General features: G+C 68.8%; 62 protein-coding genes (2 of these 62 cut by a window edge). 34 read left to right on the top strand and 28 right to left on the bottom strand.

Annotation, left to right across the window (positions count from 1 at the left end; translation table 11 throughout):
- Positions 1-379, bottom strand: the 5' end (the start) of a protein-coding gene (locus tag RU09_RS09945) for an EamA family transporter (RefSeq protein WP_042540085.1). 488 nt of this gene lie to the left of the window's left edge; the window shows 379 of its 867 coding nt (coding positions 1-379); it begins with the start codon at positions 377-379; its stop codon lies beyond the left edge, outside the window.
- 263 nt (positions 380-642) lie between these two features.
- Between RU09_RS09945 and RU09_RS09940 the strand changes: the two genes are divergently transcribed.
- The 3 genes from RU09_RS09940 to RU09_RS09930 are packed head-to-tail and all read left to right on the top strand — an operon-like array spanning position 643 to position 3967.
- Positions 643-1926: a M18 family aminopeptidase gene (locus tag RU09_RS09940; RefSeq protein ID WP_042540082.1), complete on the top strand. Its 1284-nt coding sequence runs from the start codon at positions 643-645 to the stop codon at positions 1924-1926.
- Between the two features lie 47 nt (positions 1927-1973).
- The gene (locus RU09_RS09935; RefSeq protein ID WP_042540080.1) at positions 1974-3419 is read left to right on the top strand and encodes a purine-cytosine permease family protein; all 1446 of its coding nucleotides are present in this window, start codon (positions 1974-1976) and stop codon (positions 3417-3419) included.
- Positions 3416-3967, top strand: a complete 552-nt coding sequence (locus RU09_RS09930; protein ID WP_042540078.1) for a cysteine hydrolase family protein — start codon at positions 3416-3418, stop codon at positions 3965-3967. The genes RU09_RS09935 and RU09_RS09930 overlap by 4 nt, the downstream gene beginning before the upstream one ends.
- Here RU09_RS09930 and RU09_RS09925 read toward each other — a convergent pair.
- A complete protein-coding gene (locus RU09_RS09925) occupies positions 3964-4674 on the bottom strand; it encodes an MBL fold metallo-hydrolase (protein WP_042540076.1) in 711 nt (236 codons plus the stop codon). The genes RU09_RS09930 and RU09_RS09925 overlap by 4 nt on opposite strands.
- A gap of 81 nt (positions 4675-4755) precedes the next feature.
- Here RU09_RS09925 and RU09_RS09920 point away from each other — a divergent pair, with 81 nt between their 5' ends.
- On the top strand, positions 4756-5283 hold the full coding sequence (locus RU09_RS09920; RefSeq protein ID WP_042540074.1) for a TetR/AcrR family transcriptional regulator: 528 nt from the start codon (positions 4756-4758) through the stop codon (positions 5281-5283).
- A 70-nt stretch (positions 5284-5353) separates the two neighbouring features.
- The gene (locus RU09_RS09915) at positions 5354-6409 is read left to right on the top strand and encodes an alpha/beta hydrolase (RefSeq protein ID WP_042540072.1); all 1056 of its coding nucleotides are present in this window, start codon (positions 5354-5356) and stop codon (positions 6407-6409) included.
- Between the two features lie 17 nt (positions 6410-6426).
- Here RU09_RS09915 and RU09_RS09910 read toward each other — a convergent pair whose 3' ends face one another.
- Both RU09_RS09910 and RU09_RS09905 read right to left on the bottom strand, forming a co-directional pair.
- Positions 6427-7800, bottom strand: a complete 1374-nt coding sequence (locus tag RU09_RS09910; RefSeq protein ID WP_042540070.1) for a pyridoxal phosphate-dependent decarboxylase family protein — start codon at positions 7798-7800, stop codon at positions 6427-6429.
- Between the two features lie 9 nt (positions 7801-7809).
- Positions 7810-8466, bottom strand: a complete 657-nt coding sequence (locus RU09_RS09905; RefSeq protein ID WP_042540068.1) for a TetR/AcrR family transcriptional regulator — start codon at positions 8464-8466, stop codon at positions 7810-7812.
- 92 nt (positions 8467-8558) lie between these two features.
- Here RU09_RS09905 and RU09_RS09900 point away from each other — a divergent pair, with 92 nt between their 5' ends.
- The 6 genes from RU09_RS09900 (at position 8559) to RU09_RS09875 (ending at position 15470) form a co-directional block, all read left to right on the top strand.
- On the top strand, positions 8559-9599 hold the full coding sequence (locus RU09_RS09900) for an agmatine deiminase family protein (RefSeq protein WP_042540066.1): 1041 nt from the start codon (positions 8559-8561) through the stop codon (positions 9597-9599).
- Complete coding sequence (locus RU09_RS09895; RefSeq protein ID WP_042540064.1) at positions 9596-11311, top strand: amidase; 1716 nt, start codon at positions 9596-9598, stop codon at positions 11309-11311. The genes RU09_RS09900 and RU09_RS09895 overlap by 4 nt, the downstream gene beginning before the upstream one ends.
- Positions 11312-11404: 93 nt before the next feature.
- Positions 11405-12259, top strand: coding sequence for a tryptophan 2,3-dioxygenase (locus RU09_RS09890; protein WP_042540062.1), 855 nt, complete (start codon positions 11405-11407; stop codon positions 12257-12259).
- On the top strand, positions 12259-13320 hold the full coding sequence (locus RU09_RS09885) for an amidohydrolase family protein (protein WP_052492927.1): 1062 nt from the start codon (positions 12259-12261) through the stop codon (positions 13318-13320). Before RU09_RS09890 ends, RU09_RS09885 begins: the two co-directional genes overlap by 1 nt.
- 1 nt (position 13321) lies before the next feature.
- The gene (locus tag RU09_RS09880; RefSeq protein ID WP_042540060.1) at positions 13322-14575 is read left to right on the top strand and encodes a kynureninase; all 1254 of its coding nucleotides are present in this window, start codon (positions 13322-13324) and stop codon (positions 14573-14575) included.
- Complete coding sequence (locus tag RU09_RS09875; protein ID WP_082041083.1) at positions 14565-15470, top strand: PaaX family transcriptional regulator; 906 nt, start codon at positions 14565-14567, stop codon at positions 15468-15470. The genes RU09_RS09880 and RU09_RS09875 overlap by 11 nt, the downstream gene beginning before the upstream one ends.
- Here RU09_RS09875 and RU09_RS09870 read toward each other — a convergent pair.
- On the bottom strand, positions 15448-16446 hold the full coding sequence (locus RU09_RS09870; protein ID WP_042540058.1) for a LacI family DNA-binding transcriptional regulator: 999 nt from the start codon (positions 16444-16446) through the stop codon (positions 15448-15450). The two genes, RU09_RS09875 and RU09_RS09870, sit on opposite strands and share 23 nt — an antisense overlap.
- A gap of 163 nt (positions 16447-16609) precedes the next feature.
- On the opposite strand from RU09_RS09870, the gene RU09_RS09865 reads away from it, so the two are divergent.
- The 4 genes from RU09_RS09865 to RU09_RS09850 are packed head-to-tail and all read left to right on the top strand — an operon-like array spanning position 16610 to position 22142.
- Positions 16610-17905, top strand: a complete 1296-nt coding sequence (locus tag RU09_RS09865; protein ID WP_042540056.1) for an ABC transporter substrate-binding protein — start codon at positions 16610-16612, stop codon at positions 17903-17905.
- Positions 17886-18911, top strand: a complete 1026-nt coding sequence (locus RU09_RS09860) for a carbohydrate ABC transporter permease (protein ID WP_079113467.1) — start codon at positions 17886-17888, stop codon at positions 18909-18911. The genes RU09_RS09865 and RU09_RS09860 overlap by 20 nt, the downstream gene beginning before the upstream one ends.
- Positions 18908-19789 carry a carbohydrate ABC transporter permease gene (locus RU09_RS09855; RefSeq protein ID WP_156145901.1) on the top strand — a complete coding sequence of 294 codons (882 nt, stop codon included), beginning with the start codon at positions 18908-18910 and terminating at the stop codon, positions 19787-19789. Before RU09_RS09860 ends, RU09_RS09855 begins: the two co-directional genes overlap by 4 nt.
- A gap of 49 nt (positions 19790-19838) precedes the next feature.
- The gene (locus tag RU09_RS09850) at positions 19839-22142 is read left to right on the top strand and encodes a beta-glucosidase (RefSeq protein ID WP_442922302.1); all 2304 of its coding nucleotides are present in this window, start codon (positions 19839-19841) and stop codon (positions 22140-22142) included.
- 3 nt (positions 22143-22145) lie between these two features.
- Here the strand turns inward: RU09_RS09850 and RU09_RS09845 are convergent, their stop codons facing one another.
- On the bottom strand, positions 22146-22631 hold the full coding sequence (locus tag RU09_RS09845) for an FBP domain-containing protein (protein WP_042540054.1): 486 nt from the start codon (positions 22629-22631) through the stop codon (positions 22146-22148).
- Positions 22632-22944: 313 nt separating this feature from the next.
- Here RU09_RS09845 and RU09_RS09840 point away from each other — a divergent pair, with 313 nt between their 5' ends.
- On the top strand, positions 22945-23292 hold the full coding sequence (locus RU09_RS09840; protein ID WP_042540052.1) for a hypothetical protein: 348 nt from the start codon (positions 22945-22947) through the stop codon (positions 23290-23292).
- A 55-nt stretch (positions 23293-23347) separates the two neighbouring features.
- Here the strand turns inward: RU09_RS09840 and RU09_RS18910 are convergent, their stop codons facing one another.
- A complete protein-coding gene (locus RU09_RS18910; RefSeq protein WP_231567503.1) occupies positions 23348-23524 on the bottom strand; it encodes a hypothetical protein in 177 nt (58 codons plus the stop codon).
- Between RU09_RS18910 and RU09_RS18905 the strand changes: the two genes are divergently transcribed.
- Entirely contained in the window at positions 23499-23783 is a 285-nt protein-coding gene (locus RU09_RS18905) for a hypothetical protein (protein ID WP_231567502.1), read from the top strand. The two genes, RU09_RS18910 and RU09_RS18905, sit on opposite strands and share 26 nt — an antisense overlap.
- Before the next feature lie 167 nt (positions 23784-23950).
- Entirely contained in the window at positions 23951-24145 is a 195-nt protein-coding gene (locus RU09_RS09830) for a CsbD family protein (protein WP_042540048.1), read from the top strand.
- Between the two features lie 45 nt (positions 24146-24190).
- On the opposite strand, the gene RU09_RS18705 is transcribed toward RU09_RS09830, so the two are convergent.
- Positions 24191-24355: a hypothetical protein gene (locus tag RU09_RS18705; protein ID WP_164481676.1), complete on the bottom strand. Its 165-nt coding sequence runs from the start codon at positions 24353-24355 to the stop codon at positions 24191-24193.
- A 123-nt stretch (positions 24356-24478) separates the two neighbouring features.
- Between RU09_RS18705 and RU09_RS09825 the strand changes: the two genes are divergently transcribed.
- The 7 genes from RU09_RS09825 to RU09_RS18500 all read left to right on the top strand — a co-directional run bounded on the left by RU09_RS09825 (position 24479) and on the right by RU09_RS18500 (position 29835).
- A complete protein-coding gene (locus RU09_RS09825) occupies positions 24479-24745 on the top strand; it encodes a DUF7218 family protein (protein ID WP_042540046.1) in 267 nt (88 codons plus the stop codon).
- 11 nt (positions 24746-24756) lie between these two features.
- The gene (locus tag RU09_RS09820) at positions 24757-25827 is read left to right on the top strand and encodes a carboxylate-amine ligase (RefSeq protein ID WP_042540044.1); all 1071 of its coding nucleotides are present in this window, start codon (positions 24757-24759) and stop codon (positions 25825-25827) included.
- A 37-nt stretch (positions 25828-25864) separates the two neighbouring features.
- Complete coding sequence (locus RU09_RS09815) at positions 25865-27271, top strand: MFS transporter (protein WP_042540042.1); 1407 nt, start codon at positions 25865-25867, stop codon at positions 27269-27271.
- Between the two features lie 61 nt (positions 27272-27332).
- On the top strand, positions 27333-28028 hold the full coding sequence (locus RU09_RS09810) for a DUF899 family protein (protein ID WP_042540040.1): 696 nt from the start codon (positions 27333-27335) through the stop codon (positions 28026-28028).
- Positions 27953-28840, top strand: a complete 888-nt coding sequence (locus RU09_RS09805) for an endo alpha-1,4 polygalactosaminidase (RefSeq protein WP_082041081.1) — start codon at positions 27953-27955, stop codon at positions 28838-28840. Before RU09_RS09810 ends, RU09_RS09805 begins: the two co-directional genes overlap by 76 nt.
- Before the next feature lie 103 nt (positions 28841-28943).
- The gene (locus tag RU09_RS09800) at positions 28944-29567 is read left to right on the top strand and encodes an Ig domain-containing protein (protein ID WP_156145900.1); all 624 of its coding nucleotides are present in this window, start codon (positions 28944-28946) and stop codon (positions 29565-29567) included.
- A 121-nt stretch (positions 29568-29688) separates the two neighbouring features.
- Positions 29689-29835, top strand: coding sequence for a hypothetical protein (locus RU09_RS18500; protein ID WP_156145899.1), 147 nt, complete (start codon positions 29689-29691; stop codon positions 29833-29835).
- Positions 29836-29841: 6 nt separating this feature from the next.
- On the opposite strand, the gene RU09_RS09795 is transcribed toward RU09_RS18500, so the two are convergent.
- The gene (locus RU09_RS09795) at positions 29842-31185 is read right to left on the bottom strand and encodes a cytochrome P450 (RefSeq protein ID WP_042540035.1); all 1344 of its coding nucleotides are present in this window, start codon (positions 31183-31185) and stop codon (positions 29842-29844) included.
- 158 nt (positions 31186-31343) lie between these two features.
- Between RU09_RS09795 and RU09_RS09790 the strand changes: the two genes are divergently transcribed.
- Positions 31344-31781: an SRPBCC family protein gene (locus RU09_RS09790; RefSeq protein ID WP_042540158.1), complete on the top strand. Its 438-nt coding sequence runs from the start codon at positions 31344-31346 to the stop codon at positions 31779-31781.
- A 74-nt stretch (positions 31782-31855) separates the two neighbouring features.
- Here RU09_RS09790 and RU09_RS09785 read toward each other — a convergent pair whose 3' ends face one another.
- Positions 31856-33040: a zinc-dependent alcohol dehydrogenase gene (locus RU09_RS09785; protein ID WP_042540033.1), complete on the bottom strand. Its 1185-nt coding sequence runs from the start codon at positions 33038-33040 to the stop codon at positions 31856-31858.
- Positions 33041-33133: 93 nt separating this feature from the next.
- On the bottom strand, positions 33134-34237 hold the full coding sequence (locus tag RU09_RS09780; protein WP_042540156.1) for a fatty acid desaturase family protein: 1104 nt from the start codon (positions 34235-34237) through the stop codon (positions 33134-33136).
- Between the two features lie 268 nt (positions 34238-34505).
- Here RU09_RS09780 and RU09_RS09775 point away from each other — a divergent pair, with 268 nt between their 5' ends.
- From RU09_RS09775 to RU09_RS09765, 3 genes are all read left to right on the top strand, one after another.
- Positions 34506-35456, top strand: a complete 951-nt coding sequence (locus tag RU09_RS09775) for a manganese catalase family protein (protein ID WP_042540031.1) — start codon at positions 34506-34508, stop codon at positions 35454-35456.
- A gap of 128 nt (positions 35457-35584) precedes the next feature.
- Positions 35585-35929 (top strand): DUF7882 family protein, encoded by a 345-nt coding sequence (locus RU09_RS09770; protein ID WP_042540154.1) that lies wholly within the window; start codon positions 35585-35587, stop codon positions 35927-35929.
- Positions 35930-35948: 19 nt separating this feature from the next.
- A complete protein-coding gene (locus tag RU09_RS09765) occupies positions 35949-37352 on the top strand; it encodes a threonine/serine ThrE exporter family protein (RefSeq protein ID WP_042540029.1) in 1404 nt (467 codons plus the stop codon).
- Positions 37353-37372: 20 nt separating this feature from the next.
- Here the strand turns inward: RU09_RS09765 and RU09_RS09760 are convergent, their stop codons facing one another.
- From RU09_RS09760 to RU09_RS09725, 8 genes are all read right to left on the bottom strand, one after another.
- Complete coding sequence (locus RU09_RS09760; RefSeq protein ID WP_042540152.1) at positions 37373-37717, bottom strand: cupin domain-containing protein; 345 nt, start codon at positions 37715-37717, stop codon at positions 37373-37375.
- Between the two features lie 91 nt (positions 37718-37808).
- Positions 37809-38897, bottom strand: coding sequence for an alkene reductase (locus RU09_RS09755; protein ID WP_042540027.1), 1089 nt, complete (start codon positions 38895-38897; stop codon positions 37809-37811).
- 62 nt (positions 38898-38959) lie between these two features.
- The gene (locus tag RU09_RS09750; RefSeq protein ID WP_042540026.1) at positions 38960-39595 is read right to left on the bottom strand and encodes a DUF1684 domain-containing protein; all 636 of its coding nucleotides are present in this window, start codon (positions 39593-39595) and stop codon (positions 38960-38962) included.
- Between the two features lie 61 nt (positions 39596-39656).
- Positions 39657-40232 (bottom strand): NADPH-dependent FMN reductase, encoded by a 576-nt coding sequence (locus RU09_RS09745; protein ID WP_042540025.1) that lies wholly within the window; start codon positions 40230-40232, stop codon positions 39657-39659.
- 93 nt (positions 40233-40325) lie between these two features.
- Entirely contained in the window at positions 40326-40844 is a 519-nt protein-coding gene (locus tag RU09_RS09740; protein ID WP_042540023.1) for a MarR family winged helix-turn-helix transcriptional regulator, read from the bottom strand.
- Positions 40845-40918: 74 nt separating this feature from the next.
- Entirely contained in the window at positions 40919-41374 is a 456-nt protein-coding gene (locus RU09_RS09735; protein ID WP_042540021.1) for a MarR family winged helix-turn-helix transcriptional regulator, read from the bottom strand.
- Between the two features lies 1 nt (position 41375).
- Complete coding sequence (locus RU09_RS09730; protein ID WP_082041079.1) at positions 41376-43094, bottom strand: MDR family MFS transporter; 1719 nt, start codon at positions 43092-43094, stop codon at positions 41376-41378.
- Between the two features lie 107 nt (positions 43095-43201).
- Complete coding sequence (locus RU09_RS09725) at positions 43202-44092, bottom strand: helix-turn-helix transcriptional regulator (protein ID WP_042540019.1); 891 nt, start codon at positions 44090-44092, stop codon at positions 43202-43204.
- A gap of 102 nt (positions 44093-44194) precedes the next feature.
- Here RU09_RS09725 and RU09_RS09720 point away from each other — a divergent pair, with 102 nt between their 5' ends.
- Both RU09_RS09720 and RU09_RS09715 read left to right on the top strand, forming a co-directional pair.
- Positions 44195-45439, top strand: coding sequence for a multidrug effflux MFS transporter (locus RU09_RS09720; protein ID WP_042540148.1), 1245 nt, complete (start codon positions 44195-44197; stop codon positions 45437-45439).
- Between the two features lie 41 nt (positions 45440-45480).
- Positions 45481-46506 (top strand): zinc-dependent alcohol dehydrogenase family protein, encoded by a 1026-nt coding sequence (locus tag RU09_RS09715; protein ID WP_042540147.1) that lies wholly within the window; start codon positions 45481-45483, stop codon positions 46504-46506.
- Between the two features lie 63 nt (positions 46507-46569).
- Here the strand turns inward: RU09_RS09715 and RU09_RS09710 are convergent, their stop codons facing one another.
- From RU09_RS09710 to RU09_RS09695, 4 genes are all read right to left on the bottom strand, one after another.
- Complete coding sequence (locus RU09_RS09710) at positions 46570-46923, bottom strand: hypothetical protein (RefSeq protein ID WP_042540017.1); 354 nt, start codon at positions 46921-46923, stop codon at positions 46570-46572.
- A 92-nt stretch (positions 46924-47015) separates the two neighbouring features.
- Positions 47016-47828 (bottom strand): DUF1206 domain-containing protein, encoded by an 813-nt coding sequence (locus RU09_RS09705; RefSeq protein WP_042540016.1) that lies wholly within the window; start codon positions 47826-47828, stop codon positions 47016-47018.
- The gene (locus RU09_RS09700) at positions 47825-48499 is read right to left on the bottom strand and encodes a phosphatase PAP2 family protein (RefSeq protein ID WP_042540014.1); all 675 of its coding nucleotides are present in this window, start codon (positions 48497-48499) and stop codon (positions 47825-47827) included. The genes RU09_RS09705 and RU09_RS09700 overlap by 4 nt, the downstream gene beginning before the upstream one ends.
- 7 nt (positions 48500-48506) lie before the next feature.
- A complete protein-coding gene (locus RU09_RS09695; protein ID WP_042540012.1) occupies positions 48507-48767 on the bottom strand; it encodes a DUF6458 family protein in 261 nt (86 codons plus the stop codon).
- A gap of 116 nt (positions 48768-48883) precedes the next feature.
- Between RU09_RS09695 and RU09_RS09690 the strand changes: the two genes are divergently transcribed.
- Together RU09_RS09690 and dinB are read left to right on the top strand one after the other, a co-directional pair.
- Positions 48884-49546: an arsenate reductase/protein-tyrosine-phosphatase family protein gene (locus RU09_RS09690; RefSeq protein ID WP_228385572.1), complete on the top strand. Its 663-nt coding sequence runs from the start codon at positions 48884-48886 to the stop codon at positions 49544-49546.
- 50 nt (positions 49547-49596) lie between these two features.
- Positions 49597-50793, top strand: a complete 1197-nt coding sequence (dinB, locus tag RU09_RS09685) for a DNA polymerase IV (protein WP_042540008.1) — start codon at positions 49597-49599, stop codon at positions 50791-50793.
- 38 nt (positions 50794-50831) lie between these two features.
- Here the strand turns inward: dinB and RU09_RS09680 are convergent, their stop codons facing one another.
- Positions 50832-51158, bottom strand: a complete 327-nt coding sequence (locus RU09_RS09680; RefSeq protein ID WP_042540005.1) for a hypothetical protein — start codon at positions 51156-51158, stop codon at positions 50832-50834.
- Positions 51159-51267: 109 nt separating this feature from the next.
- Between RU09_RS09680 and RU09_RS09675 the strand changes: the two genes are divergently transcribed.
- A complete protein-coding gene (locus RU09_RS09675) occupies positions 51268-51549 on the top strand; it encodes a hypothetical protein (RefSeq protein WP_042540003.1) in 282 nt (93 codons plus the stop codon).
- Positions 51550-51573: 24 nt separating this feature from the next.
- Here RU09_RS09675 and RU09_RS09670 read toward each other — a convergent pair whose 3' ends face one another.
- The 4 genes in view from RU09_RS09670 to RU09_RS09655 are tightly spaced (at most 15 nt apart) and all read right to left on the bottom strand, a layout consistent with a single transcriptional unit that may run on beyond the window.
- Positions 51574-51867: a DUF7882 family protein gene (locus RU09_RS09670; RefSeq protein ID WP_042540001.1), complete on the bottom strand. Its 294-nt coding sequence runs from the start codon at positions 51865-51867 to the stop codon at positions 51574-51576.
- A gap of 15 nt (positions 51868-51882) precedes the next feature.
- On the bottom strand, positions 51883-53184 hold the full coding sequence (locus tag RU09_RS09665) for a glycosyltransferase family 2 protein (RefSeq protein WP_052492926.1): 1302 nt from the start codon (positions 53182-53184) through the stop codon (positions 51883-51885).
- The gene (locus RU09_RS09660; protein WP_042540145.1) at positions 53181-54155 is read right to left on the bottom strand and encodes a hypothetical protein; all 975 of its coding nucleotides are present in this window, start codon (positions 54153-54155) and stop codon (positions 53181-53183) included. Before RU09_RS09660 ends, RU09_RS09665 begins: the two co-directional genes overlap by 4 nt.
- Positions 54152-54564, bottom strand: partial view of a WcbI family polysaccharide biosynthesis putative acetyltransferase gene (locus tag RU09_RS09655; protein ID WP_042539997.1) — the end only. The gene runs 517 nt beyond the window's last position; the window shows 413 of its 930 coding nt (coding positions 518-930); its start codon lies beyond the right edge, outside the window; the stop codon is at positions 54152-54154. Before RU09_RS09655 ends, RU09_RS09660 begins: the two co-directional genes overlap by 4 nt.

Genomic DNA, 54564 nt, shown 5'->3' with positions numbered 1-54564 from the left:
CCGCGACGCCGACGAGAGCGATGACGGACGGCCGCTCGCCGAACAGCAGGATGGCCACGATCACCGACAGGAACGGCCCGGTGCCCCGTGCCGTCGCGTAGACGGTGGAGAGATTGCCCTCACGGTATCCGCGCTGCAGCACCGCCATGTAGGCGACGTGTAGCACACCGGACACGCCGACACCCAGCAGAAAGGCCAGCAGGTCATCGGTGCCGAGCCCGCCGGTGAACGGGATGACGCCGATCCACACGGCCGTTCCACCGACGGCTCCCCACCACAGGAACGGCATCCCTGCCCGGCTCACACCATGGGCGACGATGTTCCACGCGGCATGGGTGATCGCTGCGGCGATGACGAGAACGAAAGCGAGTGCGGACACGAGAGACCCTTCCGTTCACCGCGGGCGCGACGAACAGGGTCCTCCGGGCTTTTGTCCTGTCAGATGACGGCGCCCCTGCGGAGGGGCACCGTGGCGCCGCTCGGACCAGACGGGACGAACCCCGGAACCCTAGGCGCTATCGAGAGCGACAGTAACCGCCGCGGGTGACCGGGAGGTGAACGGCGCGCCCTTCCACCCGACCGGATCGCCGTCGTCGATACGGCGATTACGATCGAAGAACCGCCCCTGCAGGAAGGTCTCCCATGCCCGTCACCCCGGACGCTCTCGCCCACGCCGAGGATCTCGCCGACTTCGTCGCCGCCTCGCCCTCGAGCTATCACGCCGCCGCCGAGGTGGCCAGGCGACTCGAGGATGCCGGGTTCGTGCACCTCGACGAGGAACAGGCGTGGGAGGTGACCCCCGGCGGGCGCTACGTCGTCGTCAGGGACGGCGCGGCGATCGCGTGGACGGTGCCGACGGATGCCACCGCCACCACGCCCGCACACATCCTCGGCGCTCACACCGACTCGCCCGGCTTCAAGCTCAAGCCGCAGCCGACCACCGGATCGAAGGGGTGGCTGCAGGCAGCCGTGGAGGTCTACGGCGGCCCGCTGCTGACCTCCTGGCTCGACCGCGAGCTGAGCCTCGCAGGCCGACTCGCACTCGCCGACGGACGTGTGGTGCTCGCCGACACGGGAGCGCTGCTGCGCCTCCCCCAGCTCGCGATCCACCTCGACCGCGACGCGAACACGAGCCTCGCACTCGACAAGCAGTTCCAGACGCAGCCCGTGTGGGGCCTCGGAGACCCGACGCAGGAGGACATCCTCGCCGAGCTGGCCGAGACGGCCGGAGTCTCGGCCTCCGACATCCGCGGCTATGACGTCGTGATCGCCGACACGGCACGCGGAGCGGTGTTCGGCAAGGACCGCGCGTTCTTCGCCTCAGGTCGTCTCGACGACCTCGCCTCGGTGCACGCCGGCGTGGTCGCCCTCGAGACGATCGACACTGCGGCATCCGGACCGATCGCGATCCTGGCAGCCTTCGACCACGAGGAGCTCGGCTCCAACTCCCGCTCCGGCGCGGCCGGCCCGTTCCTCGAAGACATCCTCGGACGCGTGTACGACGCCCTCGGCGCCGACGACTCCGAGCGCCGCCGCGCCCTCTCGGCGTCGTGGTGCCTGTCGAGCGACGTGGGCCACTCGGTGCACCCCAACTACGTGCACAAGCACGACCCCGTGGTGCAGCCGGTGCTCGGCTCCGGTCCGATCCTCAAGATCAACGCGAACCAGCGGTACGCGACGGATGCCATCGGCTCGGCCGCCTGGCGCGACTGGTGCGACAGCGCCGACGTGGTCACGCAGGAGTTCGTGTCGAACAACAACGTGCGCTGCGGATCGACCATCGGCCCGATCACCGCGACGCGTCTCGGCATCCGGACCGTCGACGTCGGCATCCCGATCCTGTCGATGCACTCGGCCCGTGAGCTCGCCGGCGTCTCGGACCTGCACGACCTCACCCGCGTCGCGGGGGCTTTCTTCGCCAGCTGATCGCCGCCGGCGCCCCCGCGGGCCCTGCACAGTGCCAGGATGATGGCATGACGGACATCAAGCCTGCTCTCATCGAGCGCGCGGGCATCGAGATCATCCCCGAATCCGAGCGCACGGCGAAGCCTCGCGACCTGTTCTGGCCGTGGTTCGCGGCCAACGTGTCGGTGTTCGGCATGTCGTACGGATCGTTCGTGCTGGGCTTCGGAATCTCTTTCTGGCAGGCGACGATCGTGTCGGTCATCGGCATCGTGGTGTCGTTCCTGCTGTGCGGGCTGATCGCCATCGCGGGCAAACGCGGATCGGCGCCGACCATGGTGCTCTCGCGGGCGGCGTTCGGCGTGCAGGGCCAGAAGGTGCCCGGCATCGTCTCGTGGCTGACCTCGATCGGCTGGGAGACGTTCCTCGCGATCATGGCCGTGCTCGCCACTGCCACCGTCATCACGCAGCTCGGCGGCGACGGCGACAGCATCGCGCTGAAGATCATCGCCACCGTGATCGTCGCCGCCCTGATCGTCGTGGCCTCCGTGCTCGGCTATCACACGATCATGAAGCTGCAGTCGGTGCTCACCTGGGTCACCGGCGCGGTGACGATCCTCTACATCGTCCTCGCCGCGCCCAGCATCGATCTCGCCGCCGTCATGGCCCGCCCTGATGGTGGCCTCGGCCAGGTCATCGGCGCACTCGTGATGGTGATGACGGGCTTCGGGCTCGGCTGGATCAACATCGCCGCCGACTGGTCGCGCTATCAGAAGCGCACGGCGTCCGATGGGGCGATCGTCGTCTGGAACACGATCGGCGGCTCGGTCGCGCCCGTGATCCTCGTCGTCTTCGGTCTGCTGCTGGCGGGATCCGACGACGACCTCAGCGCCGCGATCGCCTCCGACCCGATCGGCGCTCTCGCCACGCTTCTGCCCCTCTGGGTGCTCGTGCCGTTCCTGCTCACCGCCGTGCTCGCACTCGTCTCGGGCGCCGTGCTGGGCATCTACTCCTCGGGCCTCACGCTGCTGAGCCTCGGCATCCGCATCCCGCGCCCGTCTGCCGCGGCGATCGACGGCGTGATCCTCACCCTCGGCACGATCTACGTGGTGTTCTTCGCCACCGACTTCCTCGGCCCGTTCCAGAGCTTCCTCATCACGCTCGGCGTGCCGCTGGCATCCTGGGCAGGCATCCTGATCGCCGACATCCTCCGACGCAAGAAGGACTACGACGACGAGGCCCTGTTCGACAGCCGCGGACGCTACGGCGCCTGGGACTGGATCTCGATCGGCACCATGGTCGTCGCCAGCGTCATCGGCTGGGGCTTCGTGCTCAACGGCTTCGCGGATGCGGCCCCATGGAACAACTGGCAGGGCTATCTGCTTGGGCTGGTCGGCGGAGTCGACGGCGACTGGGCCTACGCGAACCTCGGGGTGTTCTTCGCACTGGTGCTGTCGTTCGTCTTCACCTGGTTCGCCCGCGCCGGACGGATCCGCGCGCAGGAGGCAGCTGCGTGAGCAGGGAGTCCTGGCTCGTCGTGATCGATCCGCAGGTGATCTTCGCCTCACCCGACTCGGCCTGGGGGTCACCGTTCTTCGGTGACGTGATGCCCCGCATCCGCGAGCTCGCCGAAGCCTTCGGCGACCGCGTGATCGTGACGCGCTGGATGCCGACCGCCGACCGCTCGACCTCGTGGGGCGCGTACTTCGCCGCCTGGCCGTTCGCAGACCAGCCCTCCGACGATCCGATGTTCGACCTGGTTCCCGACGCGATCGGCCTGTCGCCGCACCCGACCCTCGATCTGCCGACGTTCGGCAAGTGGGGCTCCGCGATCGAAGAGATCGTCGGCCGTGGCGCGCACGTCGTGCTGGCGGGAGTCTCGACAGACTGCTGCGTGATCTCGACCGCCCTCGCCGCAGCGGATGCCGGGGCGCACGTCACGATCGCCGCAGACGCCTGTGCCGGCTCGACGGCCGAGAACCACGCCGCTGCGATCCGGATCATGGGGCTGTATCCGCCGCAGATCACGGTCAGCGACACGGCGAGGGTGCTGACGGAGCGCTAGCCTGCAGCGCGCACGGCCGCCGCGATGTCGGCGGGTGACCCCCGCCACGGTGCTCCGTGTCCGGGAAGCACCCAGGATGCCGATACGGCGGCCAGCCGGTCGAGAGATGCATCGGCCTCATCCGGCTCGTCCGTGAACGGCGCGGGCTGCGGACCCACGCGCCCCGTCAGAACGTGGCGCGTGGTCAGCGCGTCGCCGACGAAGACCGCGTCCGCCCCGGGGATGTGCACCGCGATGCTGCCGGGCGAGTGACCAGGCATGCCGATGACGACCGGGGATCCGGGGAGGTCGAGCACCTGGCCGTCGGCGACGGTCACGACCTCGGACACGTGCCGTGTGCGAAGCGCGTTCTTGCGCACGCCGTAGGCGAAGAACCCGAGCGTCGGACCGATGCGCGCGGGCCCCATCGGGGTCTTCGGCTTCTCACCCGTGCGCACCCGATGCGCATCGGCGCTGTGGATGAAGACGGGCATGCCCGCCTCACTGCGCAATCGCTCGGCGAAGCCGATGTGGTCTCCGTCGCCGTGGGTGAGCACCAGACCGCGGATGTCGGAGAGCGGGCGACCGAGCTCGGCCAGCTTTCGCTGCAGGTCGTTCCAGTGACCGGGCAGCCCCGCGTCGACGAGAGTGATCCCCTCGGGCAGGTCGACCAGATAGGAGGCGACGACGTCGTTTCCGAGTCGATGCAGGTGCGGTGCGAGCTTCATGGTCGTCCCTTTCGAGGTGGTCTATGATAGCTACATTACGTAGCTATCATAGCTATTGTCAATAGCCATGGAGGAGCCCCGATGCCGACCCCCGAACGAACCTCGCTGGCGGCGATCGTCGACGCCGGCCGCGACATCCTCGAGACCGCCGGCCCCGCCGGACTCACCATGCAGGCCGTCGCCGAGCGCGTCGGAGTGCGGGCACCTTCTCTCTACAAACGGATCAGAGATCGCGACGCCCTGCTGACGGCGGTCGCCGAGGCCTCCGCCGATGCGCTGACGAGCCGACTCGAGACCGCGGGCGACGAGCTCCCCCTCCTCGCCGCCGCCTACCGCTCCTTCGCGCACGAGCACCCCGAGGCGTTCCGTCTGCTGTTCACGGCGTCCGCCCCCGAAGACGCCCTCCACCGGACCTCCGCTCCGGTGCTGCGCTCCTGCGCCGACCTCGTCGGACCGGAGCATGCTCTCGACGCCGCCCGCCTGTTCACCGCCTGGGCGACAGGGTTCCTGCAGATGGAGCTCGCCGGCATGTTCCGTCTCGGCGGCGACGTCGACGAGGCGTTCGACTATGCGATGGATCGCATCATCGCCGGGCTCACGGCCGCCTGACCGCACGCGCGCCCGAGCGGATGCCTGACTACCGGAATACTGCCAAGATGATGCGCGGAGAGGGGTTTCCATGACCACGACCGCGCACGAAGACGAGTCCGACCGCCCGCAAAGGGCTCGACGCCCGTGGCACCGCACGAAGGTGGCGGTGGGGCTGGTCCTCCTCGTCACCGCGGTGGTGGCGATCATCGGCGCGCTCACCCCCTGGCCTTCGGCCATGCTCATCCGCTCGGTGTTCACGAAGGGCGGCGACGAGACCGCCGCCGAGATGGAGAAGCACGTCCCCGACACGGCGCTCACCGAGCAGCTCGACGTCGCCTATGCCGACGGCGGCGCCGACACCACGATGGACGTCTTCACACCGGCATCCGCCACCGGGCCTCTGCCGACGGTCGTCTGGATGCACGGCGGCGCGTGGATCTCGGGATCGAAGGAGAACGTCGACCCCTACATGCGCATCCTCGCGGCCGAGGGCTACACCGCCATCGCGGTGAACTACACGATCGGGCCCGAAGGCGAGTATCCGCTCGCGGTGCACCAGCTCAACGACGCGCTCGCCTACATCGACGCGCACGCCGATGAGCTGAATGTCGATCCGAACCAGATCGTGCTCGCCGGCGACTCCGCCGGCGGCCAGCTGGCCAGTCAGATGGCGACGCTCATGACGAGCCCCGACTATGCCCAGATCATGGGCATCACGCCGGCGCTGAAGGCCGAGCAGGTCGTGGCGACCGTGCTCAACTGCGGGGTGTATGACCTCGCGGCACTCGCATCGCTCGACGGCGTCGTCGGCTGGGGCCTCAAGACGTCGATGTGGGCGTATGCGGGAACCAAGACCTGGGCGGAGGGCTCGACGGGCTCGACGATGTCGACGATCGACTGGGTCACCGAGGATTTCCCGACGACGTACATCTCGGGCGGGAACGGCGATGGGCTCACCTGGCTGCAGTCGATCCCGATGGCCAAGCGTCTCGACGAGCTGGGGGTCGACGTCACGACCCTGTTCTGGCCGGCGGCGCACGAGCCGGCCCTGCCGCACGAGTATCAGTTCCACCTCGACATGCCTGACGCGCAGACGGCGCTGCAGCAGACGATCGACTTCCTCGACGCCCACACCAGTCGCTGAGGGGGTCTGCGGGCGGTCTACTTCATCGTGTCGAGGATGCCCACGAGGTCGTCGAACGTCGTGAGCGGGTTGAGGATCGCGAAGCGGGTGTTCGGTCGCCCGCCGTGCGAGCTCGGCACCACGAACGCTCGCTGCGTGTCGAGCAGCTCGTCCGACCAGCGGTCGTAGTCGGCGCGATCCCAGCCCTCGCGTTCGAACACGACGACAGAGAGCTGCGGGTCGCGCACGAGCCTCAGCTCGGGGCGGGCAGCGATCTCTGCGGCGATCCGCTGGGTCAGGGCGAGCGTCGCGCTCACCGCCTCGCGGTAGGCCGCCACGCCGTAGGTCGCGAGTGAGAACCACAGCGGCAGCCCCCGAGGGCGCCGAGTGAGCTGGATCGAGTAGTCCGACGGGCTGAAGTCACCGGCGTCCGTGAGGGTGTCGAGGTACTCGGCGTGCTGCGTGTGCGCTCGGCGCCCTGTGTCGGGGTCGCGGTAGAGCAGCGCGCAGCAGTCGAACGGGGCGAACAGCCACTTGTGCGGATCGACGATCACCGAGTCGGCGCGCTCCACTCCCGCGAAGATGCCACGGGCCTCGGGCGCCAGCATCGCGGTGAGCCCGTAGGCGCCGTCGATGTGCAGCCAGAAGTCGAACTCGTCTTTCAGCGCGGCGATGCCGGCGATGTCGTCGACGATGCCGAAGTTGGTCGAGCCGGCGGTGGCGACCACCGCGCAGATCTCATCGCCGTGCTCGGCGAGCGCCTCACGCACGGCATCCGCCCTCAGCATGCCGTCGTCGCCCGCGGGCACGAGCAGCACGTCGGCATCCATGACCTTGGCCGCCGACTTGTTCGAGGAGTGCGCCTCGACGCTGCACACGATCTTCCACCGGCGAGGAAGCTCCTTGCCCGCCTCGAGCAGCTTCGCCTTCGCCGCCTCGCGTGCGGCGACGAGCGCCGACAGGTTTCCGATCGTGCCACCCTGCACGAACACCCCGCCGGCGGTGTCGGGGAGGCCGAACTCGGCCGCCAGGAACGAGAGGACCTCGTTCTCGGCGTGCACGGCTCCTGCGCCCTCGAGCCAGCTGCCTCCGTAGAGGCCGGATGCCGAGACCACGAGGTCGAAGGCGATCGAGGCGATCGTCGGGGCGGTCGGGATGAACGAGAGATACGACGGGTGGCTCGTCGTCAGGCAGGCCGGGGCGAGGATGTGCTCGAACACGCTCAGCGCGCGCTGCGAACCGAGACCGGCGTCGGTGATCGTCGTCCCGACCAGACGATCGAGCTCGGCCGGTGACTGGGGCTTGTCGAGCGGCACGTCGGCCGCGAGCATCCGCCGTCTCGAGTAGTCGAGCACCGCGTCGACGATCGCCGTCGATTCGGCCGAGGCCGCGTGCATGCGTTCTGCTCCCATGAGCTGTCCTTACCTGAGGGTTTCTGCGGGCTGTACGGGCTCGACCACCGGAACGTCGAGCACCGCGGAGAGAGTGCGGCGAGCGAGATCGGCTCGATCGCGGGGCGCCCAGTGCACGAGCGAGTGGGCGCTCATGCCGTCGACCATGGCGAGCAGCATCCATGCCGACGAGTCCGGGTCGACCTGCAGCGGGTTCTCTCTCAGCACCGGATCTTCGGCGATCGCGCGGGCGATGAGGTCTTCGAGGGCGCTGTGCCAGAGGTCCATCTCGGTGCGCACCCTGGCGCCGAGCGCCTCGTTGCGGGCGCCGAGCGCCCATGACTGCACCCACACCATCGCGACGTCGTCTCGCGAGTCGTCGAGCAGCGACTCGATGAGCCGCAGCAGGTTCGTGCGCAGGTCGACGCTCGGGTCGTACGAGGCGATGACCTCGTCTCGCTCGGCCGCGACGATCGTGGTGAAGACCTCGGCGACGAACGACTCCATCACGGGCCGGTAGTGCGCGACGAGAGCCGGCGTGACGCCGACCCTGGCGGCGACCGCACGCACGGTGAGCGCCTCGAGCCCGCTCTCCCCTGCCAGCGAGACGGCGGCGTCGACTATGGAGCGTTCGCGCTCTTCCGGCGGCAGCCGACGGGGCGCGGCGGCTCTTGACGTGGTCTTCATCACGGGCTACCGTATCACTCGTTGATCACGTGTTCAATAGGGATCACGGCCCCTCATTCCCGAGGTCGCGATCAGCAGCGAGGGAGACAATCATGGCCTGGCACATGCCCGCCGAGACCGCACCGCACGATCGCACCTGGATGGCGTTCCCCGCCGAGGGGCCGACGCTGGGCGAGACGGCGTCCGAGCGCGACGAGGGCTATGCCACCTGGACGGCCGTCGCCCACGCGGTCGCCGAGTTCGAGCCGGTCACGATGATCGTCGACCCCGCCGAGGTCGCCCGCGCTCGGCGGATGCTCAGCAGCGGCATCGACATCGTCGAGGCGCCGGTCGACGAGTTCTGGATGCGCGACTCCGGCCCCACCTTCGTGATCGACGACGAGCGTCCCGGAGTGCTGGGCGCGGTCGACTGGATCTTCAACGGCTGGGGCGCCCCCGCGTGGGCGCAGTGGCAGAAGGCGGCGCAGCACGCCCGCATCATCGCCGGAGCCGTCGGCGCCGAGCTCGTGAGCTCGACCCTGGTGAACGAAGGCGGCGGAATCCACGTCGACGGCGAGGGCACGGTGCTGCTCACCGACACCGTGCAGCTCGACCCGCGCCGCAACCCCTACGCCGACAAGGCGCGCGTCGAGGCCGAGATGGCGCGCACGCTCGGGGCGACGAAGGCCGTGTGGCTGCCTCGGGGCCTCACCCGCGACTACGACGACTTCGGCACGAACGGGCACGTCGACATCGTCGCGACGATCGTCTCCCCCGGCCGACTGTTGCTGCACGAGCAGCAGAACCCCGAGCACCCGGACCACGCGGTGACGCGCCGGCTGCGCGCGCATCTCGAGCAGCAGACCGATGCCGCGGGTCGCCGTTTCGAGATCGTCGACCTGCCAGCGCCGGCGACCCTGCGCGACGACGAGGGCTTCGTCGACTGGAGCTACGTCAATCACCTCGTCACGAACGATGGCGTGGTCGCCTGCGGGTTCGGCGACGAGCAGGCCGATGCCGCGGCACGGGCGATCCTCGCCGACGTCTATCCCGGGCGCCGGGTCGTCACGGTCGATGCGCGCCCGCTGTTTGCCCGCGGCGGCGGCATCCACTGCATCACCCAGCAGCAGCCGAGCGTGGGGGTTCCCGCATGATCGACGTGGTCGAGGCCTCCATCGCAGAGCTGCGGCGAGCACTCGAGACCGGCGCGGTCACCGCCGTCGAGCTCGTCGACGCCTACCTCGCGCGCATCGATGCCTACGACGGTCCCGAGACCGAGACGGCTCTGAACGCCGTCGTCGTCCGCAACCCCGACGCCCGCTCAGAGGCGGCGGCATCGGATGCGCGACGGGCACGCGGCGAGACGCTCGGGCCGCTCGACGGCATCCCGTACACCGCGAAGGACAGCTACCTGGTGCGCGGGCTGACCGCCGCCGCCGGCAGCCCCGCCTTCGCCGAGCTCGTCGCGCAGCGCGATGCGTTCACGATCGAACGCCTGCGGGCGGGCGGTGCGGTCTTCCTCGGGCTGACGAACATGCCCCCTATGGCGAACGGCGGCATGCAGCGAGGGGTCTACGGCCGAGCCGAGAGTCCGTACAACGCCGATTTCCTCACCGCGCCCTTCGCCTCGGGGTCGTCCAACGGATCGGGCACCGCGACGGCCGCGAGCTTCGGCGCGTTCGGCCTGGGCGAGGAGACCTGGTCGAGCGGCCGCGGTCCCGCGACCAACAACGCCCTGTGCGCCTACACGCCCTCGCGCGGCGTGATCTCGACCCGCGGCAACTGGCCGCTCGTGCCGACCATGGACGTCGTCGTGCCGCATGCGCGCACCATGGCCGACCTGCTCGAGGTGCTCGACGTGATCGTCGCCGACGATGCCGAGACGCGCGGTGACTTCTGGCGCGCGCAGCCGTGGGTGACGCTGCCGCTCTCGTCAGAGGTGCGCCCGGAGTCGTACGACGCCCTGGCCGCCGAGGCGGCGACAGCCCTGCGCGGCATCCGCATCGGCATCCCCCGCATGTACATCAACGCGGACCCGGATGCCGGCACCGCCGCTGAGCCGGGCATCGGCGGCCCCACCGGGCAGCGGATCGAGACGCGCGCCTCGGTGATCGAGCGCTGGGAGTCCGCACGACGCGACCTCGAGTCCGCCGGCGCGACCGTGATCGAGGTCGACTTCCCCGTGGTGTCGAACTACGAGGGCGACCGACCGGGTGCACCCACCATCGCGACGCGCGGTCTTGTGTCGCCCGAGTATCTGCGACGGGAGATCGTCGACCTGTCGGCGTGGGGGTGGGAGGACTTCCTGCAGGCGAACGGCGACCCGCGACTGCACACCCTCGCCGCCGTCGACGGAGCGAGGATCTTCCCGCATCCGGAGGGCGCACTTGCCGACCGCTATACGGGCTTCGACGACGACATCGCCGAATATCCCGAGTGGGTGCGCGCCAACCCGGGCGTCGGATTCCAGGACATGCCCGAGCTCGCCGACGGCCTGCGCGGCCTGGAGGAGACGCGGCGCCTCGACCTCGAGGAATGGATGGACGAGCACGAGCTCGACGCGGTCGTGTTCCCGGCCGTCGCCGATGTGGGCCCCGCCGACATGGACGTGAATGAGGCCTCCGCCGACCTCGGATGGCGCAACGGCACCTGGATCGCCAACGGCAACCTGACCGTGCGCCACCTCGGCATCCCGACCGTGACCGTTCCGATGGGGCTCATGGCCGACATCGGCATGCCGATCGGGCTGACGTTCGCAGGCCGCGCCTACGACGACGCGACGCTGCTGCGTCTCGCCGCCGGGTTCGAGGCGATCGGCGCACCGGGCGAGCGCCGCACCCCGCCGCCGAGGACGCCCGCGCTCTGACTCGCTGATCAGCACCAGCGCGACATTTCACTATTGTGACGCTCGCCACGATTGTTATATGTTTGGCCTGTCCGTCACGACAGGAAGCGACCCATGAGCACCGAGAACAACGAGCGCGAGCTCGAGGCCGGCATCGTCACCGATCTGTCCGGCCGCATGACCTACGGGTCGTACCTGTCGCTCGACCAGCTGCTCACCGCGCAGAATCCGGTCAGCGTCCCCGAGCACCACGATGAGCTGCTGTTCATCATCCAGCACCAGACCACCGAGCTCTGGCTGAAGCAGCTGCTGCATGAGCTGTCATCCGCCCGCGAACTGCTCGCGAGCGATGACCTGCGCGAGGCACTGAAGCGGGTGGCCCGGGTCAAGCGCATCCAAGACGTGATGACGCAGCAGTGGGCGATCCTCGCGACCCTCACCCCCACCGAGTACGCGCAGTTCCGCGGAGCGCTCGGCAACTCCTCGGGCTTCCAGTCGGTGCAGTACCGCGCGGTCGAGTTCGCCCTCGGCAACAAGAACGAGAAGATGCTCAGCGTCTTCGCCGACCACCCCGCCAACCTCGCGCTGCTCACGGCCGAGTGGCACAAGCCCACGCTCTACGACGAGTTCCTGCGCTACGCCTCGCGGCGCGGCCTGCCGATCCCGGCCGAGATCCTCGAGCGCGACGTGCGCCTGCCTTACCGCGAGACACCCGAACTGGTGCCCGCGATCCGCGAGATCTACCAGAACCATCAACAGCACTGGGACCTCTACGAGGCCTGCGAAGACCTCGTAGACCTCGAAGACAACTTCCAGTTCTGGCGCTTCCGCCACCTGAAGACCGTCGCCCGCACGATCGGAATGAAGGTCGGCACCGGCGGCTCGAGCGGAGTCGGCTTCCTGCAGCGTGCTCTCGACCTGACGTTCTTCCCCGAGCTCTACACCGTGCGCACCGAGATCGGCGGCTGATGAACGCTGCGACCTTCTTCGATGGCGAGGAATGGCGCGACGGCACCATCGAGATGGTCGACGGACGGATGCTGCTGCGCCCCGGATCACCGGCATCCGATCTGCGTCTGTCCGACCTGCCGAGGCTCGACGGCGTGATCGTCGGCGGCTTCACCGACCACCACGTGCACCTCCAGCTCGTCGATCACGCACTGCTGCATGACTCGACTCTCGGACGCGTGATCGACCTCGGGGGGAACCCTGCGGCGGTCGCCGCGCTGTCCGAAGGCGCGGCGCGTTTCGTCTCGGTCGCTGGCGCTCCCTCGCTCAACGACCAGAAAGCCGCCGCACCCCGGTCGTCGAGCGAGCGCAGCCAGACGAAACGCCCACACGCCGTCGCCGTCGAGTTCGCGGGTGCGTTCCTCACGCCCGTCGGCGGTTACCCGAGCGACCGCGACTGGGCCCCAGCGGGGTCCTTCCGCGAGATCGCAGACACCGCAGCAGCCACCGCGGCCGTCGCGGAGATGGCGGATGCCGGAGCATCCTGCATCAAGGTCGCGAACAACAGCACTGCCGGGCCCGTCTTCAGCGACCTCCTGTTCCGCGCGATCGTCGAGGCCGCCGCCGCACGCGGCCTCCCCGTCGTCGCCCATGCCGAAGGCGTGGGAGAAGCGCAGCGAGCAGTCCGCCTCGGCGCCGCGCGCCTCGCACACGCCCCGTTCACCGAACGACTCGACGATGCCGAGGTCGCCGCCCAGGCAGCATCCGTCTCGTGGATCTCGACGCTCGCTATCCACGAGGGCGACACGCACGCCACAGCGGTCGACAACGTCCGCCGCTTCCATGCCGCCGGCGGCACCGTGCTCTACGGCACCGACATGGGCAACGGCCCGATGCCCGTCGGTCTGAACCCGAGCGAACTGACCGCCCTCCGCGACGCGGGTCTCGACGGCATCGACCTGCTGCGCGCCCTCGCACCGCAGAACCCTCTCGACCCTGCTGCACTCCTCCTGAGGCTCCCCGGCACCGATGCCGACCCGACACTCGCCCGCCCGCTGACCAGCGCCGATCTGAAGGCTTGACATGACCGACACCCGCGACGCCGCGACCATCGAACGCTCGCTCCTCGACCTCGCCGGCGCCCTCGACGCCGCCGACCCGCTGCACGCCCACCTCGAGGCGTTCGCCGAGGCCCCGGGCGTCGGCGCCTACCTCGACGGCAACTCGCTCGGGCGGCCGCTCAAAGACACACCCGAGAAGCTCTCGGCGTTCGTGCGCGACGACTGGGGCACCCGGCTGATCCGCTCGTGGGACGAGCAGTGGATGGCGCTGCCGATGGAGCTAGGCGATCGCATCGGCAGCCTCACGCTCGGAGCCGCCGCGGGCCAGACCGTCGTGGCCGACTCCACGAGCGTGCTGATCTACAAGCTGATGCGCGCCGGCGCGACCGCCGACCCGTCGCGCACCGAGCTCGTGATCGAGGCGGGCAACTTCCCCACCGACCGGTTCATGGCAGAGGGTGTCGCGGCCGAGACCGGCATGACGGTGCGCTGGATCGAGCCCGACCCGGTGGCCGGCGTGCAGATCGCCGACGTCGTCGCCGCCATCTCCGAGCGCACGGCGCTCGTCTCTCTCAGCCACGTCGACTACCGCTCCGGCGCCCTCGCCGACATGCCAGGCATCACGACCGCGGTGCACGAGGTCGGAGCCCTCATGATGTGGGACCTCTGCCACTCGGCCGGCGTGATCCCGATGCAGCTCGACGCCTGGGGCGTCGACATGGCGGTCGGATGCACGTACAAGTACCTCAACGGCGGCCCCGGCTCCCCCGCGTTCGCCTACCTGCGACGCGAGCACCAGGGCGTCCTGCGCCAGCCGATCCAGGGCTGGTGGAGCGCCGCCGACATCTTCGCGATGGGGCCGGAGTACGTCCCGGCCGGCGACATCCGGCAGCTGCTCAGCGGCACTCCCCCGATCACCTCCATGCTCGCGATGCAGGGCATGCTCGACCTCATCGAGCAGGCGTCGATCGAGGCGATCCGCGAGAAGTCGCTCTCGCTCACCGACTTCGCCGTCCGTGCCTATGACGAGGCGCTCGCCCCGCTCGGCGTGCGGCTGCTCAGCACGCGCGACGCCGCACTCCGAGGAAGCCACGTGACGATCGGCCACCCTGATTTCCGCGCCGTGACGCAGCGCCTGTGGGCCGACGGCATCATCCCCGACTTCCGCTTCCCCGATGGCATCCGCCTGGGGCTCTCGCCGCTCAGCACCTCATATGTCGAGACGCTCACCGGCGTCCTCGCCGTGCGCGACGCCCTGGAGTCGCATGACCGCTGAGCCCACAGAGCAGATCGCCGCGGGCCCCGTGCTCGACGACATCGATGCACGCCCAGGCAGCACGGCATCGCTGCTGCGCACCCTGGTGGGGCTGTATCTGCGACCGCTCGGCGACTGGATCTCGACGGCCGATCTGGTCGCGCTCGCGGGAGATCTCGGGATCGCCACGGCGCAGGCACGCACCGGCGTCACCCGCCTCAAGCAGAAGGGACTGCTGCTCGCCGAGCGCAGACACGCCGTCGGCTATCGCCTCAACCCTGATGCCGCCACGATGCTCGAGCGGGGCGATCGACGCATCTTCGAGATGCGTGAGATGACGGATGCCGACAGCTGGTGCCTCATCTCTTTCTCGATGCCCGAGAGCGCCCGCGCCACGAGGCACCAACTGCGCCGTCGCCTGCAGTGGATCGGGGCGGGTGTCGTGTCTCCCGCCCTGTGGATCTGCCCGGGGCATCTGCAGGGCGAGGTTCTCGAGATCGTCGACGATCTCGACGCCAGTGAGTGGGTGACGCTGTTCCAGGCCGGCACTCCGACGACCGCGCGCACCCTGCCCGAGGCGGCCGCGGACTGGTGGGACCTCGACGCCCTGCGCGCCGAGCACCTCGAGTTCCAGTCCTCGCTCGAGACGCTTCCGGAGGCGCCGTTCGCCGCCTACGTGCAGCTGATCGACCGCTGGCGCGTGCTGCCCTACATCGATCCGGGCCTACCTCCTTCGATGCTGCCGGCCGACTGGCCGGGAAGGCACAGCATCGCCGAGTTCCTGAGGCTGTCGACGGAGCTGTCGGATGCCGCGTGGCAGCGCGTGCGCGAAGTCACGGGAGCGGAAGCCACGGGAGCGGAAACCACCGGAGCAGAAGCCACGAGAGCGCAGGTCACCGGGGCGGGGCGGTCGTAGCCCGCACCACCAGCCGCGTCGGCAGGATGACATGCATCTCGTCGATCTCCTGCCCCGAGAGCAGCGTGAACACCATGTCGGCTGCGACGGCCCCGAGTCTCCGCATCGGCTGCTGGATCGTCGTGAGCGGCAGCGCCCTTCTGGTCGCCTCCGGCACGTCGTCGAACCCGATCACCGACAGATCATCCGGCACCCGCAGCCCCAGCTCGTGAGCGACATCGATGACCGCGATCGCCGACAGGTCGTTCGCCGCGAAGATCGCCGTCGGTCGGGATTCGCCGCTCAGCATGATGCGGGCGGACTCCCTGGTCGCGTCGAGCTCGTAGCGGCCGATGCCCACCAGTGACGGATCGAGCGGGATCCCCGCGTCGGAGAGGGCCCTGCGGTAGCCGGCGTCACGGAGCCCGGCGGATCGGAGATCCGGGCGGCCCGCGACGAATCCGATCCGGCGATGGCCGAGCTCGATCAGGTGTCTGGTCGCCGTGAGAGCGCCGCCGAAGCTGTCGGATTCGACCGTGGGCAGGTCGGCCCGGCCCGTGTGGGGATCGATCGCGACCACCGGGATCTCGGTGCCGGCGCTCACGACCGTGGGGGTGACCATGATCGCCGCATCGATCAGCGTGCCCGAGAGCCTGCTCAGCGATCGCCGCTCCCAGCCGTCGCCTGCGCCGAGGTGCGACCCGCTGTAGGCGAGGAGGTCGAACGCCGTGTCGTGCACGGCCGAGCCGACGCCCTTGAGGATCTCGGCACTGAAGGGCTCGAAGTCCGCCAGGAGAACGCCGATCACCCCCGTGCGCCGTGCCCTCATGCTGCTCGCGACGAGGCTCGACTCGTACCCGAGCTGCTTCACCGCGTCGAGGACGCGCTGCACCGTGGCATCCGCGATCCCGTATCGCCCGTTCACCGCCTTTGAGACGGTCGACACCGACACCCCCGCCGCTTTCGCGACATCGTGGATCGTCGTCCGGCCCCCCATGAGACGCCAGCGTAGTCCGACACAGCGATATATGGAAACTGTTTTCGAAAACGTTTGACGGACGAGTGCTCCGACTGGAGACTCATGCCACTGCGGTCTCGACTGAGCGTCCGCAGGCGCCCCGCAGCGAAGCGGCGCGCAACTCGATGAGGAGAACGATCACATGAACAGCAGAAGGCTCCCCCTCGCCTCCGCGGTCGCAGCAATGGCCGTCGGAGCGCTCGCGCTCTCGGGCTGCACCGCAGACTCGTCCGGCACCGGCGACGGCGGCGACACCAGCATGACCCTCTGGCACAACTCCACGACTGGCCCCGGAGTGGAGTTCTGGGAGCAGACGGTCGCCGATTTCGAGAAGGACAACCCGGGCGTCACGATCGACATCCAGTCGATCCAGAACGAGGATCTCGACGGCAAGCTGCAGACCGCCCTCAATTCGGGAGACGCCCCCGACATCTTCCTGCAGCGCGGCGGCGGCAAGATGGCCGCGATGGTCAAGGCCGGCCAGCTGAAGGACCTCACCGACGCCATCTCGGGTCCTGCCGCCGACGAGATCCCCGACGCGTCCTACTCGGCGAACAGCCTCGACGGCAAGATCTACGCCATGCCCGTCGCCGTGCTGCCCGGCGGCCTGTTCTACAGCCAGGACCTCTTCGATCAGGCCGGCATCACCGAGAACCCGACCACCCTCGACGAGCTCGAAGAGGCCACGGTCGCGCTCAAGGGCGCCGGCATCGACCCGATCGCGCTGGGCGCCAAGGACGCCTGGCCCGCAGCGCACTGGTACTACTGGCTGGCACTGCGCGAGTGCAGCTCGGACACGCTCGCCAAGGCCGCAGACGAGATGGACTTCAGCGACGAGTGCTGGGTGCGTGCGGGTGAGGACCTGCAGTCGTTCGCCGCGACCGAGCCCTTCAACTCGGGCTTCCTGACGACCCCGGCACAGCAGGGCGCCGGCAGCTCCGCCGGCCTCATCGCGAACCACCAGGCCGCCATGGAGCTCATGGGCGCCTGGAACCCCGGAGTCATCGGCTCGCTCACCCCTGACCAGAAGCCGCTGGCCGACCTCAGCTGGTTCCCGTTCCCCGAGGTCGAGGGCGGAGACGGCGAGCCCGGTTCGATGATGGGCGGCGTCGACGGCTACTCGTGCTCGGTCGATGCGCCGGATGCCTGCGTGGACTTCCTGAACTACATCGGCACGTCAGACGTGCAGACGGCGTACTACAAGGCCTTCAACGCACCGCCGGTCAACACCGTCGCTCAGGAGGCCGTCACCGAGCCCTACCTCCAGACGATCCTTGAGGCCTACAACGCGGCTCCGTATGCGACGCAGTGGCTCGACACGGTCTACGGCCAGAACGTGGGCAATGCGCTGAACGTCGCGGTGGTCGACCTGCTCGCGGGCAACAGCAGCGCGGAGGACCTGGTCAAGGCTGTGCAGGATGCCGCAGCGAAAGCGTGACACGCGTGCCCGGCTGGAAGTGATGCTTCTGGCCGGGCCCGCCCTGCTCGTCTTCCTCGCCTTCGTCATCTTCCCGGTGCTGATGGCGGCGTACTACGGGTTCTTCAGCTGGCAGGGCTACGGCCCACCCACCGATTTCGTCGGGCTGAAGAACTACCTCACGATCCTTCAGGATCCCCTCTTCCACGACGCGCTCGCGCACAACGGCTTCATCCTGGTGTTCTCCCTCGTGCTCCAGGGTCCGGTCGCCATCGTGCTGGCGCTGCTGCTGAACCGCAAGATGCGAGGCCAGTCGCTGATCCGCGTGCTGATCTTCGTGCCCTACGTGATCTCCGAGGTCGTCGTGGGCACGGGGTGGAGCCTGATGCTGCAGACCAACGGCGCGCTCAACGCGATGCTGACCAACATGGGTCTGGGTTTCCTGGCGACCGACTGGCTGTCGGACCCCGGGATCGCGATCTGGACGCTGATGGCGATCATCACCTGGAAGTACGTCGGCTTCGCGGTCATCCTGTTCCTCGCCGGCCTGCAGGGCATTCCCGAGGAGCTGAACGAGGCCGCGGCCATCGACGGCGCGTCCTACTGGCAGATCCAGTGGCGGATCACACTGCCGCTGCTCGCACCCACTCTGCGCATCTGGGCGTTCCTGTCGATCATCGGCTCGCTGCAGCTGTTCGACCTCGTCTACATCATCTGGGGGCAGTACATCGCCTCCACCGCCGGCACCTCGACGATGGCGACCTACATGGTCTCCGAAGGACGCAACGCCGGCAACTACGGCTACGGCAACGCGGTCGCGGTCGTGCTCTTCCTCATCTCGCTCGTGGTCGCTCTCATCTATCAGCGTGCCGTGCTGCGCAAGGACACCGACGGCGCCCTCACCGGTGCCTCCGGCCGGAAGAAGAGCACCCGATCCCGTGCGCGGCAGGACGCCGCGCCGCAGGAGGCCGACGCAGACGCCCGCGCGACTGCCGACGCCACCACACAGAAGGAGTCCGTCCGATGACCGCCACCTCGGTGCTCGTCACCCAGCGCAAGGCCCGCACGGGTCGCGTCGCGAAGCCGCGGCTGCCATGGGCCAACCCCGCCGTGTACTTCGTCGCGCTGATCGCGGTCGGTCTGATGCTGGCGCCCATCGCCTACATCATCACCGGCGGGTTCCGCACGAACGCGCAGATCACGACCGATCCGTCCGGGTTCCCGCAGCCGTGGGTGGTGTCGAACTACCTCGACGTGCTCACCGGCAGCGTGTTCTGGCGGCTCGTGGGCAACTCGACGATCGTCGCGCTCGCCACCACCGTCGGCACGGTGACCCTGGGACTCATGGCGGCCTACGTCCTCGCGAGATACCGGTTCGCCGGCCGCGGGGTGCTCTACGCGTTCTTCGCCGCCGGGCTGATGTTCCCCCTGACCGTGGCGATCACCCCGCTGTACATCGTGGTGCGCAGTCTCGGGCTCATGAACTCGCTCGCCGGAGTGATCCTGCCCCAGATCGCGTTCGCGCTGCCGACGACGATCATCATCCTCGTGCCGTTCCTGCGCGCCATCCCCGACGAGATCCAGGAGGCCGCGTTCATCGACGGATGCAGTCGCATCGGGTTCTTCTGGCGGATGGTGCTGCCGCTCTCGCTCCCCGGGGTCATCACCACGGGCATCCTGGCGTTCATCGGCAGCTGGAACGGCTACCTGCTGCCGCTGTTCATCCTCAACGACGATGCGGCGTTCACGCTGCCCCTCGGCGTGCAGTCTTTCGCATCCCAATACTCCGTGGACACCGCGAAGGTGCTCGCGTTCACATCGCTGTCGATGATCCCGGCGCTGATCTTCTTCAGCCTGTTCGAGCGGCGCATCGTGGGAGGGCTGACCGGTGCAGTCAAGGGCTGATGCGGTCGCCGTCGCGACACCCCACGTCGACGAGAACGAGAAAGAGAACATGATGTTGCAGCCCGCAGGCTCCGCGCCGCATTCCCCCCGCGTCGAGGCGCTCCTCGCCCGCATGACTCTGGAAGAGAAGCAGGCGCAGCTCGTCGGCTTCTGGGTCGACCAGGGCGTCGAGGTGGTCGCCCCGATGTCGGGCGAGAAGAAGAGCTCGACGCGCTACGAGGATGCCTCCACGCACGGCATCGGACACCTCACGCGCGTGTACGGCACCCGCCCCGTCGACCCCGTCGAGCGGGCCGCCTGGCTGTGGACCGAGCAGCGGCGACTGCAGCAGCAGACGCGACTGGGCATTCCGGCGCTCGTGCACGAGGAATGCCTGACGGGCCTCGCCGCGTGGAAGGCGGCGACCTTCCCGACGCCGCTGGCGTGGGGCGCGGCGTTCGACCCCGAGCTGGTCGAGGAGGTCGGTCGGGCCATCGGCTCGTCGATGCGGTCCCTCGGCATCCATCAGGGTCTGGCTCCGGTGCTCGATGTGATCCGCGACCCCCGCTGGGGTCGGGTCGACGAGTGCATCGCCGAAGACCCCCTGGTCGTCGGCCGGGTGGGCACCGCCTATGTCCGCGGCCTGCAGTCCGAGGGCGTGCACGCGACCCTCAAGCACTTCATCGGATACTCCGCCTCGAAGGCCGGACGCAACCATGCCCCCGTCAGCGCAGGCCTGCGCGAGATCGAGGACGTGCTGCTCCCGCCGTTCGAGATGGCGATCCACGAGGGCGGTGCCCGCAGCGTCATGAACTCCTACGTCGACATCGACGGGGTGCCCGTCACGGCCGACGCGCGCTATCTCACCGGCATCCTGCGCGACCGCTGGGGATTCGACGGAGTGGTCGTGTCGGACTATTTCGCCGTCGATTTCCTGCACAGCATGCACCGCGCGGCCGCCGACTCGGCTGATGCCGCCCGGCTCGCGCTCACCGCGGGAATCGACGTCGAGCTGCCCTCGCCCGACGCCTTCGTCACCCTCGCCGAGCAGGTGCGGGACGGTCGGCTCTCACCGGAGATCCTCGACAGGGCGGTGGGCCGGGTGCTCGCGCAGAAGGAGGAGCTCGGGCTGCTGGATGCCGACTTCGACACTCCTCCGACCGCCATCGATCTCGATCCGGCCGAGCACCGCGCGCTCGCACGGCGCCTCGCCGAAGAGTCGGTCGTGCTGCTGAGCAACGACGGCACACTCCCCCTCGCCCCGACGACGACCTCGCGGATCGCGGTGATAGGCCCCAATGCCGACAGCACTGAAGCGCTGATGGGCTGCTACTCGTTCGTCAACCACGTGCTCGCTCATCACCCCGACACCCCCGCGGGAATCGAGCTGCCGACGGTCACCGGATCGCTGCGCGCCGAGTTCCCGGCAGCTGACATCACCTCGACGATCGGATGCGGGGTCGAGGGCTCCGACCGCTCCGGCATCCCGGCCGCCGTCGAGGCCGCCGCAGCCGCCGACGTCGCGATCGTCGTCGTCGGCGACCGCGCGGGCCTCTTCGGACGAGGCACCGTCGGCGAGGGAAACGACGTCGACGACCTCGAGCTCCCCGGAGTCCAGCGCGAGCTGGTCGAGGCCGTCGTCGCGACCGGCACTCCGGTGATCCTGATCGTGATGACCGGGCGTCCATACGTGCTCGACTGGGCTCTGCCTGCTCGCGCGGGCGCCGCCGGGACCATGACCGGTCTCGGAGCGGTCGACGCCTCGGCGACGACGAGCACGGCGTCTGCGGGAATCCCCGCCGCGGTGCTCCAGACGTTCTTCCCCGGCGAGGAGGGCGGCCCCGCTCTCGCGCGGCTGCTGAGCGGTCGCGTCGCACCGTCGGGGCGTCTGCCGGTGTCGCTGCCGCGATCGGCCGGGGCACAGCCGTACTCGTACCTGCACCCCGTGCTCGGCGGACGCACGGATGTCACCAGCGCCGACTCCACCCCGGTGCGACCCTTCGGCTTCGGTCTGAGCTACACGACGTTCGCACACGACGAGCTCACCGCGCCCGCGTCGATCGCCGCGGGCGAGATCTTCCGGGCGACGGTGCGGGTGCGCAACACCGGCGAGGTCGCAGCGACGGATGTCGTGCAGCTGTATGCGCACGACGAGGTCGGGAGCGTGACCCGTCCGGTCGCCCAGCTGCTGGACTTCCGGCGGGTCACGCTCGCGCCCGGCGCCGATGCGCTCGTCGAGTTCGACGTGCCGATCGACCGACTCGCCTTCACGGGACTCGACGGCGTGAAGCGCGTCGAGCCGGGCGCGATCCGCCTGTGGGTCGGAAGCGCCTGCGATGACGAGGAGACGGTGACACGACTCGAGATCGTGTGAGGATCAGCTCCGCACGGCCGCGATGAAAGCGCTCACGTGCTCCTGCAGCTTGAGGATGCGCAGCTCGCGCGCGAGCTCGCGGTCATAGCCGTCATAGGCCAGCGGCGGCAGCACCCGCACGTTCTTCGAGCATCCGAACTCGGCGCACACGAGGGTGCCGACGGTGTCTCCCTTGCGGCCCGCGGGTCCGGCCTTGCGGGCTGCATAGAGCTGCACGTCGTTGCGGAGGGTCACGTCTTCGCACCATGAGCACTGCGCACGCGCGATCACGCGCTGCTCGGCTCGCTGGAGGATCACCCCGGTCGCGACGTCGTCGACCCACGCGACGACATACGAGCGGCGGGGCAGCTTGGGGTCGACCCATCCCAGGTAGTCGAGCCTGTCGAAGTCGAGATCGGCGAAGCCGGCGGGCAGCGTGAGGTCGGAGACCTCTTTGCGGGAGGCGTTGATGAAGGAGGCGCGCAGGGTGCGCTCGTCGATGGGACGCATGAGGAGAGTGCTTTCGTGTGGGCCGCAGACAGCGGCGGAAGAAGGAACAGGAGCGGGCATCCGAGTGGATGCCGGGTACGACGCGGCTCCGGAGACGGGGTGTTCCGCCTCCGGCCGATCGTCAGCCTCTGTCCGTGGCGCTGAACGCGCCCACGGCTCCCATCTGCGCTCGATCCGGGATCCGGAGAGCACTCTTCGACAACAGCACCCGGCGAGTCTACGCCCGTTTGTTTCACAGCGTGTCGGCCCGGGTTCCGTCTCTCGAGCGACCGACATACTCTTGCCGGAACGTCCGCTCACGAAGGAGACCACCGTGTCCACGCCGCTGAACCACCTTTCGCCCCTCTCGGTGCGTGAGCGTTCTGCGTGCATGTGCCGTCACGGCTTCGCCTGCTCCTCCTTCGAGGCGGGCCACGCGCTGCACCTGATTCAGGCGCGCATCGCGTCGGCGACGCCGAGCGAGTGGGCGGACGCGATCGTCGAGCACGCCGACGCGACCACGGGCGAGCTCACCGTGCGCACGCTCGACGACGCCACGCACACGCTGTGGAACGCGTCGGGTGCGGCGCTCGAGGCACCCGCGGGCACGCCGATCGCGCTGCACGTGCGCTACGGCGTGCTGGCCGTCGGCCGCGCGCAGTTCAACGTCGCGCTCGGCTGAGCGCGTGGCGTCTCGGGCGGCCCAGCCGTCCTCGCTCGATGACAGGGGATGCGGCTCAGGCGGTCGCCATCATGTCCTTGACGGCCATGCACGCGTCCATGCAGTCCTTGCAGGCCTGAGCGCACATCTTGCAGACCTCGCTGTGATCGGCGTGCTGCATGCACTCGTCCATGCATGTCTGGCACATCGCGATGCAGGCGTCGAGCATGGCCATCATCGACGCGGGGGTCATGCCCTGCATCCGCATCATCGACCGCATCATGGTGTTGCACATGTCGGCGCAGTTCATGCAGGCGGGCGAGCAGTCCATCATCTGCGTCGAGCACACCGTGCACGCCTGCTCGCACGCCGAACACGCGTCCATGCAGGCCTGCAAGACGGACATGTCCATCGTCGCCATGTCGGGCATCGACATCATGTTCGAGCGCATGGCGCCCATCATCATCGAGTCCATTTTCTACCGCTTCCTTCGTCGGCCGCAGCCGAGGTGAGAGCGGGCAGGACCACCCGCCTGGGGCCAGGTTAGTCGTGTGCGGCATCCACGTCGATGCCCGGCGGACGCTGTCACGAGTGCTCGTCGTTGTCAATCCCGTGTGCAGGATTCTCGTCCCGTGGGACGGTGGACGGACATTGATCGACTGATGAAAGGAAGAGCCCCATGAGTGGAGCAGACGACATCAAGAACGCAGCGGAGAAGGCCGGCGGAAAGATCAAGGAGGGCGTCGGAAAGGCGACCGACAACGAGAAGCTCGAAGCCGAGGGCCGCGGCGATCAGGCGAAGGCCTCCGCCAAGCAGGCCGGCGAGAACGTGAAGGACGCCGCCAAGAACGTCGGCGACAACCTGCGCGACTGATACCGAACGGAGTGAGGCCCGCCGGAGCGGGCCTCACTGCGCGGATCAGCGGGTGCGGTTGCCGGAGATCGCTCGGATCAACCAGGCGATGACCGCGATGGCCAGCAACACCAGGCCGACCCACAGGAGGAACTGCAGGGACTGCACGAGCCCGCCGGTGATCGCCAGGATGATGGCGACGACGATGATGATGATCAGCAGGATGTTCATCGGTCTTCCCTTCTCGGGGCGCGGGGGAGGCGCCCATCTACGGTCTCCCAACCTAGACCGCCTCATCCCATGCCCCGAGGGCCTTGACTCGGGCCTTCCCGCCGTGCGAGAGGAGCACACGACATGCCAGGACGCAGGAACAACTCGCTGAAGGATCCGGAGCTGTACGAAGAGCTCCGCGACGACGGCGCCTCGAAGGAGAAGGCCGCCCGCATCTCGAACGCCGCCGCCCGCGACGGCCGGAGCGCTGTCGGGCGCCGAGGCGGCGAAAACGGCGACTACGAGGACTGGACCGTCGACGAACTGCGCGCCCGCGCCAAGGAGATCGGCCTCACCGGTTACAGCCGTCAGCGCAAGGCCGAGCTCATCTCGGCGCTGCGCGACCACTAGGGCTCGCGTATATGGCCCGGTTCGGCGTCGAGGAGGAGTTCGTCCTGCTCGATGAGCAGACACTCGTGCCCGCGGCCATGAGTGCAGCCACGCGCGAGCGCATCCCCGAGGACGCTGCTGCGGGCCTCACCCCCGAATACCTCACCTGTCAGCTCGAGTCGGCGACATCGCCCGCGACCACCAGGGCGGATGCCGAGGCGCAGCTGCGACGCACGCGCAGCCTGATCGGCACGTACGCCGCCGATCAGGGTGCGGTCTTCGCCTCCATCGGCACCCCGTTCATCTCACCGAAGCGCCTGACGGTGGTCTCTTCGCCCCACTACGACGCGGTGGATGCGCAGCTCGTCGAGATCACCCGCGAGCACGAGGTCAACGGGCTGCACGTCCATGTCGAGGTGGTGGACGACGAAGAGCGCGTCCGCGTGCTCAATCGCGTGCGACCGTGGCTTCCCGTTCTGCTGGCTCTCACCGGCAACGCGCCCTTCGCGCACGGCAGGGATTCGGGGTTCGCCAGCTGGCGCAGCATCCTGATCCGACGATTGCCGTCGTCGTGGAGCCCGCCGCACTTCCGCGATCTCGCCGACTACCGTGCACACGTGGAACAGCTCGTCGCGATGACAGCGATCGCGGATGCCGGCTCGCTGTCATGGGCCATCCGCCTGTCCGAGCGCTTCCCCACCGTCGAGGTGAGGGTGTTCGACGCGCAACTGACGGTCGACGACACGCTGCTCGCCGTGGCCCTCACGCGCGCTCTGATGGTGAGCGACGCGATCGATGATGCACCCGAGATCGGTGTCGACGCGATCGATGCCTCCCTGTGGACGGCAGCGAGATTCGGAACCGAGGCGCGCCTCGTCGACCCGGCGAGCGGCGGGATCGCGTCGTTCTGGGACGTCGCGCGAGATCTGCTCGACAGACTGCGCACCGCACTCGCTCGACTGGGCGACGAGGACTTCGTCACCGAGGGCATCGCTCGCATCCGCACCGACGGCACGGGTGCCGAGCGACAGCGACGGGCCTATGCCGAGCACGGCACAGCGGGTCTGCGCGACCTGTATCGCGCGAGCACGACTGCCATCTGACCGCCCGTCATGTCCGCGGCGGCAGTAGTGTCAGCGTGTGGCATCCTCTCGCTTCGCGCCGCTGCAGCGGCTCGTGATCTCCATCGCCGTCCTCGCGTCCTTCGTGACCTTCCTCGACGGCACTGTCGTGACGGTCGCGCTGCCTGCGATCAGCGATGAACTCGGCGGCGGCATCACCACGCAGCAGTGGGTGGTCGACGCGTACCTCATCACCCTCAGCGCGCTGATCCTGCTCGCGGGATCGCTGTCGGACGCCTACGGCCGGGTGCTCGTGATGCGCATCGGCCTCATCGCCTTCGGCGTGGCATCCGTCGCGGTCGCCGCCGCCCCCGATCCCCTCATCCTGATCATCGCGCGAGCCGCGCAGGGAGCAGCCGGCGCTCTGCTCGTGCCGAGCTCGCTCGCGCTGATCACGGCGACCATGCGCGCCGACGTGCAGTCACGGGCGATCGGCGTGTGGACAGCATTCACCACCGCCGCGCAGCTCGTCGGCCCGCTGCTCGGTGGACTCTTCGTCGACTTCCTGTCGTGGCGATTCGTGTTCCTCATCAACGTCGTGCCGATCGCCGTCACCCTCGTGCTGCTCTCCCGGCTGAAGCTGAAGGAGCACCCGAGCGGGGTGAGCGTCGACTGGCTCAGCGGAGCACTGTGCGCGATCGGCCTCGGCGCGGTCGTGTTCGCGCTGATCGAGCAGCCGAACCTCGGCTGGCAGTCCCCCGCCATCTGGCTGCCCGGCCTGATCGGAGCTGCTCTCTTCGCCTGGTTCCTGGTGCGGCAGCAGAGGTCGGCCTCTCCCCTCATGCCGCTCTCGCTGTTCCGGGTGCGCGATTTCGCCTGGGGCAACCTCGCCACTCTCTTCGTCTACGCCGCTCTGTCGCTGAACGGCTTCGTCGTGGGCGTCTACCTGCAGCAGGGCGCCGGTCTCAGCGCCACCGCAGCCGGCCTTGCGAGCCTGCCGATGACCATCCTGATGATCCTGATCAGCTCGCGCGCAGGCTCATGGGCCGGGCGCTTCGGTCCACGGATCTTCATGACGGTCGGTCCGCTCGTCATGGCCGTCGGCGCCCTCATGCTGCTCGTCGTCAGCGAGGACTTCGACTACTGGTGGCAGGTGCTGCCCGCCATGATCGTGCTGGGTCTCGGGCTCTCGCTCACCGTGGCTCCGCTCACCTCGGCGATCCTCGGCGCGATCGACGAATCGCGCTCGGGTATCGCCTCCGCGGTGAACAACGCGGTCTCGCGCGTCGCCGGACTGCTCGTCGTCGCCATGCTGTCGACCATCATCGGCGGCACGCTCGACCTCGCAGGCTTCCACAACGCGGCCTGGGTCACGGCCGCGCTGCTCGTGCTCGGCGGCGTCGTGTCATGGATCGGCATCCGACGCAATCCGGCCGAAGAGGTCGATGCGCCCGCCGTCGACGGCGCCCCTTCGCCGATCGGTTGACGATGTCGGTGGGCGAGCGCACACTGGGGGCACCGTCTTCCCGAGCATCCGGAGGTCCACCGTGAGCACGACCCAGACGCCCCTTCCGCCCGTCGTCGACGCCGACACGTGGCGACGCGAGCTCGACGCACTGCGCGTGCGGGAGAAGGCGGCGACGCGAGAGCTCGATGCGATCGCGGCCCAGCGACGGCGGCTGCCGATGGTCGAGCTGCCCGACTACACGCTCGTCGGGGCCGACGGTCCGGTCGCGCTGTCGGAGATCTTCCGCGAGCATCGACAGCTCATCGTCTACAACCACATGTGGACCGACGGCAACGAGTGGCAGTGCCCAGGGTGCACCGGCTTCACCTCGCAGTTCACGCGGCTCGACTTCCTCGAGCGGTACTACGACGCCCGCTTCGTGATCGTGACGAACGGGCCGATCGATGAGGCACTGGCCTACCGCGACCGGGTGGGCAATCGCATGACGTGGTTCTCGAGCGCCGACAGCACGTTCGGCGCCGACATGGATGCCGGTCCGAACGAGGGCTTCGGCGTGAACGTCTTCCTGCGCGACGGCGACACCGTGTATCGCACCTGGCACACGAACGGACGAGGCACCGAGCGCATGAGTCAGCTGCAGGGGCTCGTGGACCTGCTCCCCTACGGCCGCCAGGAGGAGTGGGAGGACTCCCCGGCCGGATGGCCCCAGCACGGCACGTACGATCAAGGGATGGGTTCGAAAGAGATCGCCGCTCTGTACGGGGCCGGCAGCTGAGGCGCGCGACGGTCGCGGTCACCGCCGTCGCCGCGCTGGTCCTCGCCCTCTCGGGCTGCGTCACGACCATCTCCGACCCGCCTGCGCCTTTCCTGCCTCCACCGGCGGGAGCGACACCGGACTACCAGCTCGGCGGGGCCTATGCACCCGCCGACGGTGTCGGCATCGTGGGTCGGGACCGCTCGGATGACCCCGCCGAGGGGCTGTACTCGATCTGCTACGTGAACGGTTTCCAGACCCAGCCGGGCGAGCTCGACACCTGGCCCGACGACCTCGTGCTGCAGAGCGGCGGCGAGCCCCTGTTCGACCCCGACTGGCCGGACGAGGCTCTGCTCGACACCTCGACCGACGACCGCCGCGAGCGCATCGCCGAGATCGTCGGTCCGTGGATCGAGGGGTGCGCCGAATCGGGATTCGAGGCGGTGGAGTTCGACAACCTCGACTCGTACACCCGCTCTGACGGTGCGCTCACCCTCGATGAAAACCTCGCCCTCGCGGCGCTGCTCGTCGACGTCGCACATGACTCCGGGCTCGCGGCCGGGCAGAAGAACGCCGCCGAGGATGCGCCCCTGCTGCGCGAGCGCGCCGGGTTTGACTTCGCCGTGGTCGAGGAGTGCTCCGTCTATCAGGAGTGCGGAGCCTTCACCGATGTCTACGGCGACGCCGTGATCGACATCGAGTACTCGGATGAGCTGCCGCGGTCGTTCGCCGAGATGTGCGCCGACGACGAGGCGCCGGGGTCGATGGTGCTGCGGGATCGCGACCTCGTCACGCCGGGGCACGAGGAGTACGTGTTCGAGACGTGCTCCTGATCGCTGGCGGGCGAACCCCCTGGGATACACCCACTCTCCTCTTCGAGAGCCAGCGCACGCACGTGTGCTAATTTTCGAGCGGCGTACCAACTTGGAGGATTACATGTACAAAACCAAACGACCGCTTCTTGCGATCATTGCCGCAGGCGTGATCGCCACGATGTCAATCCTCCCAGCGGCCACGGCTTCTGCTGCCCTTGAGATGCCCCGAGTCGATGTGACGGCGGGGTGGACAACACACGTTCAGAACGTCGGGAACCGCTCGCTGTCACAGCACACAGACCTCGTTGGTGGCACTAACGTACTCAACTTCACGCTAGGAACCCAAGGGAAATCGTTGCGGCTCGAGTACGTCGAAGCTTCTCCGGTACGAATTAATAGCAACATCAGCACCGTTATCCGCAGCAACTACTGCGGCATCAACCTTCAGGGGCACGTTCAGAATATCGGATGGCAGGGTGTGTCATCTCGTGCTGGAACCACCGGTCAAGGGCTGCGGCTCGAAGCCATCAAGATGTGGTCGACGTGCAGTAACGTGAAGATCCGATACTCGGTGCATGTCCAGAACATTGGGTGGATGGACACGAAGACGGCCGGTCAAATGGCTGGAACTTCCGGCAGAGGACTTGCGATCGAAGCTATTCGGGTCAGTATCGAACTCCCGAACCTCAACCATATTCGGGATCGGATCTGGGACTATGAATGCCTCTTGGCGGGGACCTGCTAAGCCCCTCTGCATTTGTTTAGCCGGAGTCGTCGTCCGCCGGCTGCGAACTTCGGCGGCCCGGATCTGTTGCCAAGAGGGCCGGCGGTCGGGCAGCAGAGCGTGATGCACAATCGAGGCCTTCGTGGTCCCTCACAAGAGCAAGGTGTCGCTGCGGCAGACGAGCGACCTGTCGGAGCGCATCGCGGACCTCGACTGGAAGGTGCAGGAGATCGTCATCGTGCCGAGCGACCGCATCCCGGACGGAGCGGACACCTCCGGCCGGGAATGACGGTCTCTACCGGTGGAAGGGACACCCGCCCGACGCGGGTGCCGACGCCGAGCGGACCTTGCCCCCGGAGCGGGGCTTCGTGGGCAGTCGGCGCCGGTTGACGTCCAGCCCGTCGTCGAGGATCCGCAGACCGGGGTCGCTGAGCACCGTGACCGCTGCGGCGAGCCCCGCGATCGCGAGCTTCTCGCCGGGGCATCGATGGCCGGTCGCGACGTCGGCCCCGCCATGCGGGATGAACGCGGCGAGCGCCTCGTAGTCTGCGCCGACATCGCGGAAACGCTCCGGGTCGAACCGCTCGGGACGCGCCCAGAAGCGGTCGTCGGTATTGGTGCCGAGGATGTCGAGCACGACGCGGCCACCGGCATCCACTTTCTGCCCGTCGAGGTCGACGTCGGCGATCGCCCACCCGGGGAGCATCGGCACGAACGGGGACGTCCGTCTGATCTCCTGCGCGAACATGATCGACAGCGGTCCACCGACCAGGGCGCCCCGTTCGGCGGCCTCGGCGGCGATGCGCTCACGCCACTCGGGGTGCTCGTTCAGCGCCTTGGCGGCGAACGCGACGAAGCGCGCGACGGCGATCATCGGACGGATGCTGTTCTGCAGCTCGACCCCCGCGATGCGCGCGGGCAGCAACTCGCCGTCCTGATCGCGGTGGTGCGCCCACTGCTCGAGCGCTGTTCCCGGCTCGGCACTGAGCGCACCGTGCCGCACGGCCTCGATGAGCCGCGCGGAGTGGCGGTCGGACCACCAGCGGTTGGCCAGAGCGGCGAGGTACTCCGGTGAGTACGGCGAGCCGAAGCCGTCGACGATCTGGGCGAGCCGGGCCGCCCACCGTGTCTTCGCTGCGGGCGTGCCGGGCACACCGGCCCACCCCATGATCGCTCGGCCCAGCGCACCGACCGCCGCGTCGTAGGCGCTGCGGGTGCCGCCGTCGAGCCAGGCCCGACGTTCGCTCTGCCACTCGCGCTCGAGCCATGGCGTCAGCCGCTCGACCTGCTCGTCTTCATAGGCGACGTCGATGAACGTCGCCTTGCGGTGCTTGTGCGCGTCACCGTCGAGGCTGTGCACGGAGCCGTGGCCGAACAGGCTCTCCTGCACGAGGGCCGGCATCGCCCCGGAGCGCGCGATGCGGGTCTCGTCGTAGAACAGCTCGACGCCCTCGACGCCGCGCACGAACACGGTGTCGTCACCGAGCAGACGCATCGGCGCCGACCTCGCACCCGGTCGCACCCTGCGCCAGATCCGTGGACCGAAGCCGTAACCGCGGGTGAGCAGGGTGGGTGCGTCGTCGTGCGCGAGAGCGCCGAGTCTGCGAGCGGCGCGAACGGGAAGATCGATGAGTGCCATGACCCGACGTTCGCAGAGACGCGTGCGCTGTTCCAGGGGGAGGCGCCGATGCGGGGTCTGTGGTACGGCCGGTCGGCGCCGCACGCGGCCCGTCAACCCCCTCGGTGGATCGACGCGGAGGCAGGAGCATGAAGGCAACCGTCACAGAAGGAGCCGACATGGCCAAGAACGTGCGCACGATGAACTGCCGCCCCGATGACGTGTTCCGGGTGCTGGCCGACGCCTGGCTCTACCCGGCGTGGGTCGTCGGCGCGTCGCGCATGCGCGACGTCGATGACACCTGGCCGCAGCCCGGCGCCGAACTGCACCACTCGGTGGGCGTCTGGCCCGCCCTGCTCGACGACACCACCGTGGTCGAAGAATGGGATCCCCCGCACCGGATGGTCATGCGTGCGAAGGGCTGGCCGATCGGCGAGGCCCGCGTCACGCTGCGAGTGCGTTCGCACGGCGACGGATCTCTCGTCCGCATCGACGAAGAGCCGGTGCGTGGCCCCGCCACCCTCGTGCCGCGCGTGCTGACCGCTCCTCTGCTGCGCTGGCGCAATTCCGAGACCTTGCACCGGCTGGGATACCTCGCCGAGGGAAAGGCCGGCTGAGTCCGGAGCCCGAGCGGGGCTGACCGGCACGTGAGCCGGCTGCGCAGTACGGGCTGCACAGCCGGCGGTCACCGTCAGACGGTGGAGGGCTGGAGCACGACCTTGATGCAGCCGTCGGCCTTGCGCTGGAAGGTCTCATAGAGACCCGGAGCGTCTTCGAGCGGTGCGGTGTGGGTCGTGAGATCCATCACGCCGAGCGGGTCGCTGAGATCCTCGACCAGCGGCATCAGGTCGTCGATCCAGCGCTTGACGTTGCACTGGCCCATGCGGATGCTGACCTGCTTGTCGAACAGCGTCTTCATGGGCATGATGTCGGCATCCCCGGCGTAGACGCCGCTGAGCGACACCGTGCCGCCGCGGCGCACGACGTCGATCGACGCATAGAGGGCGGCGAGGCGATCGATGCCCGCCTTGTCGAAGACCTGCCTGGCGGCGGGGTCGGGCAGCAGACCGACAGCGCGCTGCACGAGCTTGATTCCCGGGTTGCCGTGCGCCTCCATGCCGACGGCGTCGACGACGGCATCCGCCCCTCGTCCGTCCGTGAGGTCTCGCAGCTCTGCGACGACATCGTCGGTCAGGTCGAAGACCTCGGCGCCGTGTCGGGCGGCCATCTCGCGTCGCTCGGCGACGGGGTCCACCGCGAGCACGCGATATCCGCGGTGCGCGCCGACGCGGGCGACGAACTGGCCGACCGGCCCGAGTCCCATCACGGCGAGCGTTCCGCCGTCCGGCACATTCGCGTACTCGACGCCCTGCCAGGCGGTCGGCAGGATGTCGCTGAGAAAGAGGTAGCGCTCGTCCGGCAGGTCGGAGGCGACCTTGATGTGGTTGTAGTCGGCGAGCGGGACCCGGAGGTACTCGGCCTGCCCGCCGGGGACCTGCCCGTAGAGCTTCGTGTAGCCGAACAGCGAGGCGCCGCTGCCGTATTCCTTCACCTGCGTCGTCTCGCACTGGGACTGCAGGCCGCGCAGACAGAAGAAGCAGTGGCCGCACGAGATGTTGAACGGCACGACGACTCGATCGCCGACCGCCAGATCGCGCACGGCGCTTCCCACCTCGACCACGACGCCCATCGGCTCGTGGCCGAGGATGTCGCCTTTGTCGAGGAACGGGCCGAGCAGTTCGTAGAGGTGCAGATCCGAGCCGCAGATCGCCGAAGAGGTGATCCGGACGATCGCATCCGTCGCATGCTCGATGACCGGGTCGGGCACCTCCTCGACCGTCACGTTGCGCGTGCCCTGCCAGGTGAGTGCCTTCATGGTGTCCTCCTCGGGGATGTCGGATGTCCACCCTCCGTCGCTCGCGCTCGATACGACAGAGGGTTGACACACCTCGCCCTCGGTGGGCGGGGGTCAGCGCGGCGCGGCGACCAGATGGGCGCGCTGCTCGGCGAGCGGACACGAGAAGACGTCGCGCTGTCCGAGTCCGACCCGATTGATGTAGCGCACGACGATCGCGTAGGACGCGAACAACCCGACCTGGGTGTACTTCACATCGTGCGCCTCGCAGTAGGCGGCGACGAGCGGCGCTGCCCGGCGCAGGTGCGGCCGGGGCATCGACGGGAACAGGTGGTGCTCGACCTGGTAGTTCAGGCCGCCCATCACGACGTCGATCACGCGACTCCCCCGCACGTTGCGGCTCATCAGCACCTGCCTCCGGAGGAAGTCCAGGGTCAGGTCCTTCGGAACCACGGGCATGCCCTTGTGGTTCGGCGCGAACGAGATGCCCATGTAGAACCCGAACAGGCCCAGCTGCACCGCGAGAAACACGAACGCGATGCCCGGCGACAGCACGATGAACACCAGCGTGACGAATCCGATCATCCGGATGCTGAGGAAGACGATCTCGGCCCACCGCCGCTCGAGTCGTCCGCGGGTGACCACTCGTCGGACACTAGACGCGTGCAGCGACAGCCCCTCGAGGAGCAGGATCTGGAAGAACAGCAGCCCCTGGTGCGCCTGCAGCCAGGTGACCGCCGCGCTGCGGCGACGTGCGGCCGTCTCAGGTGTGACGGCGATGACCGGGAGTTCGATATCGGGGTCGGCCCCGAGCTTGTTCGGGTTCGCATGATGGCGCGTGTGCTTGTGCTGCCACCAGCCGTAGCTCATTCCCACGAGCAGATCGCCCAGGACGATGCTGGTCCAGTCGTTCCACCGCCCCGACACGAAGATCTGCCGGTGCGCCGCGTCGTGGCCGAGGAACGCGATCTGCGTGAAGACGATCGCGAGCACAGCAGCGGTGAACAGCTGCCACCACGTGTCGCCGATCCAGACGAAGGCGGCGAGGCTGACGGCGACGACCAGCGGGGCCGCGATGAGTTTGGTCCAGTAATAGCCGTACCGACGGCGAAGCAGTCCGCGTTCGCGGATCTGCTGCGCCAGCTCGGTGAAGGTGCTCGATCCGCCGCGCGCGGTGTCGCGTGGGCGAGTGCGGATGGTCTGACCGGTGGCGTCCATGACGACCTCTTCTCCGAAGTCATCCGCTGTCGACACGAACAGCTCCGCTACGGCCCACTGTGGTGTCCTGCGGGCTCTGATGCCGACGGTACGCCGGTCGCGTCCGCGCACAGCGGGCCTTGACAATTCCCCGGTGCGGGTGTGGGGCCGGCCGCTCTCCGTCGGCACGCATAGTACGTCCATCCCCTCGCCACGTCGAGGGAGGGTGTCGATCCGTCGCTGAGGCGCACAGTGGCCCCACACCCAGCAACGACCGACGGAGGCCGACATGTATTTCCACGTTCAGGAGTTCATCAACGAGATCGCTCAGGACGAGCCGGATCCCGCCGCGGCGAACGCACTGCAGGAGGGCCTCGGCGGACAGTTCGGCGAGATGCGCACGATGATGCAGTACCTGTTCCAGAGCATCAACTTCAGAGGCCCCGACGGCAAGCCGTACAAGGATCTGATCCAGGGCATCGGCACCGAGGAGATCAGCCACGTCGAGCTCATCGGCACGACGATCTCACGCCTGCTCGACGGATCGCCGCAGTATCAGGGAAAGCCGACCGACCCGGTCGACAAGCCCGGTGCCGGCGGTGCGACGCCACTGAACATCGCCCTCGACACGAGCAACATCCACCACTACCTCGTCGGAGCTCAGGGCGCCCTTCCGGTCGACGCGGTCGGCAACCCGTGGTCGGGTAGCTACGTCTACAACTCGGGCAACCTCGTGCTCGATCTGCTCTACAACCTGATGCTCGAGTCGACCGGCCGCCTGCAGAAGTGCCGACTGTACGAGATGACCGACAACAAGACCGCCCGCAGCACCATCTCGTACCTGATCGTCCGCGACCAGGCGCACGAGAACGCGTATGCCAAGGCGCTCGAGACCCTCGGCGTCAACTGGCGCACGTCGCTGCCCATTCCCAAGACCAACGCCGAGCAGTTCCCCGAGGTCAAGAAGCTGCTCGATCTCGGTCTGCAGAGCAAGAACTACTCGTTCGATCTGACCGCGCAGTCCGAAGCGGGCAAGATCTTCCAGGGCGCCTCGCCGTCGAACGACGGCACCACCCTGGATGCCAGCGAGCAGGCGCCCGTCGGCGTGCCGATGACGATCTCTCCCGAGCGGCTCGAGGAGTTCTCGCCGGGTGCCGACAAGGAGCTGCGTGCGCTGATCGAGGCGACCGCCGCGATGGAGATGGCCGACATCGACGCCACCTTCGGTCGCATGTCCTGAAAGACGGTGTGCGGGCCGGCGGATGCACAGCCGCCGGCCCACGATATTATGGGATGCTGGTATCGCCCCCGGTGATCATCCGATCGCGTCTCATGACATGGGTTCCGTGGCGCAGTGAGGAGATCATGATGGGAAAGCTCGTCTACGAAGGCAGCGTCAAGGCCGACATCGAAGACCGCGCCCTCACGCACCTGCAGCTCGTGATCACGGCCAAGCTGCGTCGAGGGGAGCCCTTCAGCTTCACCTGGCGCGAGGACATGAGCGTCGGCGGCGGCCGCACGACCGTCTGGGTGCACGCAGGCAGCTCGCTCGTCTTCAAGTACAGCGGAAGCCGTCAGCCCTCGATCAACCGCGCCTGGATCGAAGCCCTCGCGTTCACGGCCAGCGCGCCGAGCGGTCTCTACCTCGTGCCCGAGCCCGCAGAGGGCAGCGCACCGCCGGCAGAGCGTCTCGACGTTCCCGCGCACGCCTGACGAAGGGGAGAATGGGGAGGTGTCCCCGAACCCCCCGCGGCGACTGCTCGCCTCCGTGCAGCGCATCCTGCATACCGATCCCTCCGCCGTCGCCCACACCGAGGCGATGCCCGTCATCGACGAACGCACCGTGCCGCGGGTCTTGGATCTCGCCACCCGCATCGGCGAATCGATGTTCGGTGTCGGTGCCTCCGCTCACGAGGTGACGCTGGCCATCACCCGCGTCTGCGCCGCGTACGGCATGCGAGACGTGCAGGTCGATGTGACCTACAACTCGATCACGGTGTCGTTCCACCTGAGCGGTGAGGTCTGGCCCGAGACGCTCGTGCGCGTCGTGCGGGTGGCGGCGCCCGACCACGCCAAGCTGCAGCGTGTGCAGGCCCTGGTCGCCGACATCGACGACGGCCTCGATCTGGAATCGGCGCGCACCGCCTACCGCGTGCTGCGCCGCGTGCCGTTCCGCTACCAGCAGCCTGTCGTCATCGTGGCCAGGGCGCTGCTGGCCGTCGGCGTCAGCATCATGCTCGGCGCCTCGGCGCTCATCGTCGGGCTCACCTTCGTCGCGGCGCTGTGTGCGGCACTGACCCAGGCGGGTCTCGCCCGCGCCAGGGTCCCCCTGTTCTTCAGCCAGATCGCCGGAGGCTTCGTCACCACGGTCGTCGCGGTCGCCGTCTCGGCGCTGGGCTCCGCGGGCATCGAGCCGTTCGTCGGCATCCGCCCCTCGATCATCGTGGCCTCAGGAATCGTGCTCATGCTCGCCGGCCTCACCGTCGTCGGTGCCGCGCAGGACGCGATCGACGGGTTCGCGCTCACCGCGGGCGGGCGCATCCTCGACCTGACCATGCAGACGCTCGGCGTCGTGATCGGCATCCTCGTCGGCCTCGAAGTCGGCAGCGTGCTCGGCTTCACGATGGGCCTGCCAGACGACCCGGCCCCGTTCGGTCCGCTGCTGAATCAGTTCCTCGGGGCGATCATCATCGCGATCGCCGTCGCCGTCTTCAACGGCGCCGGCATCCGCATCATCCTCGTCAGCGCGCTGCTCAGCGCCGTGACCATCGCCGGATACTCCGCCATGGTCGGCGTGAACCTGCACCCGGCGGCGGCGAGCGCGATCGGCGCACTGCTCGCCAGCTTCATCGGGATGCTGATCGCCGTGAAGCTGCATGTGCCGTCGGTCGCGGTGACGACGGCGGCCATCGTGCCGCTCGTTCCCGGTGTCGCGGTGTTCCAGGGGCTGCTCGAGATGATCCACTCGGCCGGGTCGGCATCGGGCGTGGTGGGCATCGGAGGGTCGCTGGTCGACGCCGTGGTCATCGGCATCGCATTGGCCTCGGGGGCCTCGCTCGGTCTGTATCTGGGCACGCCGGTGCGCGCCACCCTCACCAGCGTCGCGAAGACGCGGGCGCGGGTCGTACGGCGCTGAGCCGCCGCGTTTCGGCCCTGTCAGACTCGGGGTCCGAGCGTCCCCGCGTCAGCCTCTCCCGCCGCGTCCCCTTTCAGCTCGACGAGGATCGTGTGCGTCGGCGTCGTTCCCGTGTTCTCGCCCGAGTGCCGCTGGGCCGGGATCCACACCGCCTGGCCCGCGGTCAACGATGTGTCGAAGGTTCGCTCCCCGGCTGTGAGCCGACGCGAGAAGTCGCTCAGGGTGATCATGACGGTGTTCGGGTGGTCGTGCGGAGTCGTCTGATCACCTGGCTCATCGGTGTACTCGAGCACGCGGACGAACTCGTTCTCCCAGAGCGTCCGGTAGTGATCAGGATTCGTCAGAGTGGGATCGTCGGTGATCATGCGGTCACTGTACGCTCCGCGATCCCACTCCGACAGGGGCATTTCGAGCGGCCTGCGCCGCCTGCAACCGCTCAGCCCCTGGACCTGACGATCAGGCGTCGGCGCGCACGGACTCCAGCGACGGGTAGTCGGTGTAGCCCTCGGCCGTGCGGCCGTAGAACAGCGCGGGACGAGGCTCGTTCAGCTCGGCATCCTCACGCCAGCGCTCGACGAGGTCGGGGTTCGCGATCACGGGTCGGCCGGCGGCCACGGCATCTGCCCATCCCTCTGAGACGAGCATCTCCGCCTCGTCGCGGGTCGTGGGCGAACCGAAGCCGGAGTTGATGATGAGGGGCGCTCCGAGCGTGCGACGGATGCGCTGCACGAGCTCGCTCGTCGGGGCGGCGTTCAGGATGTCGACGAAGGCGAGGCCGAGCGGTGCGAGGCCCTTGGCGACGGCGAGGTAGGTGGCGAGCGCGTCGTCGTCGTCCTCTTCGAGGACGCCCTGGATGTTGTGCTGCGGCGACAGACGGATGCCGGTGCGGTCGGCACCGACGGCCTCCGCGACCGCACGGGTGACCTCGATGGCGAAGCGGGCGCGGTTCTCGGGTGATCCGCCGTACTGGTCCTCGCGGATGTTCGACACCGGCGAGAGGAACTCCTGCACGAGGTAGCCGTTGGCTCCATGCACCTCGACGCCGTCGAAGCCCGCGGCGATCGCGTTGCGCGCGGCCTGCGCGAACTGCTCGACGACCATCGGGATCTCGTCGAGGGTCAGGGCGTGGGCGACAGGCATGTCGACCTTGCCCTCAGGAGTGTGGGTCTGGCCGGGAGCGGCGAGTGCGCTCGGGGCGACGACGCGCGGCTCACCCGAGATCGCGGGGTGAGAGACGCGGCCACCGTGCATCAGCTGCATGACGATGGTGCCGCCCGCGTCGTGCACGGCGTCGGCGACGGGCCGCCAGCCGGCGATCTGCTCGGTCGTGACGATGCCGGGCTGTCCGGAGTACGACTTGCCCTCGGCCGCCGGCCACGTCCCCTCCGAGATGATGAGGCCCTGACCCGCCCGCTGGCGGTAGTACTCGACCATCGTCTCGGTCGGCACGCCGTCATCATCTGCACGCGTGCGGGTGAGAGGCGCCATGACGACGCGGTTGGACAACTGGAGGGCGCCGAAGACGGCCGGTTCGAAGAGAGTCACGCTCAGGGGTAAGGCGCGCGAGGGGTGCGGTATTCCCCCGCCGCGATATGCAGGCCGGATGCTCAGCCTGCTGCGCCGCCGTACATCTCGCCCACGGGGACCGCCACCGGCAGCACATTGCCCGGCTGCGCGAGCGGGCACGCCCATGCGGGGTCGTACGCGCAGGACGGGTTGTAGGCGAAGTTGAAGTCGAGCACGATGGTGCCGCGCTCGGCATCCGATCCGAGGTCCGCACCCTTGATCGTGTCGATCAGGTAGCGGCCTCCCCCGTACGTGCCGCCCGGACGACCGGCGAGCGCGTCGCGCACCGGGACGAAGATCCCACCGCCGTAGGTCGTCAGCCGCCAGACGTCGAGCGATCCGGTGTCGGGGATCTCGACCCTTCCTATGCGCTCGAACGGCACCACGCCGTCGGTGCCGGTCGCGAAGTCGAAGCCGCCGGGCTCCGCGGGCAGGATGGGCAGCTCGAAGCGCCACTGCGGGTCGTAGGAGGCGATCGGCAGCCCCTCGAAGAGCGGACGGTCGTCAGCCAGCAGCGGGGTCGCCGCGTGATGCAGCATCAGGTCGTCGCGCTCGATGCGCCACAGCTCGTGCGCCTCTTCGGCGGAGTCCGCGCGGCGCACCGCGTCGTAGAGGGCGAAGACCCGACGCCTCCAGTCGACGACCTCGGCGGCGGTGCGGGCTTTCGTGAGCGTCATGTCCTTCAGGCTACGCGGATGCGGTGACGTAGCGGCCGCAACGACCTGCGAGGCGGCCGATTCACGAATCCGTGTCGCGCGGCAGCACGGTGAGTACGCGCTCGATGTGGTCGCGGAACTCGACCAGGTAGTCGCGGAGGAACTTCGCCGTGCCCTCGTTCGTGACCGTGCCGTCATCCGAGAAGGTGTCGGGCGAGAACTGGATGTAGGCCTCGGGGGCGGTCATCTGGCGGGCGTTGCAGAAGCTGAGCACGCCGCGCAGGCTCTGCTGGGCGACGGCCGTGCCGATCGCACCGACCGATGCTCCGATGACGGCGGCCGGGATGTGATCGAACGAGTTCTGGCCCCACGGTCGCGAGGCCCAGTCGATCGCGTTCTTGAGTCCCCCGGGGATCGAACGGTTGTACTCGGGTGTGACGAAGAGCACGGCATCCGCCGAAGCGATCGACTCCTTGAGATCCACCGCCACAGCGGGGTAGTCGGCGTCGTAGTCCTGACTGTAGAGAGGGAGGTCTCTGATCGGGATCTCGAAGAACTCGAGATCGGATGGAGCGAGCCTGATCAGCGCCGTCGCGAGGATGCGGTTGATCGAGGTGGACGAGAGGCTTCCGACGAAGTATCCGACCCTGTACGCCATGACTGTTCCTCATTCCTGTAGCCGTGGGATCAGTCTCGTCCTGGCTCGTCGCCGAGTCCAGCCCTTGCGCGACGAGAACGCCGCCGACCTCGGTCAGTCGCCGAACGCGGCGAGCAGCTCCGCGAAGTGATCGAGGTCTTCGGCCGACCAGCGGCGCAGCCGCTCGCCGAGGCGCTCCTCGTAGCGCGAGCGGGCCAGAGCGACCCGCTCCTGCGCCAGCTCGGTCGCGACGAGCACCCGCGCCCGGCGATCGTCGGGATCGGGGACGCTCTCGACCAGCCCGAGCTGCTCGAGCTGCCGCACGTGACGGCTGACGGCCGACTTGTCGGTCTGCAGACGCTCGATGATCGCCCCGGCCGAGGTCGCCTTGCCGGTCGCGATCGAGGTCAGCACCTGATATCCGAGGGGCTGCAGGTCGGGGTGCACGGTCTGCGCCGCTTCGCGCCAGCTCACCCGGATGCGGGCGAACAGCCTTCCCAGCTCGTGCTCGACCCTCGAGATCGCCTGGTCGAGCTCGGCCGGATCGAGGGCGGCCGGATCGAGGGGCTCGGCACCTGCGGAGTCTGCGGCGGGCGCGCCCTCTCGGGCGGGTTCGTCGGGCGAGGCACTCATGGTCGCCAGCTTACGGCGAAGCCCCGCCGTCTCAGAGACGGCGGGGCTTCGATCGAGGTGGATGCTCGGGGCGGTCAGACCTCGGCAAGCAGACGGAAGACCTTGGACGCTGCCTGGATCTCGTCCTGCGTGAGCTCGGCCACGATCGTCCGCAGACGCGACGCGTGATCTCTGCGCAGTTCTGCGAGCACGGTGCAGGCGGCCGGTGTCGGCGTCAGAACCCGCAGCCGGCCGTCCCGCTCGTCCGGCCGGGACTCGATCAGCCCCAGCTCCTCGAGCATGCGCACCTGGCGGCTGATGACCGACTTGTCCATCTCGAAGCGCTCGGCCAGCTCGTGCGCATTCGCCGATTCGGCCCGTTCGATGAAGGTCAGCAGCTTGTAGCCGCCCACCTGCAGCTCGGGGTCGATGCGCGCAGCCGACTCCTTCCAGAGCGTCCTGGTCCTCGCGAAGATCAGGTTCAGATGCGTCTGCAGGTCGCCGAGCGCGGTGTCGACGTCGGCGGGCTCGACCGCCACGGGGGTGGCCATGTCAGCGCCTCGGCTCCTGGTCGTCTCGTTCGAGCACCGTCACAGAGCCGGTGGTCGGTGAGGCGGAGTCGACGCCCGAGAGTCGGATCGTCCCGGTCGACATCGTGGCGCCGACCTCTGCCTCCGAGACCTCGAGAACCGATTCCTCGGCCTGCTCGCGCAGCTGCTCGGCGGCGTTCTTCGTCGAGAGCGGCTTGTTCTTGATGAACGCGATCGCGATGATGGCGATCAGCGCCAGCGGGATGGCGATGATGAACGCGTCGGCGATGCCGTGGCCGTAGGCTCCCTCGACGATCGTGCGGATCGTGTCAGGCAGCTGCGTGACCTTCGGCACGTCACCCGAAGCGAGGTGCTTCAGGGCGTCGACCTCTTCCGGCGTCGTCGGCGTGAAGCCGTCGAGCGCATCGGTGATGTAGTTCGCGACACTCGTCGAGAGGGTCGCGCCCATGACCGTCACGCCGATGGTGCCGGCGATCGTGCGGAAGAAGTTGACGTTCGACGAGGCGGCGCCCAGCTGCTGCGGAGCCGTGTCGTTCTGCACGATGAGGGTGAGGTTCTGCATGACCATGCCGAGGCCCGCGCCGAGCACGAACATGTAGACGGCGACCAGCGGGAACGGGGTGTCGTAGCGCAACGTCGACATCAGGCTGACGCCGACCGTGGTGAGGATGGAGCCCGTGAGCATCCAGCCCTTCCACTTGCCGAACCGGCTGACGAGCTGGCCGATGATGATCGACGCACCCATCTGGCCGATGATCATCGGGATCGTCATGAGGCCCGACTCGGTCGGTGTGGCGCCGCGCGCGAGCTGGAAGTACTGGGCGAGGAACACCGAGGTCGCGAACATCGAGACGCCGATGGCGATGGAGGCGATGACTGACAGCGTGAAGGTGCGGTTGCGGAACAGCGACATCGGCACGATCGGTTCCTTGACGAAGAACTCGACGGTGATGAAGCCGGCGATCGCGACGGCGGCGATGACGGCGAGCGTGATGCTGGTCGACGAGTCCCAATCGAACTCGCTGCCGCCCATCGAGACCCAGATGAGCAGGGTCGAGACGCCGACGGCGAGGAGGACGATGCCGAAGTAGTCGATCGAGACCTTGCGGTCACGCTGCGGCTTGGGCAGGTGCAGCGTGAACTGCAGCAGCACGAGGGCGAGGATCGCGAAGGGCACGCCGACGAAGAAGTTGGAGCGCCAGCCCCACACGTCGGTGAGGAGTCCGCCGAGCAGCGGGCCGCCGATGGTGCCGAGCGCCATGATGCCGCCGACCACGCCCATGTACTTGCCACGCTCGCGCGGCGAGATGATGAGGGCGACCGCGATCATCACGAGCGACATCAGACCACCCACGCCGATGCCCTGGATCACGCGCACGGCGATGAGCATGTTCGTGTCGGTCGAGAAGCCGGCGATCACGGTGCCGACGGTGAAGATGATGAGAGACAGCTGCACGAGGATCTTGCGATCGACGAGGTCGGCGAGCTTGCCCCAGATGGGCGTCGAGACGGCGGTCGCCAGCAGGCTGGCCGTGATGACCCAGGTGTACTGCGACTGGGTGCCGCCGAGGTCGGCGATGATGACGGGCATCGAGGTCGACACCACGGTGCCCGAGAGCACGGCGACGAACATTCCGACGACGAGGCCGGAGATCGCGGTGAAGACCTCGCGAGGCGAACGCGTCGCCTCGGCTGAAGAGGTGGGAGTGATGTTGGTCACAGTGGAGAGCTCCTGTGTAGAAAGTTGATAAGAGTCAACTATACGCCTATTGGTTGCGAAAGTGCAACTGTAGACCGGGAGCAACCATCTCTCGGTGGGGCCGAGCATCAGCCTCGGCGCGTGTCGTTCGCGGGCTCGGCGCTGCGCTGCGTCATCGACCACGAGGCGAGCAGCGCGAGGCGCTCAGCGGATGGCGAGCCCGGTTCGGCCGTGTAGACCAGCAGCACGTTGCCGGGTTCGGCGGTGATCGCGAGCTCTTCGTACGCCAATGTCAGCTCGCCCACGAGCGGATGCTGGAACCGCTTCGTGCCGGCGCCGTGGATGCGCACGTCGTGGGCGGCCCACAGTCGCCGGAACGTCTCGCTGCGGGTCGACAGCTCGCCGACGAGATCCTGCAGCCCCTTGTCGTGCGGGTCGCGCCCCGCCTCGGCGCGCATGATCGCGACGCACATCTCAGCGAAGAGATCCCAATCCGGATAGAAGTCGCGCGCCGCCGGGTCGAGGAACTGGAAGCGAGCGAGATTCGGCGTCCGCCCGCCGTCGCCGATCACCGGCGAGTAGAACGCGCGGGCGAGATCGTTCGTGGCGACCAGGTTCTGGCGGGGGTCCCGGACGAACGCGATCGCGTCGGTGATCGACGACAGCGCCCAGTGCAGGCTGGGTCGTGCAACCCCGGGCTTCGCCGACCGGCGACGCGAGCGACCGCTCGACGGGATGCCGTCGGCCGCGCGGGCGAGGTCGAGCAGATGCGCGCGCTCGGCGTCGTCCAGCTGGAGGGCTGAAGCGAGCGCGTCGAGCACCGCGGCGGAGGCGCCGGCGATCGCGCCGCGCTCGAGCTTCGCGTAGTACTCGACGCTGACTCCGGCGAGCGCTGCAGCCTCACTGCGCCGCAGGCCGGCGACACGTCGGTTCCCGCCGGCCGGGATGCCGACCGACTCGGGCGCGACACGCGCGCGGCGGGTCATCAGGAACTCGCGGACCTCGGATCTGTTGTCCATGCTCAGGACGCTACCCCCGACCGCGCTCCGCAGGGAGGCTCTCGCAGTACACCCCTCGACAGGGACTCCCTCAGAGCGCCCGACAGGCGCAGAGTGGACGGCATGACATCCGCAGCCCGCCCCTCCGCCGACCGGGTGCTTCCTGCCCTGCTGCTTCTGCTGACCGTGTTCGGACCGATCTCGATGGACCTCTATCTGCCCGCCCTTCCGGCTCTCACGGCGGAGCTGGGCGCCGCCACATCCGTCGCGCAGCTCACCGTGACCGCCTGCCTCATCGGTCTCGCGGCCGGTCAGCTCATCGCCGGGCCGGTGTCGGATCGGTACGGACGCCGCGGCATCCTGCTCATCGGCATCGTGGCGTACATCGTCACGTCGACGCTGTGCGCGATCAGTCCGACCGTCGAGCTGCTGATCGCCGCCCGATTCGTCCAAGGACTCGCCGGCGGCGTCGGCATCGTGATCGCACAGGCGGCCGGCCGTGACGTGTTCTCCGGCCGAGAGCTGATCCGCTTCTATGCGCGGCTCACCGTCGTCGGCGGTTTCGCGGCGGTCGTCGGCCCGCTGCTCGGGGGCCTCCTCAACACGATCATCGACTGGCGGGGACTCTTCGTCTTCCTCGCGGTCATCGGCACCGCCATCCTGATCGCCGCGCTCGCACGGTTCAGGGAGACGCTGCCGATCGAGGCACGGACGACGGGCGGCCTGACCCGCACCCTGAGCGACTATCGGACGCTCCTCCGAGACCGCGTCTTCGTCGGCGCCGTCCTGAACCAGGGGCTGATGTACGCCGCGCTCTTCGCCTACCTGTCCGGCGCGACGTTCGTGCTGCAGGACATCTACGGCCTGTCGCCCCTCGGATACGCCCTCGCGTTCGGCGCGAACTCGGCAGGATTCATGGTCTTCGGTCACCTGGCCGGCCGCTTCTCCGAACGAGGTCACGTGCACGCGGTGCTCGCCGCGGGTGTCGCGGTCGCGACCGCCGGCGCCATCGGCCTGCTCGCCGCCGGACTCGTGCCGATGCCGCTGTGGGTCGTGCTCGCGTCGCTGTTCGCCCTCGCCGCGGGCGTCTCCATCTCGTCTCCCCCGGCCACGACCCTCGCTCTGATCGGATACCCGCAGATCGCCGGCACCGCCTCGTCGCTTCTCGGAATGGTGCGGTTCGGCTTCGGGGGCATCGCCGCCCCGCTCGTCGGCGTCGCCGGCGCCTTGAGCATCCTGCCGCTCGGCGTGGTCACCGTCACCACGACCGCGCTCGCAGCCGTCGCCCTGGTGCTGATCGGCACCGCACAGGGGCGAGCGGCACGACACTCCGCGCCCACGACCTCATCCACCGCCCTCACTCACTGAAGGAGAACATCATGAACACAGACACCGTCAGCACACGCACCATGCGCGCCGTCGTCATGCACGCCCCCGGAGACGTCCGCGTCGAGGAGATCCCCCGCGCCGCCGTCGTCGAGCCGACGGATGCGGTCATCCGCGTCACCGCTGCCTGCATCTGCGGCTCGGACCTCTGGCCCTACCGCGGCATCGAGCCGGTGGATCACCCCACGCCGATGGGGCACGAGTACATCGGCGTGGTCGAGGAGATCGGCGACGAGGTCCGCGACATCAAGGTCGGCGACTTCGTCGTGGGGTCGTTCGTCGCCTCGGACAACACGTGCGAGATCTGCCAGGCCGGCTTCCAGTCGCGCTGCATCCACCAGGTCATGATGGGCGGGGTCGGCACGCAGTCCGACTACGCCCGCATCCCCCTCGCCGACGGCACCCTCGTCGTGGTCGAGGGCGACCCGACACCCGCGCAGACCCGCAGCCTGCTGGCGGCATCCGACGTTCTGGGCACTGGCTGGTTCGCCGCTGTCGCCGCCGAGGCGGGGCCAGGCAAGACCGTCGCGGTGGTCGGCGACGGAGCCGTCGGCCTGCTCGCCGTCCTCGCCGCCAGGCAGCTCGGAGCCGAGCGCATCATCGCCATGTCACGTCATGCCGACCGTCAGGCGCTCGCGACGAAGTTCGGGGCCACCGACATCGTCGAGGAGCGCGGCGACGCCGGCGTCGCGAAGATCAAGGAGCTCACCGGCGGGTACGGCGCGCACTCGACGATCGAGGCCGTCGGCACGCAGGAGTCGATGATGCAGGCGATCCACGCCACACGCCCGGGCGGACACGTCGGCTACGTCGGCGTGAGCCATGGCGTCGAGCTCGACGGACTCGACCTCTTCTTCTCGACCGTCAGCCTTTTGGGCGGACCGGCTCCCGTGCGCCGGTTCCTCCCCGAGCTGATCGACCTCATCATGACCGATCAGATCGATCCGGGCATCGTGTTCGACCTGACGCTCCCGATCGAGCGGGCCGCCGAGGGATACAAGGCGATGGACGAGCGTCGCGCCACGAAGGTGCTGCTCACCACTGACTGAACCTCATGGATGACGCGGGAGGGCGCACGCCGCGTCCTCCCGCGGGCGCGGGAGCAGTCGGGTTCAGTGCGGGAGAGAGCTGGAGTTGTCGAGGTCGAGATCCACGTCCACGTGCCAGTCGGGCTCGGAGTCGTCATCGACGTCCGGGGAGTCTGGATAGAGGCGGTGCGCCTGCAGCCTCGCCGCGTGCTCGGTGAAGTCCGGCTCGTCGTCGTCGAACTCGTGCGGTCCGACCAGCAGGTCGTTGCCGACGCCGATGACGAGATCGGCGCAGTCCTCGCGCCCGCCGACGAGGATGGGGATCTCGACCGCGTCGGCTTCCCCCTCCTTCGCGACTGCTGCGGCGAGGGTCACGAGGGAATCTGCCACGTCATCGGTGGTCACCAGCTGCTGGCCTGCATACGAGACGATCTTCATCTCTCCATCCTCGCCGAGCTCGCGAATCCGTGGTTCGGGGTTGCGCCGCCCGTCGCGGTTCGATAGGCGCTCCGGAGCCGGATCGGCCCGGCTCACATGCGGGCGTAGCGCGCCCGGGCGAAGCAGAACAGGCCGTAGAGGGCGAGACCTGCGCCGACCACCCACAGGATCACAGCGCCGAAGGGCAACCCGGCCAGAGCACGCAGCGCCGAGTCCAGGCCGCCCGCGGTCTCGGGGTCGTGGGTGAGCGCCGCGATGACGAAGAGCACGCCGGCGACGCCGACCGCGATGCCCTTGGCGACGTAGCCGGCCACTCCGAACGCGGTGATTCCCGAACGGGCCTTCGCCGACGGCACGGAGAGATGCTCCATGAACGCGCGGGTGATGCCGCGCACGATGAAGGCGATCCCGACCGCTGCCACCCCGAGCCCGACCAGCACGAGCAGCACGACACCGGCCGGCGCCGCCAGCAGCCTCGCACTGAACGACTGCGAAGACTCGGACGACTGCGACTGCCCGCCGAGCGCATAGATCAGAGCCGTCGCGCCGATCGCCAGGTAGGCGACGGCTGTGCCCACGAACTTCGCCCGGTGCGCCCACATCTTCTTCGTATCGGGATCGCGCTCGATGACGGCCTCGGCGATCTGCCAGATCGCCAGTGCGAACAGACCGAGCACGATCAGCCAGAGCAGGAACACGCCGGCAGGCGACTCCTGGATCTGCTGCAGGGCACCGCCCTGATCCGCGTTCTCGCCGCCGCCGCCGGTGGCGATCGAGATCGCGATCCCGCCGATGAGGATGTGCAGGATGCCGAGCACGACGTACCCGACGCGGGCGAGGACGCGGAAGGCGGTGGAGTCCTGAGCGGCCCTCGCGGTGGAGGCGGCCGAGTCGCGAGTGTTCATGGGTTCACGGGGCTTTCGATCGGTTCTTCGGAGATGTCTGACGTGCTGCGGGACCGCGCGAGGCGGCGCGCGCGCGTCGCTTCCACGCAGGCCCAGACGAACGTGGCGACGGCGACGCCCTCGAGCATTCCGGCGACCACATCGCTGAGCCAGTGGGCGTGGAGGTAGGTGCGGCTCCACATCATGAGCGCGATCCACGCGACACCGACGACCCAGACCCACCGGCGTCGGAGCACGAGTCCGAGGATCACCACCACGGTCGTGGCGACGGCGGTGTGCCCGGACGGGAAGGAGGTCGCGACGCTCTCTGCGAGCGAGTCGACCGGGCGCGTGCGGCCGATCACCGCGGCCATGGTCGCCCCGATGGCGACCACGGTGACCATCGCGATCGCCAGCGTCGCCGCATCCCACCGCCGTCCGCGCCAGAGGAGAGCCGCGATCAGCAGCGCTCCGACCACGATCATGCCGATCGTGCCGCCGACGACGGCGGGCACCCAGGCGACGACGAGCCAGGCGTCGCTGCTCAGCGCGACCATGAGGTCGTGCCACCAGATGTCGACCGCGAGCGGCTCGTGACCGCCGAGGGCCACCACGGCGCGCAGCACGACGAACGCGAGGGTCGCTGCGGCACCGACGACGATCGCGCCGGTGCCGCGCTGCGCCACGGTCATGCCGAGATCAGGCGAGGGGCTCGTTGTCGCGGATGCTGCGGCGGGTCACACGCTCGCCGGTCGCGGGGTCGACGGCCGTGCGGTCGACGGTCTCGGTGCGCCGACTGCGCATCACGAGAATGAGGCTGATCAGGAAGACGACGACTCCTGCACCCATGAGGATGTAGCCGATCAGGTCGAGATCGACATAGCCGCCGGTGTCGATGTTGAGTGCGAAGACGAGGATCGCTCCGATGACGAAGAGCGCGATGCCGCTTCCGATACCCATATGTCCATTCCTCTCCGAGGCCGCGTTCGCGGACTCGCGACGCCCAGAATAGGGTCAGTGCAGATTGAGTCAATGGGCATGGACACGCCCTGCGTCTCGTGGTAAGGATGGGAATGATGACCGATCTCGAACGCCGCGCCGGCATCTTCGCCGCACTCGCCGATCAGACGCGCCTGCGCATCGTCGATCTGCTCACGCTCGGAGATCTGTCGTCCTCCGAGATCGGGACGGCTCTCGACCTGCGCTCGAACCTCATCGCGCACCACCTGGGAGTGCTCGAATCAGCGCAGATCATCGCGCGCACCCGCTCGGAGTTCGACAGACGGCGCAGCTACATCGGGCTGCGCCCCGAGGTCTTCACCACTCTCGCGCCCCCCAGCGTCGCCCCGCCTCGCCGTGTGCTGTTCGTCTGCACCGCGAACTCCGCGCGGTCGCAGCTCGCCGAGGCGATCTGGCGCGATACGAGTCCGGTGGCCGTCGCCTCGGCAGGAACCCGACCTGCCGAGATGGTGAATCCCGAGGCCACCGCGGCGGCCGCTCGGCACGGGCTCGTCATCGACGGCGACCATCCACCCCGCCACCTCGACGACGTGCTCGCCGAGGGCGACCTCGTGATCACGGTGTGCGACGACGCCCACGAGCGTCTCGGTCAGCGCGACGACCTGCACTGGTCGATCCGCGACCCTGCCCGCATCGGCACGCCGGCCGCCTTCGACGCCACCTTCGATGCGCTCGTGCAGCGCATCGGCGCCTTCTCGTCTCGCCTCGTCGCCGCCTGAGCCGATGTCCCCGGTGCGTGCGACGATCTGCACGTCGACGGGAGAACAGGATGCGGGGCGAAGCCACCGTGCTGCACGCCGACCTCGACGCGTTCTACGCCTCGGTCGAGCAACGCGATGCCCCCGAGCTGCGCGGCCGACCGGTCATCGTCGGCGGCGGCGTCGTGCTCGCTGCGAGCTATGAGGCCAAGGCGCGCGGAGTGCGCACGGCGATGGGCGGACGACAGGCGCTGCAGCTGTGCCCGGATGCCGTGGTCGTCCCCCCGCGCATGGAGGCGTACTCCGCAGCCAGCAAAGACGTGTTCGCGATCTTCCGCGACACGACGCCGCTCGTCGAGGGACTCTCGATCGATGAGGCCTTTCTCGAGGTCGGGGGCCTCAGGCGCATCGTCGGCACCCCCGAAGAGGTCGCCGTGCGTCTGCGCGAGCGGGTGCGCACCGAGGTCGGGCTGGCCATCTCGGTGGGCGTCGCCCGCACGAAGTTCCTCGCCAAGGTCGCGAGCGCCGTCAGCAAGCCCGACGGGTTGCTCGTGGTCGAACCCGAACGCGAAGAGGAGTTCCTGCTCCCTCTGCCGGTCGAGCGGCTGTGGGGCGTGGGCGCCGTCACCGCCGAGAAGCTGCAGCGCTACGGCATCCGCACGGTCGGCCAGCTGGCCGAACTCGAGGCAGCCACTGCCGAGCGGATGCTGGGCACAGCGGTCGGCGCGCACCTGCACGCCCTCGCCCGCCTGCGGGATCCGCGTCCGGTCGACACGACCCGCCGCCGCGCATCGATCGGCTCGCAGCGCGCCCTCGGCACGGGCTCGCGCTCGGCCGAGGAGCTCGATCTGATCCTGACGCAGATCGTCGACCGCCTCGCGCGACGGCTGCGCGACGGAGACCGGGTCTGCCGGTCGGTGGTGCTGCGCCTCCGTTTCGGCGACTTCGCGAAGGCGACCCGATCGCGCACGCTCGGATCCGCCACCGATCGCACCGCGATCCTGCTCACGGTCGCTCGCGCACTGCTCGCCGCCGCGCATCCCGAGATCGCTGAACGTGGCATCACGCTGATCGGGTTGTCGCTGTCGCACCTCGATCACGCAGACCGCATGCAGCCCGAGCTGCCGATCGACTGGGGAGACGAAGAACGCCTCGACACGGTTCTCGACACCCTGCGCGATCGGTTCGGCGCGACGTCGGTCTCGCGCGCCGCGCAGATGGGTCGTGATCCCGGGTGGTCCAGCCCGATACTCCCCGAGCACGAGTGACCGATGGGCGCACCGCGTGAGCCGGGTCAGCCGCGTCTCTAGCCGAGGTCGTAGGCGACGCCGTCCGGCATCTCCACCGGCGATGCCGTGGGAGACTCGACGCCACGCGTGAGCGTGCGCAGGCGGTCGACCAGCGCGGGATCTTCGAGTTCGGGCCCTCGGCCGGGCACTTCCTTGGCCACGATCTGGCTGGCAGGCCCGATCAGGAACTTCGCGGTGACGACCGCGCCGTCCGGCTCTTGCACCGGGATCTCCACGAGCTCGGCACGCTCCTCTTCGCCCAGTGCGCGCCCGTATGCCAGCAGCGCATCTGCGATGTCGTCCCCCGTGAGATAGGCGTCGCCGCCGTAGATGATCGTCTGCATGGTTCCGTTCTAGAGCAGTCCGGGCCGTTCCGTCCGCCCCTTGCCCCGGTGCAGTGCGACTGATAGCGACTTGCGAACGGGGCAGGCTTTTCCTCGTAATGTGGACTCCATGGCAGATCAGAAGACGATGATCCAGACGGAGGTCCGGGCCGATGGGGTGACCTATCTGCTCGCTCAGGATCAGGACCTCGGCGAGCTCAAGCGTCGCATCGAAGACGCGATCGCGACGGCCGGCAGGTTCGTCGATTTCGTCGTCGTCGGCAATCGTCAGGTGAGCCTTCTGGTCACGCCCCGCTCACAGGTCTCGATCGCTGTGGCGACCGTGCTCTTCGACGCCCGCGACACGGGAGACGTCGACTTCCCCTACGGCGGCCACTACGACCTGCTCTGACCGCGGGCGACGGGGCCGTCGGGCTCAGAGCTGGTCGAGCACCAGTTCGCCCCGCGAGTTCAGCTGATCCATCATGTGAGCGACCCGCGCGGGGTCGATCGCGTGCACGGTCGGAAGATCGAACTCGAACACCAGCGGGATGGCAGGGTGCACCCAGATCGTCAGGCGGCCCGATGACGCCTCCGGCTTCGGCAGCCAGGTCATCATGAAGCTCTCGTTGCGACGAAGCTTCGTGCCGATCACGATCTTCACGTGCGCCAAGGTCACTTCTTCGATCTCGATCGCCGGTCGCGAGCTGTTGTACTCCAGTTTCCCCATAGGAGAACTGTACGCTCAGCAGAACTGATCGCGTGAACCCCATCCTCCGACCCAGGCCTCCACCCTCGGGTCTGAGCGCAGGAGGTGGATGCCGTCCGCGACGGCACGGTGCGATTCGAAGGCGTCTGACGTGCCCCACCGCACGGCGCGACGCATCGCCCGCCGCGAGCGCAGCACGCCCAGCGACGAGCCCTCGGCATCGACGAGATCGACCCCGCCGACATCGCCCGTGCCGAGACCCGCGATGCGCTCGGTGATCCAGTCCCGCTCGAGGACCACGACCGGTCGATCGAGTTCCCAGATCACCCGGGCGTCGAGCGGGCCATCGTCGACCGTGATGCGCGGGTCGCCCGCGAAGGCGGTCATCGTCGCATCGACCACCACTCGCGCCAGCGGGAACGCGGCGAGGATCGAGTCCACGGCGATGAACAGCGCCTCCGGGGTGTGGGTCCCGCGCAGCCTGACGACGAGGTCGGGCACGTCGGACAGCAGACCTCGCGGGGCGGAACCGCCGACCGGAATCGATGAGACGAGCGTCATGGTCTGGGCGTTCGCGCGCTCGAGCCCCGAACCGCTGCGCTCGGCCCATTCGGGGCCGTCGTGCCACGCCACGGCCGTGGGCACGTGGGCCAGCACGGCACCCGCCTGCCACATCCGATGCGCCCACTCCCAGTCCTCGCCCCCATAGGCCGAGAAGGACTCGTCGAATCCGCCGGTCTCGTCGAACAGGCGGCGTGAGCAGGCGATCACCGCGCCGATGACGAACCGGTATGACCGGTCATCGGCGTCGAGCAGATCGCGGCTTCGGGCGTACTCCTGCGCGAGCCACGTCGGCTCGGGGAGCTCACGGTCGACCACCGCCTCGAGCACGGGGGTCTCCGGGGCGATGCCCGAGAAGTCCGCGTGCCGACGGCGTCCGACGGTGACGGCCTCGGGAAGCAGCGCCGGAAGCCGGGTGAGCTCTCGCACGTACCCGGGTTCGGGGGCGGTGTCGGCATCGAGGAAGCAGAGCACGTCGCCACTGCTCGCGCGCACGCCGAGATTGCGTGCGGCCGCGAGCCGGAAGCCCCGGTCGTCCTGGCGCACGAGGATCACCCCGTCCGGCACGCGGACATCGCCGGCGGAGCCGTCGTCGGCGACGACGATCTCGAGAAGCTCGTGCGGATAGTCCTGCACCGACAGGGCGGACAGCGTGCGGGCGAGCTCGGCCGGCTGCTCATAGTGGGCCACGATCACCGACACTCTCGGCAGGGTTTCGGGGTCGACGCCGTCGAGCGTGTCCCACCTGTTGCCGACGACCCAGGGCCGCCGCGTCACCGGGCCAGCCCTCTCCACCAGCGCACGTACGCCTCAGCCGCCTCCGGCCACGACATCGGCAGCCTCGTCAGGCCGTGCCAGGTCGACTCCGGGTGTTCGAAGGCGCGCCGCACCGCCACCGCGAGCTCGGGTTCGTCGACCGTGTGCAGAGTCCCGGGGCGCAGTGTCGCCATCTCGTCCATGTAGCGGTTGCGCACCGCGACCGGTCGGCGACCCCAGCCGATCCACGACGCCAGGGAGCCGGATGCCGACACATGACGATGCGCGATCACCGGCACCGACACAGCGCGGCCCCGCCGCGCGATCTCCGCGTCGTCGAGCCAGCCTGTCACCTCGACCTCGACCCCGAGGGCGCCCGCTCGGCGCACGAAGTCCTCGAGTTCGGCGGCATGCCCCTCCGAGGCACGGCCGAGAACCGTCATCCTGCCGATGCCCGCCTGCGCGGCCGCGCGGGCCGCCTCGTCATGTCCCTTGCCGGGATAGAAGTAGCCGAGCACACCGACCGACCCGTCCGTCGGCATCCGCCCCGCGTCGGTCTCGAGGTCCACCGGCAGCGGAATGCTCGCCGCCGGTCCCGACCAGACCCCCTCTTCACGGAGCAGCGCACGCTCGTGATCGCTGTTGACGGCCACCCCTCGCGCCGCCGCGGCCACGGCTGCGTAGGCCTCCCGCCGACGGGGCAGATTGCGCTCGCCGTCCGACGCCTGCGGCACGTCGTGCAGGGTGACGCTGACCGGCCGCCGCGCGGCGAGAGCGGTGAACGCCTGCGACGCCTGCTCGGGAGAATCACCCCACAGACGATCCGTGAAGTGCACGTGCAGCGCGGCATCCGCGGGCGTCGCATCCAGATCGGCCGCGTCGATCGTGCGGATCGACGGCTCCTGTGCCCGTACGGCGGAGGCCATCTCACGCTCGTACATGGCGACGCCGTGGGTTCCGGCGTGCACGAGCAGCAACGGAGCGGCGCTCATCGCGCCCGCCACACGTCGAGCAGAGGGGCGAGGCGCGTCAGGGCGGCATCGACGAACCCGGGGTGGGCGGCGTACCACTCGAGGTGAGCGGCCCGCACCTCGGCGTCGTCGATCGGTGCGCCGTCGACGATCCAGTGCGCGCGCGGCTCGTCGGTCAGCTCCCACGCCTCGACGACCTCCGGGTGCAGCGGCGCCCGCACCGAATTCAGCAGCGGACGCCCGGGATCGGTCGGGCCGCCGGTGTGGCCGAGGGCTTCGAGCAGGCGAGCCCCCAGCGGCATCCACACCGCGTCGCCCGGGTGGTTGACGGTGCGCGCGTGATCGGCCGTGACCGAGTCGAACAGGTCGGAGACCCGCACGTCGGCGCTCTGCTCGCGGACGCGCAGCGTGTCGATCGACGACTCCCCCA

The sequence above is a fragment of the Microbacterium sp. MEJ108Y genome, assembly GCF_000834175.1.
Classification (GTDB): domain Bacteria; phylum Actinomycetota; class Actinomycetes; order Actinomycetales; family Microbacteriaceae; genus Microbacterium; species Microbacterium forte.
The sequence above is the reverse complement of the archived record's forward strand: the minus strand, read 5'-3'. Positions and strand labels throughout refer to the sequence as shown.

Excerpts from the sequence above, each read along its gene's own strand:
- RU09_RS09910 (WP_042540070.1), bottom strand. The coding sequence starts at position 7,800 with ATGGGAGCAGAACGCATGCACGCGGCCTCGGCCGAATCGACGGCGATC.
- dinB (WP_042540008.1), top strand. The coding sequence starts at position 49,597 with ATGCGGGGCGAAGCCACCGTGCTGCACGCCGACCTCGACGCGTTCTAC.
- RU09_RS09695 (WP_042540012.1), bottom strand. The coding sequence starts at position 48,767 with ATGGGTATCGGAAGCGGCATCGCGCTCTTCGTCATCGGAGCGATCCTC.
- RU09_RS09715 (WP_042540147.1), top strand. The coding sequence starts at position 45,481 with ATGCGCGCCGTCGTCATGCACGCCCCCGGAGACGTCCGCGTCGAGGAG.
- RU09_RS09745 (WP_042540025.1), bottom strand. The coding sequence starts at position 40,232 with ATGGCGTACAGGGTCGGATACTTCGTCGGAAGCCTCTCGTCCACCTCG.
- RU09_RS09920 (WP_042540074.1), top strand. The coding sequence starts at position 4,756 with ATGCCGACCCCCGAACGAACCTCGCTGGCGGCGATCGTCGACGCCGGC.
- RU09_RS09660 (WP_042540145.1), bottom strand. The coding sequence starts at position 54,155 with ATGAGCGCCGCTCCGTTGCTGCTCGTGCACGCCGGAACCCACGGCGTC.
- RU09_RS09775 (WP_042540031.1), top strand. The coding sequence starts at position 34,506 with ATGTATTTCCACGTTCAGGAGTTCATCAACGAGATCGCTCAGGACGAG.
- RU09_RS09845 (WP_042540054.1), bottom strand. The coding sequence starts at position 22,631 with ATGCGTCCCATCGACGAGCGCACCCTGCGCGCCTCCTTCATCAACGCC.
- RU09_RS18905 (WP_231567502.1), top strand. The coding sequence starts at position 23,499 with ATGGCCATCATCGACGCGGGGGTCATGCCCTGCATCCGCATCATCGAC.
- RU09_RS09940 (WP_042540082.1), top strand. The coding sequence starts at position 643 with ATGCCCGTCACCCCGGACGCTCTCGCCCACGCCGAGGATCTCGCCGAC.
- RU09_RS09805 (WP_082041081.1), top strand. The coding sequence starts at position 27,953 with ATGGCCCCAGCACGGCACGTACGATCAAGGGATGGGTTCGAAAGAGAT.
- RU09_RS09675 (WP_042540003.1), top strand. The coding sequence starts at position 51,268 with ATGGCAGATCAGAAGACGATGATCCAGACGGAGGTCCGGGCCGATGGG.
- RU09_RS09720 (WP_042540148.1), top strand. The coding sequence starts at position 44,195 with ATGACATCCGCAGCCCGCCCCTCCGCCGACCGGGTGCTTCCTGCCCTG.
- RU09_RS09760 (WP_042540152.1), bottom strand. The coding sequence starts at position 37,717 with ATGATCACCGACGATCCCACTCTGACGAATCCTGATCACTACCGGACG.
- RU09_RS18705 (WP_164481676.1), bottom strand. The coding sequence starts at position 24,355 with ATGAACATCCTGCTGATCATCATCATCGTCGTCGCCATCATCCTGGCG.
- RU09_RS09795 (WP_042540035.1), bottom strand. The coding sequence starts at position 31,185 with ATGGCACTCATCGATCTTCCCGTTCGCGCCGCTCGCAGACTCGGCGCT.
- RU09_RS09870 (WP_042540058.1), bottom strand. The coding sequence starts at position 16,446 with ATGGGGGGCCGGACGACGATCCACGATGTCGCGAAAGCGGCGGGGGTG.
- RU09_RS09785 (WP_042540033.1), bottom strand. The coding sequence starts at position 33,040 with ATGAAGGCACTCACCTGGCAGGGCACGCGCAACGTGACGGTCGAGGAG.
- RU09_RS09935 (WP_042540080.1), top strand. The coding sequence starts at position 1,974 with ATGACGGACATCAAGCCTGCTCTCATCGAGCGCGCGGGCATCGAGATC.
- RU09_RS09860 (WP_079113467.1), top strand. The coding sequence starts at position 17,886 with ATGCCGCAGCGAAAGCGTGACACGCGTGCCCGGCTGGAAGTGATGCTT.
- RU09_RS09680 (WP_042540005.1), bottom strand. The coding sequence starts at position 51,158 with ATGCAGACGATCATCTACGGCGGCGACGCCTATCTCACGGGGGACGAC.
- RU09_RS09880 (WP_042540060.1), top strand. The coding sequence starts at position 13,322 with ATGACCGACACCCGCGACGCCGCGACCATCGAACGCTCGCTCCTCGAC.
- RU09_RS09820 (WP_042540044.1), top strand. The coding sequence starts at position 24,757 with ATGGCCCGGTTCGGCGTCGAGGAGGAGTTCGTCCTGCTCGATGAGCAG.
- RU09_RS09865 (WP_042540056.1), top strand. The coding sequence starts at position 16,610 with ATGAACAGCAGAAGGCTCCCCCTCGCCTCCGCGGTCGCAGCAATGGCC.
- RU09_RS09800 (WP_156145900.1), top strand. The coding sequence starts at position 28,944 with ATGTACAAAACCAAACGACCGCTTCTTGCGATCATTGCCGCAGGCGTG.
- RU09_RS09890 (WP_042540062.1), top strand. The coding sequence starts at position 11,405 with ATGAGCACCGAGAACAACGAGCGCGAGCTCGAGGCCGGCATCGTCACC.
- RU09_RS09925 (WP_042540076.1), bottom strand. The coding sequence starts at position 4,674 with ATGAAGCTCGCACCGCACCTGCATCGACTCGGAAACGACGTCGTCGCC.
- RU09_RS09855 (WP_156145901.1), top strand. The coding sequence starts at position 18,908 with ATGACCGCCACCTCGGTGCTCGTCACCCAGCGCAAGGCCCGCACGGGT.
- RU09_RS09690 (WP_228385572.1), top strand. The coding sequence starts at position 48,884 with ATGACCGATCTCGAACGCCGCGCCGGCATCTTCGCCGCACTCGCCGAT.
- RU09_RS09915 (WP_042540072.1), top strand. The coding sequence starts at position 5,354 with ATGACCACGACCGCGCACGAAGACGAGTCCGACCGCCCGCAAAGGGCT.
- RU09_RS09885 (WP_052492927.1), top strand. The coding sequence starts at position 12,259 with ATGAACGCTGCGACCTTCTTCGATGGCGAGGAATGGCGCGACGGCACC.
- RU09_RS09850 (WP_442922302.1), top strand. The coding sequence starts at position 19,839 with ATGATGTTGCAGCCCGCAGGCTCCGCGCCGCATTCCCCCCGCGTCGAG.
- RU09_RS09700 (WP_042540014.1), bottom strand. The coding sequence starts at position 48,499 with ATGACCGTGGCGCAGCGCGGCACCGGCGCGATCGTCGTCGGTGCCGCA.
- RU09_RS09670 (WP_042540001.1), bottom strand. The coding sequence starts at position 51,867 with ATGGGGAAACTGGAGTACAACAGCTCGCGACCGGCGATCGAGATCGAA.
- RU09_RS09710 (WP_042540017.1), bottom strand. The coding sequence starts at position 46,923 with ATGAAGATCGTCTCGTATGCAGGCCAGCAGCTGGTGACCACCGATGAC.
- RU09_RS18910 (WP_231567503.1), bottom strand. The coding sequence starts at position 23,524 with ATGACCCCCGCGTCGATGATGGCCATGCTCGACGCCTGCATCGCGATG.
- RU09_RS09790 (WP_042540158.1), top strand. The coding sequence starts at position 31,344 with ATGGCCAAGAACGTGCGCACGATGAACTGCCGCCCCGATGACGTGTTC.
- RU09_RS09770 (WP_042540154.1), top strand. The coding sequence starts at position 35,585 with ATGGGAAAGCTCGTCTACGAAGGCAGCGTCAAGGCCGACATCGAAGAC.
- RU09_RS09735 (WP_042540021.1), bottom strand. The coding sequence starts at position 41,374 with ATGGCCACCCCCGTGGCGGTCGAGCCCGCCGACGTCGACACCGCGCTC.
- RU09_RS09750 (WP_042540026.1), bottom strand. The coding sequence starts at position 39,595 with ATGACGCTCACGAAAGCCCGCACCGCCGCCGAGGTCGTCGACTGGAGG.
- RU09_RS09875 (WP_082041083.1), top strand. The coding sequence starts at position 14,565 with ATGACCGCTGAGCCCACAGAGCAGATCGCCGCGGGCCCCGTGCTCGAC.
- RU09_RS09740 (WP_042540023.1), bottom strand. The coding sequence starts at position 40,844 with ATGAGTGCCTCGCCCGACGAACCCGCCCGAGAGGGCGCGCCCGCCGCA.
- RU09_RS09895 (WP_042540064.1), top strand. The coding sequence starts at position 9,596 with ATGATCGACGTGGTCGAGGCCTCCATCGCAGAGCTGCGGCGAGCACTC.
- RU09_RS09905 (WP_042540068.1), bottom strand. The coding sequence starts at position 8,466 with ATGAAGACCACGTCAAGAGCCGCCGCGCCCCGTCGGCTGCCGCCGGAA.
- RU09_RS09705 (WP_042540016.1), bottom strand. The coding sequence starts at position 47,828 with ATGAACACTCGCGACTCGGCCGCCTCCACCGCGAGGGCCGCTCAGGAC.
- RU09_RS09825 (WP_042540046.1), top strand. The coding sequence starts at position 24,479 with ATGCCAGGACGCAGGAACAACTCGCTGAAGGATCCGGAGCTGTACGAA.
- RU09_RS09780 (WP_042540156.1), bottom strand. The coding sequence starts at position 34,237 with ATGGACGCCACCGGTCAGACCATCCGCACTCGCCCACGCGACACCGCG.
- RU09_RS09900 (WP_042540066.1), top strand. The coding sequence starts at position 8,559 with ATGGCCTGGCACATGCCCGCCGAGACCGCACCGCACGATCGCACCTGG.
- RU09_RS09830 (WP_042540048.1), top strand. The coding sequence starts at position 23,951 with ATGAGTGGAGCAGACGACATCAAGAACGCAGCGGAGAAGGCCGGCGGA.
- RU09_RS09725 (WP_042540019.1), bottom strand. The coding sequence starts at position 44,092 with ATGGACAACAGATCCGAGGTCCGCGAGTTCCTGATGACCCGCCGCGCG.